The organism is Mycobacterium sp. NGS33 (assembly GCF_059812885.1).
Genome location: NZ_JCALDN010000014.1, coordinates 1 through 54906 on the forward strand (window position 1 = coordinate 1; position 54906 = coordinate 54906).

Genomic DNA, 54906 nt, shown 5'->3' on the forward strand with positions numbered 1-54906 from the left:
CAGGTAGGTCAGGTCAAGATGTCACCTGTTCATGCAGCAGACCCCTACGCCCTCCGTCCTGGGCATAGAGATTCAGCTAGTAACTGAGTCGTCGTCCTCCGTCGGAAGATCGTGCCGAACCGCTCGAACTCGGCCCCGGGGCAGACACGCCATGTAGCCGTGGCGTTTGCCATACAGTTCCCATGCGGTCGCGGCTGCGTCCGGCGAGACATCGATGCGGTGTCCCCCGGAGAACTCCAGATGCAGCGACCCGTCATCGTCGAACCAGGCCCGCGTGCATACCGCTCCGGCCAGGTCCAACAATGTCCGCTCTTCGGGCGAAAGGTGGACGGGGTCGATCAATACCTCTTCCTCGGGCCAGGCGCCTATGGCAGGAAGCGTTAGTCGCATCGGTCGGGAGATTACGAGCTCGCTGTAATCGTCGAGATCGAGTACCAGGCCTTCGTGCAGTGAGACTCGCTGAACAGTGCACTGCTCGATCCACTGTGTGGGCATAGCCGCCCCCTTCGACTCGTCAGCGAAGCCACACTTATAGTACCTATAGTATCGCAGCGATACGGTCGGTATTGCTATAAATCGGCGGCACCCGCCCGCACATCAAGAAGAAGTCGCATAGCTCGGTCGATGCACTCGCGTGACTGCTCCGCTGTCGCCCGGCCGCCGACGAAGGCCATCAAGTTGGCCAGCCAGATATCAATGATGAGCCCGGCAACCTGCCGCTCATGAGGCCTTGGCGTGCCACCACTAAGCGCCCGCGCCAGCATGCATTCGATGAGATCGGCGGCATGCTGCGCCGCCAGCGCTTCATCGGTGCCAGCAATAACGAATGCGCGAACCACCGCCTCGGTGAGCTTCACATTTTGCTGCCATTCGTCGTGAAGCCGGCGAGTCAAGGATTCCAATCGCCGGATCGGGGACGCCGCACACGTGCTCCAGTCGCGTTCTTGATCCAGCCGCACGAACTCACGGGCGAGTAACGTCACCAACAGGTGGGTCTTCGACGTGAAATGGTCATAGACCGACCCGACCCTAACGCCGGCTTGCTTGGCGACCGATTTGAAATGGACCGCCTTGAAGCCGCCCAACGTTGCGACCGCACGGGTGGCATCGAGGACTGCTGCGCTGCCCGCGGTGTGCGCCCCTGGAAGAGACATCGCGGCCTCTACCTCAGCGAACAAGACGAACACCTCTACTCGGGGATGAGCCTAGCAAGCTGATGCTTGCGGGTCGCCCTTTCTCAGTGGGATGTCGACAACCGGGACAGCACCAAGAATGGCAGGTGCGAGCGCATTGTCTGGTGAGGGATTTAGCGAGCGCCGAATTTGCGCCGGGCCGAACCGGTGTGGAACCTGAGCCCGATTGGCGGACGCCCGTGGCCGCGGCTGCTCGCGGATATTCTTGAGGCGACGGCCATTTCAGTGCAATCGGCGTCGCCTGCCTTGGCCCCCGACATCGCGACACCAGCAAGAGAGTCCCCTAGTACTGTCGGTTTCGCTACGCTACTGTTCGTACCATAATGCAGAAAGCAGCCTGAACGTCTGCGGGGGCAGTTAGCGTGGCCGTAGGCCGGTAAACAAGACGTCGTGGATTGTTCGCGCGATCAGATCTTCGTTGAGCGCATCGTCTGTGATGAGGTAGGTCAGCGCGCTGGTGGTGACCGCACCGAATAGGGCGATGGCGGCAGCTCTCGGCTTGTCGAGTGCCACGAGTGAGCCGTCGGCGGCGCCCGCGCGAAGCAAGGTTTCGACGGGTTCGAAGTAGGCAGTGCTGATCATGTCCCCGATGACGGGCATGCGGGCGGCGCGGCCCAGTTCTCCGATGAGGGCGCGACAGACAGCGGGCCGCTGGGCCATCACGCGCAGTTGGGCGCTGATGACGGCGTGCAGGCGTTGGGCTGCGTCGCCGTCTGCCTCGACGATCGCGGTGACTTCGTGCGCGACTTGTTGTAGGGCGTCTTCGAGCAGGAAGGCGAGTATTTCTTCTTTGCCGGCGAAGTAGTAGTAGAGCGTGGCCTTGGCGATGCCCGTGGTCGCGGCCACGTCTTCGATCTTGGTGTCATTGAGCCCGCGCTCGGCAAACAGTTCGGCCGCAGCCGGCAACCGGTCGGCAATCTGACCGGGAATCTTACGCATGAACCCTCCCCTCGGTTTAAACTCTCAGTTTAAACCGATGTTTTGCAGAGCGGCGGGAGACGCTATGTCGACGGTTCAGCTTCGATACGACCCCTTCGACGCGGAAATTCAGGACGACCCCTACCCCGTCTACCGGCAGCTCCGCGACGAGGCACCCGTGTACCACGCCCCAGATACCAACACGTGGGTGCTTAGTCGCCACGCAGATGTCATCAGCGCGCTGCTGGACCATCACAGCTACTCGTCGGTCGACGGAGTATTTCCGACTCCACCTGGCTCGGCCATGCGCCGGTCGCTGCTTCCCATGATGATTTTGATGGATCCCCCGCGGCACGACCAGCTGCGGGCTTTGGTGAGCAAGGCATTCACCCCGCGGCGGATTGCAGCTCTGACGACCGGGGTCGAGAACCTCGCCGACCACCTGACGGCCGGTCTGATCCAGGAAGCAGGTTCGGCCGATTTCGTCGCCGAGTTCGCAGCTGTACTACCGGCGATGGTGATCGCTGATTTGCTCGGTGTGCCGCGCGAGGACCGCACACAATTTCGACAGTGGTCGAACGCGCTGGTGCAGTCTGATCCCACCCACGGCGAGACCGGTGAGGCATTGGCAGCCGCGGCCGCGATCTATGGCTACTTCACCAATTTCCTCGCCGACCGCCGCAGCCAACCCCGCGACGACTTAATGTCAGCGTTGGTGTGTGCCGAGATCGACGGAAAGCAACTTAGTGACGACGAGCTGCTTGGCTTTTGCCTGCTGCTGCTGATCGCGGGACATGAGACGACGTCGAATCTGCTGGCCAACTCCGCGGTGGTACTGGCCGAGTATCGCGACATCCGACGTCGGCTGGCCGGTGATGAGACCTTGCTCGGGGCAGCTGTTGAGGAGCTGCTCAGGTATGACTCACCGGCGCAAGGACTTTCGCGAACGTTGACCCGCGACGTCACAGTGCATGGCGTCAGGATGTCCGCCGGTGAATCAGTGCTGTTGTTATTCGGCTCGGCCAATCGCGACGAACGCGTGTTCGCTGATCCCGACGTGTTTGACATTGGGCGCAAACCCGAACACCAAGTGGCATTCGGCCGGGGTATTCACTTCTGCCTCGGCGCGTCGTTAGCGCGGATGGAGGCCCGGATTGCCTTGCGCGCCCTGCTGGCCCGCGTGCCCAATTGGGAGGTCGACCTAGAGCGCGCGCAGCGCCTGCGGTCGGGACCCATCCGAGGTTATCTGTCGTTGCCGATCTCCTGGTCGCCAAATTAGCCGCGCCGCGTACTAGTCGGAACGGCCGCTGCGGCAAGGACGTTTACGGGCGGCGGGTCGTTGTGCGAGTCCATCGGCCTGGCGGCGGTGCGCGGAGGAAGTCGTCGACGATGCGCTCACAATCACGACGACTCGATGGCCCGCAGCCCGGTCAGTCTAGCGACGCCGCCGGCCCCACTGACGTGAGCCCGCTGAGGTGGTCCAGTGGCTGTGGGACTTTGTCGCCCGGTCTGCGGGCAAGGAAGATCAACCACGACATGGTATCGAATAAGCGCCGGCGACACACGCCGGATCAGATCATCCGCAAGTTGGCCGAAGGCAACAAGCTCCTCTGCCGAGAACGCCGGCTCAAGAAGCTGGTCGCCGACCAGGCCATCGACATCGACATGCTCAAGGAGATCTCGGCGGGAAACTCCTGACCCCGAACCGCAAGCGTAGTGCCGTTTCGGTCCTGCGTGAGCGGTTCGGGGTGTCTGAGCGTCGTGTCTGCACGGTTGTGGGGCTACATCGTTCCACGACGCAACGTGAACGACGAGTTCACTCGGAGGCGCTGGCGATCCAGGTGGATCGCTCCATCGATGCCGACAGCGTCGTCGATGTTGGATTGCTTGGCCCTCACGCACTATGTACGCTTCGACAACGGTCCTGAGTTCGTAACACGCGCCGTGCGTGATTGGTGTCGATTCAACAATCCTGTTGCGGCGGAGATTCCGCCGTAGGGTGACACCAATAAGCCCAGGGCACATCAGAGCCTCCGGGATTTCCAGGGCGATTCACCCGTCGGCGGCGCTGTGCCGGCGTTGGTGATTGTCGAAGGTGTAGCACCAGTCGATAACCACAGCCTGCGCTGGGAGAGTGACATGGAAACTATTGCGGGACAGCACTTCCCATTCAGCGAGGAGAAGAACGCCTCCTTAGCGGCATTGTCGAAACACGATCCCACCCGGCCCATCGACTGCCGAATCCCCAACTGTCGGCACAGCGTGGTGAACGCGTGTGCGGTATAGGTGCTCCGCGGTCGGTGTGACTTCGGTCGGGCTCATCTTTGCCGCCAGCATTCGGACTCATGGTCGGTTCTTTCGCCATCATGATCCAAGCCGGATTCATCATCGGCTGCGGCCTACTACCGGATACCTTCGTCGTTCGCACCCTCACCGCCCCCGCGATCGCCACGCTGCTGGGCGAAGCGAGCTGGTGGCCGCAACACAAACGTCAGGAAGCGTGAGACGCCTCGATTTCAGTTGGCATTGCGCGCATCAGGGACCCTCATCCGAGTCATGCTCGCGGTGGCCGCCGACTGACCGAATAAGCCTGTCAAAGAGCTCGCCGAAGCTGGCGATGTCTCCGTGAGCGGCGAAGTGTTCGGGCTCAACGGCGATGAAGATCGCTGTAGCAGTGAATCTAGTGATGCCATCTTTGCCGACTCCCTCGCCCTGCACGTGCAACGCACGTCTATGCCGAGCGCTGATGCGTGCGGTAATGCGGTGGGTTTGATGAAGCGGAACCGGCGCCAGATACTCGACGGCGAGATTGCGCGTGACCGCGGGCGTGCCTGCGATCCATAAGGTGAAGCCCAGTAGGTCGTCGCATGCAGCCGCGATCGCCCCGCCGTGTGCCAGGCCGGGCGCACCGATATGGCGCTCATCGAACGTCACATCGGCATACACCTCATCGCGCAGCCGGTATACCGCCAGCCTCAGGCCACTGGGATTCTCGGGTCCACAGCCCATGCAGATGGGCGTGTGTGCCGGCAATCGATGTGGAGCGGTCGGATCAGGAGGATCGATCATCAGAGCCTCGCTTCCCACACGGGTGTAGCGGCAATTACTCTCCAAAACAAGCCATTTTTCATACCGCTCAGCGAGGTATAGCGAACGCCGATTGGCACAGGGCAGCGCCGAATCACCGCGAGTGACACTTCGCTGCGATACCGCTGGCGGCATACCGCCGTAACTCGGGTCTCGTCGCCTCACGAAGGTCGAACACCGTCAGGCGGCCATTCATCGACGCCGTCTTCGAGCGGCACATCCAACGATCGCAGTAGGGCGGAGAACAGGCGCCAGTTCCCGATCGCCGCGACGAGTTCGACGAGTACGGCCGCATCCGCGTCGACCGCACGCTCACAAGCCGCCCATGTCTCATCAGATATTGTTCCCTCCAGTAGTGTCTCGTCGGTTGCCGCGAGCACAGCACGTTCGGCATCGCCAAAGTGGGTCACGCTCGGCCAGTCTCGCACGGCGAGCAGGTCGCGCTCGGGCACATCGAGTAGGCGGGCAACTCTCCAGTGTTGCGTCCATTCGTAGACCGAACCGGTGACCCAGGCGATTCGCATGATGATCAGCTCCCGCAGACGCGCATCCAGCACACCCCTCCACAGCAATGCCTCTAGCAACCCGTTTAACGCAGCCGCCACGCCGGGCTGATGCAGGGCGATTCTAAAGACCGACAATTCCGCCATCGCTTCGGGAATTCCGCACTGAGCGGCACGCTTCCGCGCATCGGTCAGGCCGAGCATCGCAATGCGCTTTCCACTACCCACGGTCGGTCCTTTCGGTCATACGCCACTTGACGCTGTCACGCATTCGGTACGAAAACGCTGTGCAGCGCCGGGATCGTGCCCGACTCGGCGCCGGCCAAGACATCGAGCAGTCGCGGTAAGCCCCCGAACCCGGTGACGTTCCGGGACAGTTCATCGAAGGGCCAACGCCCGGAGACGAGTAACTCGATCGCGCTGCGGTAGGCGGGGTAATCGACGCCCAGCGAGCCGAAGACGCGTAATTCTTTGAAGACAAGGAGGTCTGGCTCGAAGCCTGGTGCTCCGCCACCGCCGCGGGTGCCGGCGACCACCACGCGCCCGCCTGGCCGAGCAAGTGCGACGGCGTCAGCAAACGCACCTGGCGCTTTGGCGGTGACGTCGACGACGACGTCTGCGAGCTGACCGGTCACTCGTTGCAGGGCCTTGACCGGGTCTTCACGGGTCACGTCAATGGTCAGGTCCACGCCGAACTTGCACGCTGCGGCTAACCGCGGCCGATCGCGAGGCCCGAGTCCGGTCATAGCGACGAATGCCGCTCCCGACTCCTTCGCTGCTACGGCCGAACAGATGCCTCGAATGCCCGGCCCTAGGACTGCGACGACGTCGCCCGACCCTGTCTCCGGCAGCGTGGCAGCCCATTTGATTCCCGCACCCAGCGGGTTGAACAACGTAGCGACAATCGGGTCGAGTCCGTCTGGAATCGACAACAGCATGGAATCGAACGGCAGGTGCAGGTGCGTTGCATACCCTCCCCACAGGCCGGGATCGATGTTTACATCGACAAAGCCGAACATCGTGGCCAGACCGTTGCGCGAGCACCTGCGATACTCATCTTGGCGGCACGCGTCGCACTCCCGGCAAGATCGGAAAACCTCGACCGCAACCCGATCACCTGCCGACACGCCCCAACGCGCGCTTGCGGCGTCACCGACTGCGTCAATGACACCGACGATCTCGTGCCCGGGGATGAAAGGGAAGCCCGCCGACAGGTGACCGCTGTACTGCTCGTGATCGGTTCCGCAGAGCCCGCACGCCTCGATCCGAAGGACTCCGGAGTCGCCGTCGACGGGCGGCACTGGCAAAGTGCGCCGCTCAAGAGCGCGCGGCTTGCTCAGCACGAGCGCGTCGGCCTTCATGGCAGTTCGAATTCGACGTGCTGGTCGCCTGGCCGTAACCTGATATGCCGTCCGACAAACATCTGTTTCGACATTTCCTTCGCCACCTTCGCATCGTCGTTGCGAGCCGCGACGCGCCGGCCGTCGGGTAGACGCGCGAGAACGGGCACCCACGAAGGGCCTTCGTCGCGGTCGTGTACCACCGTGTAGCCATCGATCGTTGCCCTACCGGATGCATCGGCGGCAGAAGCGACCGGAAGCGCAGTCGCATCAATCGCGGCCTGCGCTTCGGCCATGTCCGGTGTCTGCCACCCCGTCGGCGGCGGCGTCGCCGACCATAATCCCAACGAGTGCTTCGTGATATACCAACCTAATCCGGAGACCAGTCCTAGGGCGGCCGGTTCGCTTCGGCAGCGCCGAACCATCTCCGCAATCGAGTGGCTGACATAGTTGTTACCCGGTCCTCCGTGATAGGGCAATCCACCGGTCACCGTGAACCCGCGTGAATCCGCTGGATCGAGATCGAGTGCATCGATGGCAACTTCGACCGCCGAAGGGAAGCAGGAGTAAAAATCGAACCATCCGATGTCATCGGCGGAAAGGTTGCAGGCAGCTAGGAGCGCCCGTCCGGCAGCGCGAATTCCCGCGGACCGACTGAGATCGGGCCGCTGAACCGGAAAGTACACGTCGTTGCAAGTGGCCGCGCACCAGGGGAAAACCCATCGGTCACGAGGAACACCGATTTCGTCGGCGAGTTCGGCAGCCATCATGACGAAGGCGGCCGCCATATCGACGGTGATAATGCTGTTGAGCAGCTTGGGATATGGCTCGCACACCATTCGGTTAGTTGGCGACACCGAGCTGAGCTCACTGGCAGTGCGCGCGCGCGGAAACCATGCCTGGTCGGGATGCCTCGATGCTTCGAGGGTGAAGGGGGCCATCAGGCTTCCCAGCCAGCGGCGCTGCTCGTCGAACGTCCGACCACATCGAGCCGCGATGGCGGATTCGAAGATCGGGTACACCTCGTGCGGCCAACGCAATCCAGCGCACGTCTCGGCCGCGCTCAGACCGGGGCGAGTATCGCCAAGTGACTCATCCTGCGCATCAACGGATTTCGGACCGGGCAGCACACGGCCAGAATTGAGCCTGCGGGCTGACGCGCCGCTTTCTGCTCCAACGACCAGCACCGCGTCTCCCATACCGCGCGAGATGTGGCCGCCGAGCACCTCAACGAGGTACTGAGGCGTATTACCGCCAACCGGACAACTGATGCGGCGGGTTGGCGCCAGCCCAGCCGCTTCGGCAATCCTTGACGCAGGGTTGTCACGCGGAATCATCAAGATCCCCGGTGTCGCCACCGTATCGATCCGATGCCCGATAGCGGCGCCCGAGTCCTGCAACGCTCGACGCGCAGCTTCGGACGCCAAATCGATGGGATCCACGACGCTATCGTCGCGGTGTGTGATCTCACCAACCCCGACGACAACCGGAGTGCGCGGTGCAATCGCCAACGGTCAGGTCGCGTTCATCGTCGACGTCTTCTGTGCGACATATTTGCGATATTGTCACACAGATCGCCGTCCGACAACTGGTCGGTTCGTCAGTCTCCGATCGGTCCGAGGCTGCATACTTGCATCGTGATGAAGAAATCGTTGCGCTGGGGCACGGCAACGCCCGCGAGCCGTGACGTCGCCCGAGACCTCCTGCTCGACGCCGCCGAAGCGTGCCTAGAGGGCAAGGGCCCGGCGGGCACCACGATGGAGGACATCGCTAGGCAGGCGGGGGTGTCCCGCGCCACGGTGTACCGCTACTTTCCGAGTCGTGAATCCGTCATTTCCGGTGTTATCCTGCGGTCAGCCGAACGCTACCTCCGCCGCATTAGTGGGCGGATCGCGGCGCATACCGACTTAGACTCGGCGATACTGGATTTCGTCGAGGTTACACTCCGCGCGGCCCACCATGAACCGATAATCGGATTGCTATTCGGCAGTGACGACGAACTCGCCGGCGTAGGGCTGGCCAAAGGCACGTCGGTGGCTTTGTTCGAACTCGTCGCCGAGTTCCTTCGCCCTGTCTTCGCCGCGCACTGGGATCAACTTGAGCGTGGGGTGTCGGTCGACGACGCCGCCGAATGGATACTGCGGGCCATCCTCAGCCTCCTCACGGTCGAAGGCCCAAGACACCGCAGCCCGGAGGGCCTCGATACTTTTTTACGACGATTCCTGCTTCCTCCTCTGCTCACCAGCACGCGGTCTTGCGTTGATGCAACAAGTACGGAGTAATGTCTCATTAGTGTCAGCAGTATCGGTGAACGATGAGGGGCTCCAGACATGAAGTTCGAGCAGTTCAGCCAAGAGATTGCCGACGAGTTGCAGAATGCTGCGGCAACCGCGGGTGGGCTGTCCAGCTACTTGGAATTTCGCCACATCGAATTCGCCGCAGGACGTCTGGTTGTGGAGATGGATGCTCGGGACGACCTGATGACCCCGTTCGGCAATCTCCACGGCGGATGCTTGTCGGCGATGGTAGACCACTGTCTGGGCGTGGTGTTCTATCCGGTTATCCCAGCGGGATCATGGGTTGCCACAACGGAATTCAAGCTAAACCTGCTGCAGCCCGTGTCGAGCGGAGTGTGCGTTGCGGTCACCGAGATCATCGCGCTGGGCAAGCGTAGCGGTGTCGCCAGAATCGATGTCACCAACGCGGGGCGCGCGGTATGCGCTGCTCAGGGAACCGTGACGGTGGTTAGTCCTAGGGGGAATTCCGGATGATGGCAAGACTGAGCACGAGTGCCTTCCGAATTGGCTACCACGGCCTAATCAAATGACCGTTACCTGCGAGCGAATCCGCACCGAAGACGGCGTCACCCTCACAGCGGATTTCTACCGACACAACACCGCCCGCGCCGTCGTACTTCTCCTGCATGGTGGTGGTCAAAACCGCCACGCTTGGACCACCACGGCGCGCCGGTTGCATGCGCGCGGTTACACCGTCGTCGCCTACGACGCCCGAGGCCACGGCGATAGCGGGTGGGACCCGACTGGGCGATACGAACTCGCAGGACTCACGTCCGATTTGCTGGCTGTGCGCGAACACGCGAGTGACGACCGTCCGCCGGTGGTCGTTGGTGCGTCGTTGGGCGGCATGACCATTTTGGGAGCCCACCTGCTGGCACCAGCCGATTTGTGGTCAGCAGTCGTTCTTGTCGACATCACCCCGCGAATGGAGCTTCACGGTGCGCGACGTGTTGTGTCTTTTATGGCCGCCCATCCCGACGGATTCGGCACGCTCGACGACGCGGCCGACGTCATCGCCCAATACAATCCGCACCGCGCCCGTCCCGAAAGCCTGGACGGACTGCGAAAAGTGTTGCGACAACGCGACGATGGCAGGTGGATTTGGCGGTGGGATCCAGCATTCATCACCTCCAATTTTCAGTTCCTGCAAGGTGACCCCGAAACTGGTGCCGAACAGTTCGACGCCATCACCGAGCTGCTTGTTGAGGGTGCCCGTCGCGTGCAGGCTCCTACCCTTCTTGTGCGCGGCCTGCTCTCGGACGTGACGTCACAGCACGCGGTCGATGAATTCCTCGACGTTGTCCCCCACGCCGAAACAATGGATGTCTCCGGCACCGGCCACATGGTCGCCGGGGACGACAACGACGCCTTCACCGCCGCCGTCGCCGGTTTTCTCGACCGCACGATGAGGACTTCGGCGTGAGGACTGATTAGCGGTCGACTCGCCGAAAAGCGGCTTCCTCAATCAAACACGTGCCGTCGCCAGGCCCGTGGGCTCGCGCCCTGCAGACGGCAAATAACACACTTGGCGCCCTTGACGATTCACGACCTACACCGCAGGTAGCCCAGCTTTGCCCGGCCCGGTCCCCTTGGGCCAATCTTCGCTACGTCCAGAAGACCATGGGGCACTCGAACCGACCGTCACGGTGAACATCTACAGGGATCGTTACTTCGATGAACTCGTCCAACCAGGCGAACGGACAGGAACCGGACAAACCAAAACATCCATAGAGGGCTGTCGCCCGGGTCCGTGCTGTTCAACGCTGGTGGCCAGGGGCGGGATCGAACCGCCGACCTTCCGCTTTTCAGGCGGACGCTCGTACCGACTGAGCTACCTGGCCGGAAGGCAGCGAGTGCCTCGCCGCGCTTGGCGACCCTGACGGGACTCGAACCCGCGACCTCCGCCGTGACAGGGCGGCGCGCTAACCAACTGCGCCACAGGGCCTTGCTGCTGCTCCGCGTCACCGCGTCGCGTACCCCCAACGGGATTCGAACCCGTGCTACCGCCGTGAAAGGGCGGCGTCCTAGGCCACTAGACGATGGGGGCCAGAACCGAATCACTCCGGGGTACTCGCAACGTGGTTTCGTTGGGAGCCACGTCAGCTTAGGTCACGGCGTGCCCAATCCTCAAACGAGCCTCGTTTTCGGTCCAAGTATCCTGAATCTCCGCGGCCCCTATAGCTCAGTTGGTAGAGCTACGGACTTTTAATCCGCAGGTCCTAGGTTCGAGTCCTAGTGGGGGCACCAAAACGCGCACGACCCGGCCCGTGCGCGCAGGAATGACGGCTCATCGCCCGAGCACCGCGCTGCTGTAGGTGACATCGGCGAAGGCCGCGGCGACGTCGTCGTCGGCGTAGGCAAACGCGTTGGCGGCATGCAACTCGGCGATGGTCTGCGATGTAGTCTGCCAGCCGCGCCGGCCGAGGTGGTCGACGATGTGGCTGCGCTGCCCGTGATACACGAGATCGTTGAAGTCGATCTCGAACCCGAGTTCGCTCATCCGGTCGTGATGGGCACGCCACCGCGGGTCGGTGAAAACGGCGGTGTCAGGCACGAATTCGAACGCGAGGCGGCTGTCCGGGGCACTCAGGTCGGTGATGTTGTCGAACAGCGCGTCCTGGGCGTCGTCGGGCAGGTACACCACCAGGCCCTCGGCGCTCCACGCCGAGGGCGCCTGCGGATCGAATCCGGCCGCCCGCAGCGCCGCGGCCCAATCGTCGCGCAGATCGATGCCGACGGTGCGGCGCTCGGCCGTCGGCTCGGCTCCCAGGTCGCCCAGCGTCAGCGTCTTGAACTCGATCACCTCCGGCATGTCGACCTCGTACACGATCGTCCCGGCAGGCCAGGGCAGCCGGTAGGCGCGGGAGTCGAGGCCGGACGCAAGGATGACCACCTGACCGATGCCGCTGCGGGTCGCTTCCAGAAAGAATTGGTCGTAGAACCGGGTTCGGCACGCCATCCCTCGCGCCATCCGCTGCGGATCGAACTCCGTGGTACCGCCCGGCGCGATTTCACCGTTCACCAGCCGCACATAGACGTCGATGCCGACCGCCCGCACCAGCGGCGCGGCATAGGGGTCGTCGATCAGCTTTGCGTCCGAAGACAGCGCCCGCTGCGCGGCCACCATGGTCGCCGTCGCCCCGACACTGGTCGCAAGATCCCAACGATCACGTTCGGCGCGCGCCATGGTGCCCCCTTAAACCGGGCCAGGAAAAAGATAGACAATCTAGTTAGTATCACAGTGCCGCGGTCCGGTGCGCGGGACTACTCTGCGAGTTATCTGCTCCCGTTCCATCCCGGAGGGCCCGTGACCGATTTCGCCCAGCGGACGATCGACCTGGCTCGCCGGAACGTGGCAGACGGGGGCCGCCCCTTCGCGACGGTGATCGTCCAGGACGGCGAGGTGCTCGCCGAGAGCGCCAACAAGGTGGCCCAGACCAACGATCCCACCGCCCATGCGGAAATCCTCGCCATCCGGGAGGCCTGCATGAAGCTCGGCACCGAGCACCTCGTCGATGCCACCATCTACGTGCTCGCCCACCCGTGCCCGATGTGCCTGGGCTCCCTGTACTACTGCTCGCCCAAAGAAGTGGTGTTCCTGACCACGCGCGAAAGCTACGAGCGGTACTACGTGGACGACCGCAAGTATTTCGAATTGTCCACGTTCTACGACGAATTCGCGAAGCGATGGGACCAGCGCCGCCTGCCGATGCGCTACGAGCCCAACGACGAGGCCGGCGCGGTCTACCGGTTCTGGAACGAGCGCAATGGCGGACGCCTGGCGACGGTCGTCCCGTCCTGCTGAACCGGGTCCTTGGCAGCTGGACCGGTCTTCGCTAATATTTGCGTATGCATGCAGATAGTGGCAGAGGGCGGCTGCCGGACGACCAGGCCAGCCTGGTCGTCGAGGTCTTCCGGATGCTGGCCGATGCCACGCGCGTGCAGGTGCTCTGGTCGTTGACCGACCGCGAGATGTCGGTCAACGAACTCGCCGAGCACGTGGGCAAGCCGGCGCCGTCGGTTTCCCAGCACCTCGCGAAGCTGCGGATGGCCCGACTGGTCCGCACCCGCCGGGAGGGCACGACGATTTTCTACAGCCTGGAAAACGACCACGTTCGTCAACTCGTCATCGACGCGGTGTTCAACGCCGAACACGCCGGCCCGGGCGTTCCCGGTCACCATCGCGGCGACGGCGGGCTGACGGCCGTCACCGAAGCGTCCCGCCCGCCGAACCGGCGGCACAGCGCCGCGCGCTGAGCGAGCATCAGCCACAAGGCATTTCACCCAAGGAGAGAACAGCGATGAGCGAACAGCACACCCACGACGCGCCGCACGCGCACGAACACCAGCACGGCGATGTCACCCACGCCCACGCGCACACCACCCACGAGCATGAGCACGTCGAGCACGAACACTCACACGCTCACGCCGACGGGACCGAACACAGCCACGCCCACGTGCACCAGGCGGGCCTGGAAGATGTCCACGGTCATGCCCACGCATAGCGCGACCGGCGCGGCAGCAGCGGCTCAGGAGACCACCGGGCAGTAGTGCTTGGGGTTGCCGCGCTCGTCTTCGGGCGGCAGATTGCGCGCAGGGGTCTGCACCAGCGGCGCATCGAGGGGGATCCGTCCGCTCGCCCGGTCCAAACCGGCGCGGGCCCGCGGGTGCTTGCGGTATCTGCTTGGCACCAAGGCGAACACCCCGCGAACGAGGTCACCGAAGCGCCGATGCAACCATTCGTCGCGGCGTGACCACCGATAGCCCATCAGCTCGCGCACCGGCGGGTCATACAGCCCGACGGTCACCCAGACGAAAAACGGGGCAAGCAGTTTGCGCTGCGCCGCCCATAGCGTGTCCGGAATCCATTGCGCGAAAGGGGGTTTCGGTAGCTCGGTGAGATCGAGCACGGCCCGGGCGGCCCAATTGCTCTCCAGCACGTTGCGGCACATGTGGTCCCAGTAGACCTGGAACTCTTCCCACGACTTGGGTACCGGCCGCATGCTCATGCCGTACATCCGATACCACTCGACGTGTTCGTCGAACAGCTGGCGCTTCTGCTCCTCGGTGATTCCGCCGCAGAATCGTTCGGCGACGTGAATGGTGCCCATGAAGAAGGTGGAGTGCGCCCAGTAGAAGACGTCGGGGTACAAGGCGTGGTAGCGCCGGCCCTGTTCGTCGACCCCCTTGATGTCGGCGTGGTAGTCGCGAACCTCGGCGCCGGTGACGGGCGCGCGTTCCCCGTCGAAGACGACGCCCCCGATGGGATACAACGAGCGCAGCAGGCGCGGCCAGCGCTCGCGGAAGAACGTGGAGTGATCGATGACCGCCGCGCCCAGCTGCGGGTGCATGTTCTGCATCGATCCCGCCCAGGGGCCCTGCAGCATGCCCCGCCAGTCGCCGAAGTACCGCCAGGTCAGCGAGTCGGGTCCCAGCGGTGCCGGTGGCGCGTCGTATCCCGCCGGCGATACCGGACAGCCGCCTGCGACGCCGCCGGACGCGTCGGTCGGCCCGGCCGAAACCGACTGCTCAGCGGTGGCGACGCCATCGCTGCGCGCTACGTCGCTGGTCAGGGGGCACGATGCGGACGTATCTTGAGTCACTATTGAATCCCTGCAGGTATCGTGGAAATTCTGACTACAACCGTTGTCAATTTAGAGCTTAGGAGCGATGTGCAGACGGGTCAACGACGGGGACGCTGGACCGGCGTCCCTTTGGAGAGCCGTCTCGCGCTTCGCCGTGACAACCTCATCGATGCCGGGGTGCAGTTGCTCGGCAGCCCCGGGGGGCCGGCGCTGACCGTGCGCGCCGTGTGCCGCGCGGCCGCGCTGACCGAACGCTACTTCTACGAAAGCTTCGCCGACCGTGACGAATTCGTGCGCGCGGTCTACGACGACGTCTGCACGCGCGCGATGAACACGCTGACGTCGGCGACGACCCCGCGGGAAGCCGTCGAGCGTTTCGTCGAGCTGATGGTCGACGACCCGGTGCGCGGGCGCGTGCTGTTGCTGGCGCCGGCAGTGGAGCCGGTGCTGACCCGCTCCGGGGCGGAGTGGATGCCCAATTTCATCGACCTGTTGCAGCGCAAGCTGTCGCGCATCGGCGACGCCGTGCTGCAGAAGATGATCGCCACCAGCCTGGTGGGCGGGCTGTCGAGCCTGTTCACCGCCTACCTGCACGGGCAACTGGGCGCCAGTCGCAAGCAGTTCATCGATTACTGCATCAACCTGCTACACATCAGCGCCGCGCCGTACGTCCCGGCCGGTGAGCTCGGCAAGTCTGTCTGACGCGTTTTCATTCGCGCGGCATCGGCAAGACGTACAGCTAGACCTACCGATCGAGCCCACTTCGAAACCGGCATCAAAACGTCACCTGGCGCGCCGCACGAGGAACTTGATGCTACCGAAGTACACAGATATATTGACTGCTACCCATCGACACAGATAACTGGAGGCCGTATGTCAGCCGAGCTGACAAACCTACAGCTCCTGCAGGAACTTGAGCCGTTCGTCGAGAAATACCTGAACCGGCACGAGAGCATGCACAAGAACTGGAACCCACACGACTACATCCCGTGGTCGGACGGCAAGAACTACTACGCGCTCGGTGGGCAGGACTGGGAGCCCGGTCAGTCGCAGCTTTCGGACGTCGCTCAGGTGGCGATGGTGCAGAACCTGATGACCGAGGACAACCTGCCGTCCTATCACCGCGAGATCGCGATGAACTTCGGCTTGGACGGTGCCTGGGGCCAGTGGGTCAACCGGTGGACCGCCGAGGAGAACCGGCACGGCATCGCGCTGCGCGACTACCTGGTGGTCACCCGCGCCGTCGACCCGGTCGAGCTCGAGAAGCTGCGCATCGAGGTGGTGAACCGCGGCTTTAGCCCGGGCCAGAACCACCAGATCCGCGCCGATCTGTTCGCCGAGAGCCTGTTCGACTCGGTCATCTATGTCACGTTCCAGGAGCTGGCGACCCGGATTTCGCACCGCAACACCGGCAGGGCCTGCAACGAGACGATCGCCGACCAGCTGCTGGCCAAGATCTCGGCCGACGAGAACCTGCACATGATCTTCTACCGGGATGTCAGCGAGGCCGGATTCGACGCGTCGCCGAACCAGGCGATGCGGTCGCTGCACAAGGTGCTGCGCAACTTCCAGATGCCCGGCTACCAGGTGCCCGAGTTCCGCCGCAAGGCTGTGATGATCGCGGTGGGCGGTGTGTACGACCCGCGCATCCACCTCGACGACGTCGTCATGCCGGTGCTGAAGAAATGGCGCATCTTCGAGCGCGAGGACTTCACCGGCGAGGCGGCCGCGCTGCGCGACGACCTTGCGCTGCTGATCAAGGAACTCGAGACGACCTGCGACAAGTTCGAGGTCTCGAAGCAGCGCCAGCTGGAGCGGGAAGCGCGCACCGGCAAGCGGACCACGGCCTTCGAGCTGCACCAGACCGCCGGCACCCTGACCATGAGCCGGCGGTAACCGAGCGGTGCGCATCGGATCCATCGCGCTCGCCAGCCCGGTGGTCCTGGCTCCGATGGCGGGCGTCACAAACGTCGCTTTCCGGACGCTGTGTCGTGAACTGGAGCAAGCCAAGGTCGGCACCGTCAGCGGGCTCTACGTCTGCGAAATGGTCACGGCGCGTGCGCTGGTCGAGCGTCATCCCGCCACGCTGCACATGACCACGTTCGCCCCGGACGAGTCGCCGCGGTCGCTGCAGCTCTACACCGTCGACCCCGCGACCACCTACGCCGCCGCGAAGATGATCGCCGACGAAGGCCTGGCCGACCACATCGACATGAATTTCGGCTGCCCGGTGCCCAAGGTCACCAAGCGCGGTGGAGGCTCGGCGCTGCCATACAAACGGCGACTGTTCGGCCAGATCGTCGCCGCGGCGGTGCGCGGCACCGAGGGCACCCGGATACCGGTGACCGTCAAGTTCCGCATCGGCATCGACGACGAGCACCACACCCACCTCGACGCCGGCCGCATCGCCGAAGCCGAAGGGGCGGCCGCCGTCGCGCTGCATGCCCGCACGGCGGCGCAGCGCTACTCCGGCACCGCCGACTGGGACCAGATCGCCGCGCTCAAACAGCACGTGACGACCATCCCGGTGCTGGGCAACGGCGATATCTATGACGCCAGCGACGCGCTGACGATGATGGCCACCACCGGCTGCGACGGCGTCGTCATCGGTCGCGGCTGCCTCGGCCGGCCGTGGCTGTTCGCCGAGCTGTCGGCCGCATTCACCGGCGGCGCGCCGCCCACGCCGCCCACGCTGGGCGAGGTCGCCGACATCGTGCGGCGGCACGGGGAGCTGCTGGCCGCGCACTTTGGCGAGGACAAGGGCATGCGCGACATCCGCAAGCACGTCGGCTGGTACTTGCACGGCTTTCCGGCCGGCTCCGAGCTGCGCCGAGCGCTGGCGATGGTCAAGACGCTCGACGAGCTGGACCGTCTGCTCGACCGGCTGGACCCCACGGTGCCGTTCCCCGAGGAGGCGACGGGCCCGCGCGGCCGACAGGGTTCACCGGCGCGGGTGGTGCTGCCCGAAGGCTGGCTGACCGACCCTGACGACTGCACGGTGCCGGCGGGCGCCGACGTCATGCACTCCGGGGGCTGAGCCGGCCAACGCGAAATCGCGTCCGGACGGATAACTCAGTACCATGTGGGCTTTGTTGCATGCGCTCTGGTAGTGGATGACTTCGGTGCCGCTGCGCGAGGGCGACACAACATGGTTGGCACACGCGGCAGCGCTCACGATGGGTGCGCTGCGCTAGACACTACGCACGCATACGCTGACGTCTGCATCAGAGCTTCGGAGGCCGGTAGGACATGAGTGACGCCGAGAACGACGCCACTCGTAATGGTCGGCACGGCCCCGGCGGGGCGCACGCCCGCCCGATCGCGCCGGACCCGGCACCGCTGGGCGCCGCCCCCTGGGAGCGGTTCTTCCAACCACCGGCCGATGACAGCCTGCACCGTTGGCAGCCCGAGGCCGGCATCGAGCGCGTCGAGCCGGCCGCGGACGAAACCGACCGGGGTGGCTCCCACGCCGGCGGCGGCGTCAGCGTCGCGGATCTGATCGCCAAGATCGGCGCCCCCGACCGGCCCGTCCACCACCGCGCCGCGCCCGAGGATGCCGAGCCCGAACCGTCCGGGTCCGAGCCGGGCCTGCCGATCGAGCTGCAGCGCACGCAGGTGATCGACGACCTGGCCTACTCCGTGGACGCGGTCGCCGAACTTCGGGCCCTCGAAGCCGCCGACTATCCCAACGACGACGACCCGGACGACGACGACCCGGACGACGAGGCCCCCGCGCCCACCGTGGCGCCCAAACGGCGGCGCCGTCCGCTGCTGCTGGCCGCCCGGTCGACGGCCGCCTTCGCCGCCGTGCTGGCCCTGGTCATGACCGGCGGGGCGTGGCAGTGGAGCGCGTCGAAAAACGCCCGGCTGAACACGATCAGCGCGCTCGACCGGAACTCCAGCGACATCCGCGACCCGGGTGGACAGTACGGCGACGAGGACTTCTTGATCGTCGGTCTCGACTCGCGCCTGGGCGACAACGCCAACATGGGCGCCGGCACCACCGACGACGCCGACGGCGAACGCTCGGACACGGTCATGCTGGTCAACATTCCGGCCAACCGTAAGCGTGTGGTCGCGGTGTCGTTCCCCCGCGACCTGGCGATCACGCCGATGCAATGCGAGGCGTGGAATCCCGAAACCGGCAAATACGGGCCCCTCTACGACCCGAAGACCAAGACCTACGGCCCGAAGACGATCTACACCGAGACCAAACTGAACTCGGCGTTCGCCTTCGGCGGCCCGAAGTGCCTGGTGAAGGAAATCCAGAAGCTGTCCGGCCTGAGCATCAACCGCTTCATCGCCGTCGACTTCTCCGGCTTCGCGAAGATGGTCGACGCCCTGGGCGGTGTCGAGGTGTGCTCGAGCACGCCGCTGCACGACTACGAGCTGGGCACCGTCCTCGAACACGGTGGCCGCCAGGTCCTCGACGGTTCGACCGCCCTGAACTACGTGCGGGCGCGCCAGGTCACCACCGAGGTCAACGGCGATTACGGCCGGATCAAACGCCAGCAGCTGTTCTTGTCGTCGCTGCTGCGCTCGTTGATCTCCGAGGACACGCTGCTGGACCCGAACAAGCTCAACAACGTCGTCAACATGTTCATCAGTGACACCGTCGTCGACAACGTGCAGTCCAAGGACTTGGTCCAGCTCGGCCAGTCGCTGCAGGGCATGGCGGCCGGGCACGTCACGTTCGTCACCGTGCCGACCGGTGTGACCGACCAGAACGGCGACGAGCCGCCGCGGACGGCCGATATGCGGGCGCTGTTCGACGCCATCATCAACGACGATCCGCTGCCCGAGGAAAACGACCAGAACGCGCAGAATTTGAGTGCGTCCCCGACCAAGGGGCCGTCGAGGGCGCCCACCACGAAGAAGTCGCCGGCGCCGACGGCCGAGGCGCAACACGAGCAGATCACCACGACCTCGCCCAGCGGGGTGACGGTGCGGGTTTCCAACGCCACCACGCAGAGCGGGCTGGCCGCCACCGCGACCACTCAGCTCAAGCAGGACGGCTTCAACGTGATGTCGCCCGACGATTACCCGAGTTCGGTGACCGCGACGACGGTGCTCTTCTCGCCGGGCAACGAGGAGGCCGCCGCCACCGTCGCGTCCTCGTTCAACAACGCGAAAGTGCAGCGGGTTTCCGGCTACGGGCAGGTCGTGCAGGTGGTACTGGGCCCCGACTTCAAGTCGGTCAGCACTCCCTCGCCCAGCGGCTCGTCGATGAGTCTGCAGATCGAACGCGGCTCGAGCAATGCTCCGGCGAAGCTGCCCGAGGACCTGACCGTCACCAACGCGGCCGACACCACCTGCGAGTAACCGCTTTTGACGGCGCTGCGCTGTCCGTTTCGGGCGGGGAGACCGTACCCTTGGTGATATGCGGACCGCCTACCACGAGCAACTTTCGGAATTATCCGAGCGCCTCGGCGAGATGTGCGGCTTGGCGGGAATCGCCATGGAGCGGGCCACCCAAGCTCTGTTGCAGGCCGACTTGGTGCTTGCCGAACAAGTCATCTCCGATCACGAAGCCATCGCCGCGCTGAGCGCGCGCGCCGAAGAAAGCGCCTTCGTACTCCTGGCATTACAGGCACCGGTCGCCGGTGATCTGCGGGCCATCGTCAGTGCCATCCAGATGGTGGCGGACATCGACCGGATGGGTGCGCTGGCGTTGCACGTCGCCAAGATCGCCCGCCGGCGTCATCCCCAGCACGCCCTGCCCGAGGAGGTCAACGGCTATTTCGCCGAAATGGGCAGCATCGCAGTCGAATTGGGTAACAGCGCCCAAGAGGTGGTGCTGTCCCGCGACCCGGAGAAGGCCGCCCGCATCCGCGAAGAAGACGACGCCATGGACGATCTGCACCGGCATCTGTTCTCGGTGCTGATGGACCGTGAGTGGAAACACGGCGTCGCCGCGGCCGTCGACGTCACGTTGCTGGGCCGGTTCTACGAGCGCTTCGCCGATCACGCCGTCGAGGTGGCCCGTCGGGTCATCTTCCAAGCGACCGGCAGGCTGCCCGAGGAAGAGGCGAAACCCGCGTCGCAGTAACCAAAACCCGACGGCCTAGCCGAAGCGGCCGGAAATGTAGTCCTCGGTGGCCTTCTGGCTCGGGTTGGAGAAGATCTTCTCGGTGTCGTCGACTTCGATCAACCGGCCCGGTTTTCCGACTGCTTCCAGGTTGAAGAACGCCGTGTAGTCGCTGACCCGCGCCGCCTGCTGCATGTTGTGGGTGACGATGACGATGGTGTAGTCCTGTTTGAGTTCGCTGATCAACTCTTCGATCGCCATCGTCGAGATCGGATCCAGCGCCGAACACGGCTCGTCCATCAGCAGAACGTCGGGTTGCACGGCGATGGCCCGCGCGATGCACAGGCGCTGCTGCTGCCCGCCGGACAGTCCGCCGCCGGGCCGCTCCAAGCGGTTCTTGACCTCGTCCCACAGGTTTGCCCCGCGCAGCGAATACTCGGCCGTCTCGTCAAGCACCTTGCGGTTGCGCACCCCCTGCAGCTTCAGGCCGGCGACCACGTTGTCACGAATCGACATGGCGGGGAACGGGTTTGGCCGCTGGAACACCATCCCGATGGCCCGGCGCACGCCGACCGGGTCGACGCCCGCGCCGTAGATGTCTTCGTCGTCGAGCAGCACGCTGCCCTCGACCCGCCCGCCGGGCACCACCTCGTGCATGCGGTTGAGCGTGCGCAACACCGTCGTTTTGCCGCACCCTGACGGGCCGATGAACGCAGTCACGCTGCGGGGCAGAACCGACAGCGTCACATCCGAGACCGCGTGAAACGCTCCGTAGTAGATGTTGACGCCCTTGAGGTCCAACCGTTTGGCCACTTACTGCTCCTGCCTATGACTTCCTGGCGCCCAAGAATTTCGCTATCACGCGGGCCGTGATGTTGATGGTGGCGATCACCAGGATGAGGGTTAATGCGGCGCCCCACAACCGATCCGTGGGGATGGGGTTCAGGCCCGCACCCGCAGATGTCTGGTTGAACATCATGCCGGGCAGGGTCCCCATGAACCCGCTGAAGATGTCGAAGTTCATCGCCTGTGCGTATCCGACGAGGATCAGCAGCGGCGCCGTCTCCCCCATCACCCTGGCCATCGCCAGCAGTATGCCGGTGACGATGCCCGAGAGCCCGGTGGGGATGACCACCCAGACAACGGTTTTCCACTTGGTGATGCCCAGCGCGTAACTGGCCTCGCGAAGATCCACCGGCACGATCCGCAGCATCTCCTCGGTGGCACGCACGATCACCGGCAGCATCAACAACACCAGCGCCAGCGAGACCGCGAACTCCGATCGCGGCAGCCCGAGCGTCGCCACACACAACGCGTAGATGAACAGCGCCGCAACGATTGACGGCACACCGCTGAGGATGTCCACCATGAACGAGGCCAAACGGCCCAGCGGGGTGCCGCCGCCGTACTCGACCAGATAGATCGCGACCATGAGGCCCAGCGGGATCGAGATGACGGCGCATACCAATCCCTGCAGCACCGTACCGACCAGCGCATGGTAGGCGCCACCACCGGTCACGAATGCCGTCATTCCGGCTTGCGAGTGCGACCACCATACGGTCGACATGATCGCCTTGAACCCCTTGGCGACCACCGACCACAACACCATTACCAACGGGGTCACGGCGATCAGCAGAGACAATGAAACCAGAAGCGTGGCAACGACATCCGTGATACGGCGGCGCCGGCTGACCGGCGAGAAGGTCCGCGGCTTGAGCGGGCGGTCCAGCATCGAGGTCATTGCGCCCCCTTGCGCGCCGCCCCGGCGACGGCGCCCCGTGCCACGGCGTCGACCAGGAAGGTGAGCACGAAGAGCGTCAGTCCCGCGGCGATGTAGGCGCCGGCCCGGTATCGGTCGTCGAATTCCGCCGCCGCGCCGGCGATCTTGGTCGCGAAGGTGGAGCCGCCGTCGAACAGCGACCAGCCGAATGCCGCCTGGGTCCCGCGCAGGATGATCAGCAGCGCCACGGTCTCACCCAGCGCGCGGCCCAGCCCCAGCATCGAGCCGCTGACGTAGCCCGACCGCCCGAACGGCAGCGTGACCGTCTTGACCACTTCCCAACGGGTGGCACCCAGCGCCAGCAGGGCCTCGACCTGATCTTGCGGCGTCTGGACGAACACTTCGCGGGTGACCGCGGTGATGATCGGCAGGATCATCACCGCCAGCACGATCCCGCCGGTGAAGATGGTGCCGCCCCCGGCGGGCGACGCGTTGCCGCTGGCGAACAGAAAACACCAGCCCATCGCCCGGTTGAGCCACGTGGCGACGGGCCGCAGCTGCGGCGCCAACACGTACAAACCCCAGGCTCCGTAGATGATGGACGGCACCGCGGCCAGCAGGTCCACCGAGTAGGCCAGCGGCGTGGCGACCCGCCGTGGCGCGTACTGCGTGATGAAGATGGCGACGCCCAGCGCGACCGGCATGGCCAGGATCAACGCGAACAGCGACACGAACACGGTGACCGGCACCAGGCTGGCGATGCCGAAATGCATCGCCGAGGTGTCCGTGGTGGCCCAGGTCCCGCCGTAGCTGAAGAAGTTCTCCCGATTGCGGTGCAGCGCCGGTATCGCGCGCCCGAGCAGGAACGCCGCGATCGCGGCGATGACCACGATGATGAACACGCCCGACGACTGCGCCAGCCAGCGGAAAATCCGGTCCCCGACGTGGGGCCGGCCCTCGCCCCAGGGGCTGGTGGGTGTCGCCTGCGACTCCGGAAACGGCGCCGCGACGACCGCGCCCGAACCCGCGTCATGGGGATTTGCCCCGGAAAACCCCGTCACTGTGATCCCGTCACAGTCCTGTTGTCGCTCCTTGATACCCGGTTCACTCGGCTACTGCATCGCATCGATCGCCGTAACCAGTCGTTCCCTGACCTTATCGGGCAAGGGCACGTACCCGGCCCTCGCCAGCTCGCCCTGCCCGCTGCTGGCGGCGATGGCTAGGAACGATTTGACCGCGGCGGAGGTCTGGGGGTCGTAGCCCTTCGAGCACACGATCTCGTAGGTGACCAGCAGTAACGGATACACACCCGGCTCCTCGGAGCCGTACATCGCGTTGAGGTCGAGCACCAGGTCATCGCCTTCGGCCAGGAATTTCGCCGCTTTGACGGCGTTGCCGGCCGTGTCGTTGGTCAGCGGGATCACCCCGCCGCGGGTGGCGATTTTGGCGTAGGGCATGCGGGCCTGGTCGGCGAAGCCCTTCTCGACGTATCCGATGGCGCCCGGGGTGGCCCGCACGGCCTGGATGACGCCGGCCGACTTCGCGGCGCCCTCCCCGACGCCGCCCTGAAATTCCGTGCCGACCCCTTTGGGCCAGCTCTGCGGCGCGGCCGCGGTCAGATACTTCTGAACGTTGTCGGTGGTTCCCGACGAGTCGGTGCGGTAGATCGGCGTGATCTTGGTGGCGGGCAGCGCCGTTCCCGGGTTGAGCGCCACCAGGATGGGGTCGTTCCAGCTGGTGATCCTGCCGGTGAAAATTTTGGCCAGCGCGTCACTGTTGATCACCAGGTCCGGATTCCCGGGCAGGTTGTAGACGATCCCGATCGGCCCGAAGACCAGCGGCAGGTCCCACGCCGGGTTCCCGTCGCAGCGTTTGGCGGCGGGGCCGATCTGATCGGCGACCAGCGGCGAGTCGGCGCCCGCGAAGTCGACGTGCCCGGCGATGAATTGCTCACGGCCGGCGCCCGATCCGGTCGGGTTGTAGGCCAGGGCCTTGCCCGGGCAGTACTGGCCCCACACCTGGTTGAACACCGTGATCGCGTTCTCCTGAGCGGTCGAGCCCTCCGCCGTCAGCTTGTTTTTGCCGCCGCAGCCCGCGGTTCCGGTGATCCCGGAGACGGTGGGCGGGGCGGCCCCGCGGCGGTTCTCGTCGCTACCGCAGGCGCTCAGCGCTCCGGTACCGAGCGCCGTCGCCAACGCCACGGCGGCCAGCGCCCTGCCCTGCCTGTCGAGCCTCACCGATCTCGCTTTCTTGATGCGTTCCGGACGCATGTGGGTGCCGCTGGCTATCTGTCGTGTGAGGTTGCCAAGCGACGGCGAAAATATGTGCCGCCGCAAGCCACAGCAACGTTTGGGTAGCCACGACCAGATTAACGATCTGGCTAGCTGGCGCTCGTACCCGCGGTCAGTTGGCCGCGGGTACGACCGCGTATGCGGTGTCGACGCTATAGGTGGTGAAGCCCAGGCGCTGGTAAGTGCGCACCGCGGCGACGTTGTCCGACTCCACGTACAGCATCACGGTGGGGTCGGCGGCGTCGGCCAGGCGCCGTCCCAGCCATTCGATGCCGACGGCGGTCAGCGCCTGCCCCAGTCCGCGGCCCTGCGCCGACGGATCGACGCCCACGACATACACCTCGCCGAGGCCCGGCCGGTCGAGATGCACCTTCGTCCAGTGGAAACCCAGCAGCGTGCCGGCCTGATCGCTGTGGGAGTCGCCGAACGCGAGAAACAGGCCGGTTGGGTCGAACCACGGTTCGTCGCGCCGCTCCGCGAGCTCGACGTCCGTCCAGCCGCCCTGCTCGGGGTGATAGGCGAAGGCGGCGTTGTTGACCCGCAGCAGCTCAGCGTCGTCGGAGGGACCCGCGTACGTGCGGATTTCCACTCCGGGCACCGCCGGCACGGTGGCGGGCAGATCGCGCAGCGAGCGCCGCATCTGCATCAGCTCCCGCACCGGGGTCAGGCCCAGCGCGGACGCGGTCGCGCGGGCCGGCTCCAGCGTGCCGTGCGCCCAGAACCGGTTGCCCGCACCGGTTTTGGCCAACGCCGCGCGCGCCAGGGTGGACCCGATACCGCGTCGGCGCGCCTGCGGATGCACCACGAGTTCGGCCATCCCGGTTTCGCCGTCGCGCGGCGGACTGAGGTTGAGATAGCCGACGATCGTGTCGGCGCCCGTCGCGGACGCATTCGTGCTCAGCAGATGCTCGGTGCGGTCATGGCCGAGCTCACGCAGCACCTGTTCGCCCACGGGCGCGACCCCGTCGTATTCGGTTGCCGCGCCGACCAGTTCGCGCACGCCCTGCTGCTCGTCGACGGTCAGCGTGCGGCGCCAGTCGGGCGACGTCACTGCGTATGCAGCGGATCGACCAGCGGATCCTGGACGTCCTGCGACTCGGGTTCGGATTCCGGTTCGGCGCCGTCGGCATCCTCGGGTTCGGCAACCGGCGCGCGGCCCCGCGCCGGGCGGACGGCCTTGTAACCCACGTTGCGCACGGTGCCGATCAGCGCCTCGTGCTCGGGCCCGAGTTTGGCCCGCAGGCGACGCACGTGCACGTCGACGGTGCGGGTGCCGCCGAAGAAGTCGTATCCCCACACCTCGTGCAGCAGCTGGGCGCGGGTGAACACCCGCCCGGCGTGCTGCGCCAGGTACTTGAGCAACTCGAATTCTTTGTAGGTCAGGTCTAGCGGGCGGCCCCGCAGTCGGGCGGTGTAGGTGCCCTCATCGATCACCAGCTCGCCAAGGCTGACCTTGCCGGCGCTCTCCTGGTCCGCGAGCCCGCCGCGACGGCCGACAACCAACCGCAGCCGCGCGTCGACCTCGGCCGGCCCGGTGGTGGGCAGCAGGATCTCGTCGAGGCCCCAATCGGAGCTGACGGCCACCAGCCCGCCCTCGGTGACCACGGCCAGCACCGGAACCGACCGGCCGGCCGTGCTCAACAGGCGGCACAGTCCCCGCGCCGACGACAGGTCGGTGCGCGCGTCGACGATCACCGCATCCGCGGTCCCGGCCTCGAGCAACGAAGAGGGTTCTGGCGGCGCCGTCCGGACGGTGTGCGGAAGCAGGGACAACGACGGCAAGACCGGGTCGGGATGCAGCTCCGCGGTCAGCAGTAGTAGCTCCAACTAGCCCCTCCAGCTCGGGGGAACGGCATCTCCCAAATTCACAACGCCATCAAGCGTTAGTTACCAGGTCATCTAACGATAACGTGTCACCTGCTTTTTTCGCGTGGTAGCCGAGCCAGTGTGAGCCCCGCCACGACCGATCCGCCGGCGACCCGCTCCGGGGCGTTACGCCACAATATGCGGGTGCGCAAGGTGCTGATTGCTGTGACCGCGACGGCGATCCTGGTCGCGGTGCTCGCCCTCAGCGCAATCGGCGTCGACTACGGGACCAGCATCTATGCCGAATACCGGCTGTCGTCCAGCGTCCGCAAGGCGGCCAAGCTGGGAACGGACCCGTTCGTGGCGATCGTGGCGTTTCCGTTCCTTCCCCAGGCGATGCGCGGCAACTACAGCCAGGTGGAGATCAAGGCCAACGCCATCGACCATGCGAGGACCGGCAGGGCCACCCTGGAAGCCACCATGTACTCGGTGGACCTGGCGCAGGCGTCGTGGCTGATCGGCCCGGACGCGAAGCTCGCCGTGGGCAAGTTGGAGAGCCGCATCATCGTCGACTCGACGCACCTGGGCCGGTTCATGGGCATCAGCGATTTGATGGTCGAGGCGCCGCCCAAGGAAACCAACACCTCCACCGGTGGCGTCACCGCGTCGGGCATCTCGGACAGCCACGGTCTGGTGTTCACCGGGACACCCAAATCGGCGGGCTTCGATCGCCGGGTCAGCGTCTCGGTCGACCTGTCCATCGCCCCGGACGACCCGGCGACGCTGGTGTTCACCCCGACCGGCGTGCTGACCGGCTCGGACACCGCCAACCAGACGGTTCCGGCGGACAAGCGTGATGCGGTGCTGCATGCGTTCAGCGGGCGGCTGCCCGACCAGCGGCTGCCCTTCGGTGTCGCGCCGACCTCCGAGGGAGCCCGGGGATCCGACGTCATCATCGAGGGCATCACCCGTGGAGTAACCGTGACCCTCGCGGGGTTCAAACAGTCATGACCGCAGTCGTCGTGATCGTCGTGGTGCTCGCGTTGGCAAGCCTCGCCGGGTGGTGGCTGACCCGTCGCTCCGGAACCATCAGGGAGATCGCCGCCGAGCCGGATCGGGACGCCGACGCCGACATCGCGGCGCTGGGGCTGTCCCGCAGCAGCCCGACCGTGGTGCACTTCAGCGCCCCGTGGTGCGGGCCGTGCGACCGGGTCCGCCGGGTGGTGGAGCAGGTCTGCGAGGACCTGGACGACGTGGCCCACGTCGAGATCGACCTGGACGCAAACCCCGAGACCGCGCACCGGTATTCGGTCCTGTCCCTGCCCACCACGTTGATCTTCGACGTGGACGGCCGGCAGCGATACCGCACCTCCGGAGTGCCCAACGCCGCCGACCTGCGGTCCGCGCTGAAACCGCTGTTGGCTTGACCGCGGGGTCATTGGGTAAGCTGACCGACGTGTCAGCCCGCCTCGAGCCCATGCTCATCCAGCGTCGCGCAGTTGCACTGTGCCGCACCGCGGGCTGTTGTTGTTGCTGTTGCTGCTGAGTAGCCGCGCTTTTGCGTAGCACTCGGAGCGGCCCCGGATCCAGACCGTGGCACGTCTCCATTCGTCGTTTCCGTCAGCAATAGGGGTATCGAGGAGTTCCTACCTTGCCGAGCAGCAACACCGTCGCGCAGCCGGATCTGGTCGACGTGCGCGGGCCGCGATTCGCCGCCTGGGTCACCACCGCGGTCCTCGTGCTGGCGCTGGTCGTCTCGGCGGCCAGTCCGCCGGCCGCCGCGGTGATCCTGGCCGCTCAGGCCGCCGTCTTCGCCATCGGCGCGATCGGGGGGCCGCGCAAGCATCCCTACGGCCGGATCTTCGCCACCGTCGTCGCGCCCCGGCTGGGGCCGGTGCAGGACCGCGAACCGACCCCGCCGCTGAAGTTCGCCCAACTCGTCGGCCTGATCTTCGCCGTGCTGGGAGCCGCCGGATTCGCCACCGGCGCCGGCCTGGTCGGCGTCATCGCCACCGCGGCCGCTCTGGCCGCCGCATTCCTCAACGCGGCCTTCGGCATTTGCCTGGGCTGCCAGCTCTACCCGCTGGTCGCCCGTTTCCGAAGCCCCGCGCGTCCCACCTGACCTGCTGTAACAAAAGCGATTGAAAGGATCCACTCCATGGCACGCTCCGACGTCCTGGTCTCCACCGACTGGGCTGAGAGCAATCTCGACGCCTCAGGCGTCGTCTTCGTCGAAGTCGACGAAGACACCAGCGCTTACGACGCCGCCCACATCCCCGGCGCGATCAAGCTGGACTGGCGCTCCGACCTGCAGGACCCGGTCAAACGCGACTTCGTCGACGCCCAGCAGTTCTCCAAACTGCTCAGCGAGCGGGGCATCTCCAATGACGACACCGTGATTCTCTACGGCGGCAACAACAACTGGTTCGCCGCCTACGCCTACTGGTATTTCAAGCTGTACGGCCATGACAAGGTCAAGCTGCTCGACGGCGGCCGCAAGAAGTGGGAGCTCGACGGTCGCGCACTGTCCAGTGAGCCCGTGAGCAGGCCGGCGACCTCGTACACCGCCGCCGCGCCGGACAACAGCATCCGGGCGTTCCGCGACGACGTCATCGCGGCGATCAACGTCAAGAACCTGGTCGACGTGCGCTCCCCCGACGAGTTCTCCGGCAAGATCCTGGCGCCCGCACACCTGCCGCAGGAGCAAAGCCAGCGGCCCGGCCACATCCCCGGCGCCATCAACGTGCCGTGGAGCAAAGCCGCGAACGAGGACGGCACCTTCAAGTCCGACGAGGAGCTGGCCAAGCTCTACGCCGACGCCGGCCTGGACGGCGAGAAGGAGACGATCGCCTACTGCCGCATCGGCGAACGGTCGTCGCACACCTGGTTCGTTCTTTATGAATTGCTCGGGCATCGGAATGTGAAGAACTACGACGGCAGTTGGACGGAATACGGCTCCCTGGTGGGCGCCCCGATCGAGTTGGGAAGCTGATATGTGCTCTGCACCGAAACAAGGACAGACGCTGCCCGCCAGCGTCGACCTGGAGAAGGAAACGGTGATCACCGGTCGCGTGGTGGACGGCGACGGCCAGGCAGTGGGCGGCGCGTTCGTGCGCTTGCTGGACTCCTCGGACGAGTTCACCGCCGAGGTGGTGGCGTCGGCCACCGGTGACTTCCGGTTCTTCGCCGCACCGGGATCCTGGACCTTGCGCGCCCTGTCGAAGGCCGGCAACGGCGACGCCGTGGTGGCGCCGTCGGGTGCGGGCATCCACGAGGTCGACGTCAAGATCGCCTGACCCACCAACCGCCCCGGACGCGGTGGCCGCGGGACGAATAGACTTGTCCGCGTGGTGCTGTTCTTCGAGATCATGCTGGTTGTGGCGGTCGTGGTGATTTCATGGTTCGCCCTGTACACCCTCCACCGGCTCATCACCGACGAGTCGTGACCCGCGCCGGCGACGCTTCGGGACGCAGCGATCGGAGGCGGTGGCGCGCGTGACCCCCGACCAACCGTTCAGCCCCGCCGGCTCCGGCGACCGGGCGGTGGCCGCTGCCGCCGAACGCGCCAAGCTGACCGCCGCCCGCAACATTCCGTCCTACGATGACCTGCCCCTGCCCGCCGACACCGCGAACCTGCGCGAGGGCGCCAATCTCAGCGATGACTTGCTGGCGTTGCTGCCGCTGGTCGGCGTGTGGCGCGGCGAGGGAGAGGGCCGCGGGCAGGACGGGGACTACCGGTTCGGTCAGCAGATCGTCGTCTCGCACGACGGCGGTGACTACCTCAATTGGGAAGCCCGCTCGTGGCGCCTCAACGAGACCGGCGACTACGAAGAACGCGGCTTGCGCGAGACCGGCTTCTGGCGCTTCGTCACCGATCCCGACGACCCCGGCGAATCGCATGCCATCGAACTGCTGCTGGCCCATTCGGCGGGCTACGTCGAACTGTTCTACGGCCGCCCCCTGACCCAGTCGTCCTGGGAGCTGGTCACCGACGCGCTGGCCCGCAGCCGGTCGGGCGTGCTGGTCGGCGGCGCCAAACGCCTCTACGGCATCGTCGAAGGCGGCGACCTGGCCTACGTCGAGGAGCGGGTGGACGCCGACGGCGGTCTGGTGCCCCATCTTTCGGCGCGGCTGTCCCGGTTCGCGGGCTAGCGGCCGAGCCGCGCCGACAGCCACGAAAGGGCTCCGGCGCAACATAATTGGGCGACCCCTCAACTGACGGAACCCGGGTCTGCCACGACGCGCTGCACGCGGCGTCCAGTGTCGTCGTCAACTTGTTGGTGTGCGGCCCCGATGCCGGGACCGGCCACGCCGGCAAGCTCGCCGGGGAGATCGCCGCGAAGGTGGCCCAGTCGCCGCCCCAGACATGGATCGGCCCCCGAGCCGTGTTCCTGGTTGGACAAAAACCGGAAGCTCGGGGGCCGGGTGACTGCGGGGAATTCGCTAGCGCACGTGTGACGCCAGCTCTTCCGAGCAGGTGCTGCTAGCGCGCAGCCACCTCACATGTCCATGAAGCTATCAATTCGCGGACCACCTCCTTCCTTGTGTACGGCCGACCGTACCCGCGGATCGGCCAGCCGACAACAGAATTCAGCGCTCAGCGATCGCTGACGATGGCGGCGTCGATCAGCTCGGCGAATTCCGCGGCCATCGGCGCCGGCGGCAGCGCGCGGCCATCGAGGGTGTGCACGCGGGCCGCCAAGGTCATGCTGGAGATCAGCCAAACACCTTGGGCGGCAACCAGATCCGCGACCCGCAGCGCGCGGTAGTCGCAGTCATACCCCTTGTCCCTGGCCACCTCGAACAGGGCCTGCTGGGTGGTGCCGCGCAGGATCGGATACCACGGCGGCGGGGTTAGCAGGCACGGATGGCCGTCCGGTGTCTCGGGGGCCGTGGCGATCACCACAGTCGAGCGTGGGCCTTCCAGGATGTAGCCGTCGGTGCTGACGAAGATCACGTCACCGGCGTCCTGACGGGCGGCATGGCGCAGGGCCGCCATGTTGACCGCGTAGGACAGGGTCTTGGCGCCGGCCAGCAGCCACGGCATCGCGTCGACGCCGGTGGCGGGCAGCCCGCGGTCGAGCGTGATCGCCGCCAGCCCGCCTCGCCGGACCGCCGTCACGCGGTCGGGGACCGCGTTGACCATGACGAAGGCGGTCGGAGCCGAGCCGCCCTCGCGCCCGCGGGTGTAGATCAACCGCATCGCGCCCTCGTCCGCGCCGGCCGCGCACCACTGCCGGGTGGCCACCTCGATCGCGCGTCGCCACCGCGGCAGGTCAGGCTTGGGCAGATCGGTCAACGCGGACGAGTGGGTCAGGCGCTGCAGGTGCGGCTCGATCAGACAGGCCCTGCCGTCGCGGACCAGCAGCGTCTCGAAGACACCGTCACCGCGGACCGCGGCCAGATCGTCGGCGTGCAGCAAGGGCGCGTCGGGCGAATGCATTTCGCCGTCCAGCGTGACGATCACACCCGTCGGGCCGGCCATGGTCGAAAAGCCTATCCAATGACCCGCATCGCCTGACCGCGAGCGCGGCGACGCCGGGCCGGCCGGTCCGTAGAGTTGACTCGTGACTCGCGCTGTCCCCGCACCCGAGACCGGACCCGACGCCGGTGCGGTCTGGCATTACGGCGATCCGCTGGGCGAGCAGCGTGCGGCCGACACCGACGCGATATGGGTCGACCGTTCGCACCGCGGCGTGCTCACCTTGACCGGCAAGGACCGGCAGACGTGGTTGCACAGCATTTCGACGCAATTCGTCAGCGACCTCCCCGACGGCGCCAGCACGCAGAACCTCAGCCTCGACGGCCAGGGGCGCGTCGAGGACCACTGGATCCAGACCGAGCTGGGCGGCACCACCTACCTCGACACCGAACCGTGGCGGTCCGAGCCGCTGCTGCAATACCTGCGCAAGATGGTGTTCTGGTCCGAGGTCACCCCGGCCGGGGCGGAACTGGCCGTGGTCTCGCTGCTGGGCCCGAAACTGGCTGACCCAACAGTTCTCGACGCGCTCGGGGTGGATGCGCTGCCCGCCGAGCTGACCGCGGTCCCCACCGGCGACGGCTTCGTGCGCCGGATGCCGGGCACCCCGGCGGGCGGGCTCGAGCTGGACCTGCTGATTCCGCGCGCCGCGGCCGACGAGTGGCGAAACCGCCTCACCCAGGCCGGCGTGCGGCCCGGCGGTGTGTGGGCCTACGAAGCCCACCGGGCCGCGGCCGTGCGACCCCGCCTCGGCGTCGACACCGATGAGCGCACGATTCCGCACGAAGTGGGGTGGATCGGCGGTCCCGGTACGGGGGCCGTCCACCTGGACAAGGGCTGCTATCGCGGGCAGGAGACGGTCGCGCGGGTGCACAACCTGGGCAGGCCGCCGCGGATGCTGGTGCTGCTGCACCTCGACGGGTCGGTCGACCGGCCGTCGACCGGTGATCCGGTGCTGGCCGGCGGCCGCACGGTCGGCCGCCTCGGCACCGTGGTCGACCACGTGGATCTCGGGCCGATAGCACTGGCCTTGCTCAAGCGCGGGCTGCCCGCCGAGACGGAATTGGCGACCGGCGCGGAAGGCTCGGTGGCCGCGGTGATCGACGCCGATTCGCTTCCGGCAACCGAACAAATCGGCGCGGGACGGCTAGCTGTTGAACGGTTGCGGGGCGGTGCGGGATAATGAACGGTAACGTCCGCCACAGCAAGCAGGGGGCGCCAACGCCCGGTGGCGGGGCACGGTAAACTGTTGGCAGGACAAATGACACCAGGAGATCGGAGCCGCCTACTCGTTAGGCCGCTCCGTTATTGCGCGAGGGGGTTCCCCCATGGGCCGCGGCCGGGCTAAGGCAAAGCAGACCAAGGTTGCTCGAGAACTCAAATACAGTTCTCCACAGACCGACTTCCAGCGGCTTCAGCAAGAGCTGTCCGGAACGGGTTCGGACGGGTCCAACGACCTGGACAGCGACGGATCCGAGGAATCCTGGGACGACCAGGACGCCTGGCGTCGCTAAGACCCACGCCCCGGCGCCGATGCGTAGGGCACCGGCGCCGCGTTAGTTCCGCCGGAGCCCGAGCCTTTTAGAACCTCGGGTGCTGACCGACCATCTTGGCCCGCGGGCCCTCCTTGCCGCCTTTGCCGACGGTGCCCAGCACCCAGCAGTCCAGATGCCGGGCGGTCAGGATGGCCAGCGCCCGGTCGGTGTCCTCGGGGCCCACCACGGCGATCATGCCGACGCCCATGTTGAACGTCTTCTCCATCTCCTCGCGGGTCACCCGGCCGCGCTGGGCGATCATGGCGAACACCGGCGCGGGCGTCCAGGTTCCGCGATCCATCTCGGCGACCAGGCCGTGCGGGATGACGCGTTGCAGGTTGCCGGCCAGGCCGCCGCCGGTCACGTGGCAGAACGTGCGCACGTGGGTTTCGGCCGCGAGCGCCAGGCAGTCCTTGGCGTAGATGCGGGTGGGCTCGAGCAGCTCTTCACCCAAGGTGCGGCCGAACTCCTCGACGTAGCCCCCGAGGTTCATCCGGTCGATCTCGAGCAACACGGTGCGCGCCAACGAATATCCGTTGGAATGCAGACCCGACGAACCCATCGCGATGATGACGTCGCCGGGTTTGACCCGATCGGGCCCCAGCACGTCATCGGCCTCGACGACGCCGATGCCGGTGGCCGAGATGTCGTAGTGGTCCGGCTCCATCAGACCCGGGTGTTCGGCCGTTTCGCCGCCCAGCAGCGCGCAGCCGGCCCGCACACATCCCTCGGCGATGCCGCCAACGATGGCGCTCAAGCGTTCCGGCACCGTCCGGCCCACCGCGATGTAGTCCTGCAGGAACAGCGGCTCGGCTCCGCACACCACGAGGTCGTCGACCACCATGGCCACCAGGTCCAGCCCGACGGTGTCGTGCTTGTCCATCGCCTGGGCCACCGCCAGTTTGGTGCCGACGCCGTCGGTGGAGGCGGCCAGCAGCGGCTCGCGATAATCGCCACGTAGCGCGAACAGGCCGACGAATCCGCCCAAGCCGCCCCGAACCTCGGGTCGCGTGGCTTTCGTCGCCAGCGGCTTGAACAATTCGACAGCGCGGTCGCCGGCTTCAATGTCCACCCCGGCCGACGCGTAGGTGATGCCCTGACTGCCTTGGTGGCGTCCTGGACTCTTTCCGGGATCCGTCATCGCGATAAAGGCTACCGGGCGGCGCTGACGGCCGGTATCAAACGTCGGTGAAGGAGGGCAACCGATTCCCTCAGTGCACGACCGGCACTTCGTCGGGCGCCAGTTCGTCGAGTCCGGCGCCGCGAGCGGCATTGGCGAGCATGTGCTCGATGACGTTCTTGCCCAACGCTGTTTCCTCGGGCAGTTCGATCGGGTACTGGCCGTCGAAGCACGCGGTGCACAGCCGTGAGGCCGGCTGCTCGGAGGCCGCGACCAGGCCGCGCAGCGAGATGTAGCCCAGCGAATCGGCGCCGATCGCGTGCCGCACCGCCTCGAGCATCTCCTTCTTGTCCTCGACCGCGTTGGCGATCAGCTCCGCCGGTGACGGGAAGTCGATGCCGTAGAAGCAGGGCCATTTGACCGGGGGCGAGGCGATCCGCACGTGCACTTCGACGGCGCCGGCCTCGCGCAGCATCCGCAACAGCGCGCGCTGGGTGTTGCCGCGCACGATCGAGTCGTCGACGACGATGAGTCGCTTGCCCCGGATGACCTCGCGAAGGGGGTTGAGCTTCAGCCGGATACCGAGCTGGCGGATGGTCTGGGACGGCTGGATGAAGGTGCGCCCGACGTAGGCGTTCTTCATCAGCCCCTGGCCGTAGAGAATGCCCGACTCCTGGGCGTATCCGACGGCGGCGGGCGTGCCCGACTCGGGCACGCCGATCACCAGGTCGGCCTCGACGGGACGTTCGCGGGCCAGCCGGCGACCGATCTCCACCCGGGTCGCGTGGACGGACCGTCCGGCGATGGTGCTGTCCGGTCGCGCCAGGTAGACGTATTCGAAGACGCAGCCCTTGGGGGTGGGGTTGGCGAAACGGGTGGAGCGGACGCCGTCGGCGTCGATCGCCAACAATTCGCCCGGTTCGATGTCGCGGACGAACGAGGCGCCCACGATGTCGAGCGCCGCAGTTTCGGAGGCCACCACCCAACCGCGGTCCAGGCGTCCCAGCGAAAGCGGCCGCACCCCATGTGGATCGCGCGCCGCATACAGGGTGTTCTCGTCCATGAACGTCAGGCAGAACGCGCCGCGCACAGTCGGCAACAGATCGAGCGCGGATTGTTCCAGGGTGGCGTCCGCCGCGCCGTGGGCCAGCAGCGCGCCCAGAATGTCGGAGTCGGTCGTCGCCGGCGCCGGGGCGCGTTTGGCGATCAGTCCCTCGTCGCGGGCGCGGGCCGCGAGCTCGGCGGTGTTGACCAGGTTCCCGTTGTGCCCCAATGCCACCCCGGTGCCGGCCGCGGTGTTGCGGAACACCGGCTGGGCGTTCTCCCAGGTTGTGTCGCCGGTGGTCGAGTACCGGCAGTGCCCGATGGCGACGTGGCCCGGCATGGCGCCCAGCGTCTGCTCGTCGAACACCTGGCTGACCAGGCCGAGATCTTTGAAGACCAGTACCTGGGAACCATCGGCGACGGCGATGCCGGCGGCCTCCTGGCCGCGATGCTGCAGCGCGTACAAGCCGTAATAGGTGAGTTTGGCGACGTCCTCGCCGGGGGCCCAGACCCCGAATACACCGCATTCCTCACGGGGCGCGTTGAAGTCCTCTTCGGGTTCTTGGACGGTCACGATTAGGCAGCTCCCCGGGGAACGGTTGGTGACGTAACGGAGTCTACGGGCACACGCGCCGCGCCGACGAATCCGCCGGGCGTGTTGGGCGACAAATTGCCAGCGTAAATACCTGAACCTGCAGTTCAGGGTTATGTTCAGCCGACATCGAACAGGGGCAGCCAGTGCTCAATCTCACCCGCCCGCGAGCCGGACAGGCGCAGCGCACCGGTGCGCTTGGCCTCGGCGAACGGCAACGCCCCGGTGGCCAGCAGCAGCCAGGTCCGCGCTCCGGTTTCCACCACGTTGGGCGGTGTGCCGCGGGTGTGCGTGGGCCCTGGGACGCACTGCACCGCGACGAAGGGCGGGACGCGCACCTCCACGCTGCGCCCGGGCGCCAGCGCGGCCAGCGTGCGGGCGGTCAGCCGAACGGCCGTCGCCAATTCCTGCCGGTCGGGCTCCGGACCGGATTCGTCGCGCAGCCAGTCCGCGACCGCCAACACGGCCTGCCGGGTCTTGGCCGGATCGGCTTTGTCGCGGGGGGCCATACCCTAGGGTCTCAAAACCATGGAGCCCCGTCGCTCGAGGGCGCGGCCGCCGTACAGGACCGCCGGCCTGCTAACGGTCATGGTCATGGGATTGATCGGGTCGCTCCTGTACCTGCAATTTCGGGGCGCCCTCACGCCCACCACGAAGTTGACCATGGTGGCCGCGCGGGCGGGCCTGGTGATGGATCCCGGCTCCAAGGTCACCTACAACGGGGTGCAGATCGGCCGGGTGTCCAGCATTTCGGAGACCACGCATGACGGCAGGCCGGCCGCCAGGATAGTCCTGAACATCACCCCGAAATACCTCAAGCAGATCCCGGCCAACGTGGCGGCCGCGGTAAAGGCCACCACCGTGTTCGGCAACAAATATGTCGCCTTGAGCTCACCGAAAAATCCTGCAGCGCAACCGATCACACCGTCGATGGTGATCGATGCCACGTCGGTGACCACCGAGTTCAACACCCTTTTCGAGACGCTCATGTCGATCGCGGAGAAAATCGATCCGGTCAAGGTGAACCTCACGCTCAGCGCGGCCGCCCAGGCGCTGACCGGAATGGGCGAGAGGTTCGGCGTCTCGCTTGTCAACGGCAACGCCGTCCTCGACGACCTGAATTCGCGGATGCCGGTCCTGCGCAACGACATTCGGCAGTTGGCAGCCCTGGGCGATACCTATGCGCACGCCTCACCCGATCTGTGGGACACGCTCGACCATGCGGTGACGACCGCGCGCACACTCAACTCGCGGCAACGCGACCTCGATGCCGCGCTGCTGGCGGCCGCCGGGGTGGGCAACTCCGGTGCCGACGCCTTGGCCCGCGGCGGACCGTTCTTCGTCCGCGGCGCCACCGACCTGGTTCCCAGCAGCCAGCTGCTCGACGAGTACAGTCCCGAAATCTACTGCACTATCCATAATTTCGATGAAGTGGCACCAAGAATCCACAACGCGCTGGGTGACAACGGCTACTCGCTGGGCGCCCACGCCTCGGGCGCCATCGCGGGCGCGCCCAATCCCTATATCTGGCCGGAGAACCTGCCGCGCACCAACGCCAGGGGCGGCCCCGGCGGACGAGCGGGCTGCTGGCAGAAGATCACCCGGGAACTGTGGCCCGCGCCGTTTTTGGTGATGGATACCGGTGCGAGCATGGCTCCCTACAACCACTTCGAAGTCGGCTCGCCGCTCGCGGTCGATTTCGTGTGGGGCCGCCAGCTGGGTGACTACACCATCAATCCCTGAGCGCCCGCCGAACACCCAGCACCGCGACCGCCCCGGCTTCGTTGATGGCCAGGTGCGCCAGCAAGGGTGCGGCCAGGCTGCCGGAACGATCGGCCAGCCAACCGAACAGCCAGCCCGCGATGCCGGTGACCAGCACGGTGCCTGCCAGGGGCTCACCCGTCGCGCGCGCGTCGGCGACGTGCGAGAGACCAAACGCGGTGGCCTGCAGCAGCCGCCCCCCGCGTGCACCGAAAGCGGCCGAGCCGGCGGCGGCCAGCGCGCCGCGGTAGGCGGACTCCTCCGACCACACCGTGCCCACCGGTATCCGCAGCAGCAGCCAGTCCGGCGGCGCCGCCGGCGGCTCGCGCCCGGCCATCGACCGGCGCACCGGCGCCAGCCGGCTTGTCGCCGCCACGGCGCCCGCCGCCGCGAAGGCGACCAGCGAGCCCACGCGCAGGCCGACCCACACCCGCGGCGGCCCCAGTCCCAGCGGCGCGCGCGTGACCAACACCAGCGCCCCGCCCACCACGGCCTGCAGCGCCGTCCGCCAGCTCGCGGGCAACCTGGGGCTGACGAAACTCCAGCCGACCAGGGCGGCGGCCAAGGACAGCGCGGCGGTCCGACGGAAGCTCCTGTCGGACATCAGAACTCGCTGCGGGCACTCATCCGAAGAGCCGCGGCAGCACCGCCTCGGAGGTCTCCCGCAGTTCGGCCAACGAAATCGTGAACAGGCCCTGGACCTCCACCGAGTCGGAGGCCTGGTCGACGACGCCGATGCGCACCGCCGGCAGTCCCCGCGCCTCGCACATCGACCGGAATCGGCTCTCCTCGGTGCGCGGCACGGCCACCAGCACGCGGCCGGCCGACTCGGAGAACAACGTCACGAACGGATCGGCTCCCTCGGGAAGTACGATGCGGCAACCGGTTTCACCGGCCAGGGCCGCTTCGACGACGGCCTGAGCGAGGCCGCCTTCGGACAGGTCGTGCGCCGCGGACACCAGCCCGTCGCGCGATGCCGAACGCAGCACCTCGCCCAGCAGCTTCTCGCGGGCCAGGTCCACCTCGGGCGGCAGCCCGCCCAGATGGTCGGCGGTCACCTGCGCCCAGATCGAGCCGTCGAACTCGTCGCGGGTATCGCCGAGCAGCATCAGGGTTTCCCCGGGCTCGGTGCCCAGGCCGGTGGGAATGCGCCGGCCGACGTCGTCGATGACGCCGAGCACCCCCACCACCGGTGTGGGCAGGATCGCCGCCGAGCCCGTTTGGTTGTAGAAGCTGACGTTGCCGCCGGTGACCGGAATCCCCAGTGCCACACAGCCATCGGCCAGGCCCTTGACGGCCTGCGAGAACTGCCACATCACACCGGGGTCCTCGGGCGAACCGAAATTCAGGCAGTTCGTCACCGCGACGGGCGCCGCCCCGGTGACCGCCACGTTGCGGTAGGCCTCGGCGAGGGCGAGCTGGGCCCCGGCATAGGGGTCCAGCTTGGTGTAGCGGCCGGACGCGTCGGTCGACAAGGCGATGCCGCGGCCGGTGGATTCGTCGACGCGCAGCACGCCGCCGTCGGCGTGCTCGGCCAGCACGGTATTGCCACGCACGTATCGGTCGTACTGCTCGGTGATGAAGGCGCGGCTGCACAGATGCGGACTACCCAGCAGCGCAAGCAAAGTGGCACGCAACTCGTCACCGGTGACCGGTCGGGGCAGCCCGGCCGAGCTGTCCGCATTCAGGGCGTCCTGCGTGTCGGGGCGGGCCACCGGCCGCTGGTAGACCGGACCTTCGTGGGCGACGGTGCGCGGCGGGACGTCGACGACGGTCTGGCCGTGCCAGGTGATCCGCAACCGGTCGCCGTCGGTGACCTCGCCGATCACGGTGGCCAGCACGTCCCACTTGCGGCAGACCGCCAGGAAGGCGTCGACGTTGTCCGGGGTGACCACCGCGCACATCCGCTCCTGGGACTCGCTGCACAGGATCTCCGCGGGCGTCATGCCGGTGGTGCGCAGCGGCACGGTCTCGAGCTGGATCGTCATCCCACCGTCGCCCGCCGAGGCCAATTCCGAAGTGGCGCAGGATAATCCGGCGCCACCCAGGTCCTGGATGCCGACCACCAGATGACTGGCGTACAGCTCGAGGCAGCACTCGATGAGCACCTTCTCCATGAACGGGTCGCCCACCTGAACCGAGGGCAGCTTCTTGCGCGAGTTCTCGGCGTCGAAGGTGTCCGACGCCAGCACCGACACCCCGCCGATGCCGTCGAGCCCCGTCCGCGCGCCGAACAGGATGATCTTGTTGCCCGTACCCGAGGCGAAGGCCAGATGCAGATCCTCTTGGCGCAAGACGCCGACGCACATGGCGTTGACCAACGGGTTGCCCGCGTAGCACGCGTCGAAGACGGTTTCGCCGCCGATGTTGGGCAGGCCCAATGAGTTGCCATACCCGCCGATGCCGCGGACCACGCCGTCGAGCACGCGGCGGGTGTCCGGCGCGTCGGCCGCGCCGAACCGAAGCTGGTCCATCACCGCGACCGGTCGCGCGCCCATCGCCATGATGTCGCGGACGATCCCGCCGACGCCGGTGGCCGCACCCTGGTAGGGCTCGACGTAGGACGGGTGGTTGTGCGATTCGACCTTGAAGGTGACCGCCCAGCCGTCGCCGATGTCGACGACGCCGGCGTTCTCGCCGATGCCGGCCAGCATGCCGGTGCGCATCTCGTCGGTGGTGGTCTCGCCGAAGTAGCGCAGGTGCACCTTGGACGACTTGTAGGAGCAGTGCTCGCTCCACATCACCGAGTACATCGCCAGCTCGGTGTCGGTGGGGCGGCGGCCCAGGATCTCGCGGATGCGCTGGTACTCGTCGTCTTTGAGGCCCAGCTCGGCGAAGGGTTGCGGCTCGTCGGGAGTGGTGGCGGCATGCTCGACGGTGTCGATGGCCTGGGTGGGCGCACTCGTCCCGGAGACAGTCACGCCAGACAGTCTAGGGCTGGGCGGCGTGCAGGCGCCGAGATGGCCGACCCTCTCGTCACGTGGGACCTATCCGCCGCGAAGCAGGTCTGCGCTTTCGGTGTCGGCGGGGTAGAACGCCCGTGCCCGGCGCGGCCGCCGGGGAGGAACTGGTGTTCTTGCACTATGTCGGTCGCGGCACCGGCCCGGACGGACCGTTCGAGATCCGGGGCATCGACCGGGTCCGCACCCGCGACGGGATCATGGTGGAGAACGTCATCCGCTACGAGCCGGCATTCGCGGGTCGGCGCTGAGCTACGGCTACTGACGCACCACGCAGAACACGTTGCCCTCGGGGTCGGCCAGCACCACCCAGCGGAAGCTGTCGCCGAACTGGTGCCGGCCGACCTCGGTCGCTCCGGCCGCCGTCAGCCGAGACACCTCCGCGTCGACGTCGGACGCGCTCAAGTCGAGGTGCACGCGGTTCTTACCGGGCGTCGGGTCGGGCACCTTCTGGAATCCGAGCCGCAGCCCGTCGCCGAAGGTCACCGCGGTGAATTCGTCGGCGAGCACCTCGTGCGTCGTCCCGCCGAACTGGTCGGCCCACCAGCCGGCCAGCTTCGCCGGGTCGGCGCAGTCGAAGGTCAGCATCTCCACGTTGAGCGGCATACCGGCAGACCTTAGGCCGCTAGTCGGGGAAAAGGAACGCCTGCATCGCGGCCGAGTAAGCGGCGACGTCCTGCGCGCCCATCAACTCGCGCGCCGAGTGCATCGCCAGCTGCGCGGCGCCGACGTCGACGGTGGGGATGCCCGTGCGCGCGGAGGTCAACGGTCCGATCGTCGACCCGCACGGCAGGTCGGCCCGGTGTTCGTAGCGCTGCAGCTCCACTCCGGCCTGCCGGCAGGCCAGCGCGAACGCCGCGGCGGTGCGGCCATCGGTGGCATAACGCAGGTTCGGGTGCACCTTGAGCACCGGCCCCGCGTTGACCTCTATCGGGTGGCCGGGTTCGTGCCGCTCCGGATAGTTGGGGTGGGTGGCGTGCGCCATGTCAGCCGAGGCCAGCAGCGAGTCGGGCAGACGGCGTAGGTAGTCCTCTCGGGTACCGCCGGCGGTGAGCACGATGCGCTCCAGGACGGTACCGAGCAGGTCGGATTGCGCACCGTGGTCCGACGACGACCCGACCTCCTCGTGATCGAAGAGCACCAACACCGGCAGCGCGGCCGTGGGCTCTGCCACGGCCAGCAGCGCCTCGAGCCCCGCATAACAACTGGCCTGGTTGTCCAGCCGGGGTGCGCTCAGCAGGTCCGCGTTGGCGCCGATCACCGTAGAGGGCGTCAGGTCGTGGGTCATCAGGTCGGCGGCCAGCACGTCGGTTGCCGCCACCCCGGCGCGGTCTGCGACGTAATCGACGAATGGCCGGGCCGTCTCACCGACGCCCCACACCGCGTTGACGTGTCGCTGCGGGTCCAGTGTCAGCGATTTGCGGTCCTCGGCCAGGTGAATGGCCAGCTGCGGCACCCGCAGGATCGGCTCGTCGATCCGGACCAGCCGGTGCTCGATCCCACCGCCGTCATGCACCGACAACCGCCCACTGATGCCCAGGTCGCGGTCCAGCCACGAGTTGAGCCACGCGCCGCCGTAGGGCTCCAAGGCGAGCACGCGCCACCCGGCGACCACCCGGTCGGGATGCTGTTTGACCCGCAGATTCGGGCTGTCGGTGTGTGCGCCGACTATCCGGAAGGGGCCGTCGGCGGCATTGGAATCCCACGCGACCAGCGAGCCGGCCCGCACCGTGAAGTAGCGTCCCGGCTCGGATGGCCACCGTTTGGCCTCGTCCAGTTCGGTGTATCCGGCAGCGGTCAACCGGGCGGCCACCGTGGCACAAACGTGAAAGGGCGACGGGGAGGCGTCGATGAAATCGCCGAGTCCTTGCGCGCTCGCCGAGGACGTCGCCTGGTTCCGAGGTCCGCCGGACATGTTGAACATCATGGCTGTCCGCCATTGTGCGGTTCACGTTAGGGTCATCCACGTGCCCCCCGTCCAGCCGCAACCCATCCTCGCGCCGTTGACGCCCGCGGCGATCTTTTTGGTGGTGACCATCGACGACGGCGGGGAGGCGACGGTGCACGACGCGCTGCCCGACATTCCCGGACTGGTGCGCGGGATCGGTTTCCGCGAACCCCAGAAGCGGTTGTCGGCGATCGCCTCGATCGGCTCCGACGCGTGGGACCGCTTGTTCTCCGGACCGCGGCCCGCCGAGCTGCATCGGTTCACCGAGCTGAACGGGCCGCGGCACCATGCCCCCGCCACCCCCGGAGACCTGTTGTTCCACATCAGGGCCGAGAGCTTGGACGTCTGCTTCGAACTGGCCGACCGGATCCTCAAATCGATGGCGGGCGCGGTCACCGTGGTCGACGAGGTGCATGGCTTCCGCTACTTCGACAATCGCGACTTGCTCGGATTCGTCGACGGCACCGAGAACCCGGACGGCGCGCTGGCGGTCAGTGCCACCGCGATCGGCGACGAGGACCCCGACTTCGCCGGCTCGTGCTACGTGCACGTGCAGAAGTACGTGCACGACATGGCGGCGTGGAATTCGATCTCGGTCACCGAGCAGGAGCGGGTGATCGGCCGGACCAAACTGGACGACATCGAACTCGATGACGACGTCAAGCCGGCCAACGCCCACATCGCGCTCAACGTGATCACCGACGACGAGGGCACGGAGCTGAAAATCGTGCGGCACAACATGCCGTTCGGCGAGCTCGGCAAGGGCGAATACGGCACGTACTTCATCGGCTATTCGCGGACACCGCAAGTCACCGAGCAGATGCTGCGCAACATGTTTCTCGGCGATCCGGCGGGTAACACCGACCGGATCCTCGACTTCTCCACCGCGGTCACCGGTGGACTGTTCTTCTCCCCCACCCTCGACTTCCTCGACGACCCACCGCCGTTGCCCACAGCGCCGGTGGCGGAAACGCCTGTGGCACAGAACGGCTCACTTTCGATCGGCAGCCTGAAAGGAACCTCTTGATGAACAACCTCTACCGCGACCTGGCACCGGTCACCGACGCCGCCTGGGCGGAAATCGAGACGGAGGCGACCCGCACCTTCAAGCGCCACATTGCCGGGCGCCGCGTCGTCGACGTCAGCGAGCCGGGCGGGCCGGTCACCGCCGCCGTCAGCACCGGTCGACTCGCCAACGTGGCGTCGCCCACCGACGGCGTGGAGGCCCACCTGCGGGAAAGCAAACCCCTTGTCCGGCTGCGTGTTCCGTTTACCCTGTCGCGTTACGAGATCGACAACGTCGAGCGCGGCGCCAACGACTCCGACTGGGACCCGGTCAAGGAGGCGGCCAAGAAGCTGGCGTTCGTGGAAGACCGCGCCATCTTCGAGGGCTACGCCGCGGCGTCGATCGAGGGGATCCGCTCGGCCAGCTCGAACAAGTCGCTGACCCTGCCGGCCGATCCCCGCGAGATTCCCGACGTCATCACCCAGGCGATCTCCGAGCTCCGCCTGGCCGGTGTCGACGGCCCGTACTCGGTGCTGTTGTCCGCCGACGTCTACACGCGGGTCAGCGAGACCACCGAACACGGATATCCGATCCTCGAACACATCGATCGACTCGTTCCCGGAGACATCATCTGGGCGCCGGCCATCGACGGTGCCTTCGTGCTGACCACCCGCGGCGGCGACTTCGACCTGCAGCTCGGCACCGACGTGTCGATCGGATACACCAGCCATGACGCGGACACGGTCCAGCTGTATCTGCAGGAGACGCTGACCTTCCTGTGCTACACCGCCGAGGCGTCCGTCCCGCTGAACCCCTAGGAATAAACGCCGAACGATCGCTGCTTACCGGGAAAGCAACTGAACTTCTCTCCTGGAGGCAGGATTTCGATGGCAACATCCTTGGCCGGCTCGACCGCTTTGGTGACCGGCGCGACATCGGGCATCGGCAGGCAAATCGCACTGCAGCTTGCGGAACGCGGCGCCGAGGTGGTGGTGCAGGGCCGCGACGCCGAACGCGGCGCCAAGACCGTCAGCGATATCGAAAACGCCGGTGGTAAGGCGCGTTTCGTCGCCGCCGATCTCAACGATGCGCACGACGTGCGGCGACTGGCCACCGAGGCGGGGCCCGTGGACATCCTGATCAACAACGCCGGCATCTACGAATTCGGCCTCACCGCGGACACCGACGATGCGACCTTCGACGAACACGTGAACGTCAATCTGCGCGCGCCGTACATCCTGGTGCAGCAATTGGTGCCCGCCATGGCCGCTCGCGGACATGGCGCCGTGGTGAACCTGAGCACCGTTGCGGCCTCCATCCCGGCGCGAGCCGCGGGTATTTACGGGGCGACCAAGGCCGGTTTGGAACAGCTGACACGAGTGTGGGCCGACGAGTTCGGCCAAGCCGGTGTGCGGGTCAACGCAGTGGCCGCTGGGCCGACACACACCCCAGGCGCCGCCACCATTCCCGGCATGGTCGAAGGACTCGGGGCGAGTGCGACCGCGCTGGGCAGACCGGCCGCCGCCGATGAGATCGCGAGCGCGGTGGTCTTCCTCAGCTCCCCCGAGGCCAGCTACGTCAACGGGGCCGTTTTGCACGCGACCGGGGGACAGCGAGCGATTGCCGCGTAAGGGTTCCGCTAGAGATCGAGCACCACGTCGGTTTCCGGTGCCGCAGAGCAGATGAGCACCGAGCCCTCACCAGGCGGCTCCAACGGCTGCTGCACGTAGGTGGTCGTGCCGGCGACCACGCCGGTGACGCACAGGTGGCACACGCCGCTCCGGCAGGAGAAGCGGGTTGGCACGTCGCAGGCCTCGGCGAGGTCGAGGATGCTGCGGTATGCCGGTGACCAGTTGACGGTTAATCCGCTGCGCGTGAAGGTGATCGCCGGCCCGCGCCCCGGCGCCCCGGGCGGCGGGTGGGGCGGTGTGCGCTCGCCGGTCTCGACAACTCCCGGGTTGATCGCGGGCAGCGCGCCGAACAGCTCGCTGTGAATCCGGGACGCGTCGAATCCGGTGTCCACCAGGGCATCTCGCATATCTGCCATGAATTGGGTTGGGCCGCAGAGGTAAACGGCGGCGTCGGTCGGCAGGCCCAGCTTCGCGATGGTCTCTGCGCGCAGCCGGCCCTGCGTTTCGGTGTAAAAGACCCGCTGCCGGGCGCGCGGTAGCGATTTGATCAGCGCGTCGACTTCGGCTGCGAACACGTGGGTTTCGCGGCTGCGAGTGGTGTGTAACCACCAGATGTCGCGCGGACCGGCGGCCGCGGACAGGGCATGCAGCATCGCCAGGACCGGCGTCGCGCCGATTCCGGCGGAGAACAGGACGACCGGTCGGCTGTCTTCGGCCAGATAGAAATCGCCGCGCGGAGCGGCCGCCGCGATCACCGAACCCGGCTGGATATGGGTGTGCAGCCACCGGCTCACCACGCCGTGGTCCTCGCGCTTGACACTGATGCGGTAATGGCCGGCGGAGGAGTCATCCGACAACGAATAACTGCGCAGCGGCGCGGGATCGCCGGCGTCGGTGAGCTTGACCGTCAGGTACTGGCCGGGCAGCGCCGGTGGCAGCGGAGCCCGGTCGTCGGCTTCCAGCCGGATCGAGAGTACTTCCGGACTCTCCCAGCATGTTTCGGTGACCCGCAGGCGACGGAACCCCTTCCACCCCGGCTCGACGCCGATGGGCGGCGCCACCGCGGGTGCCGCGCCGTCGTGCGCCGCCAGCAGCTCGTGAAACGACTGCTGCCAGCCCGGGCTCAGCGCCGGGATGTCGACGGCTTTGCGCAGCGTTTCGACATCGCGGTCGGGTAGATAGAGCAGCGCGTCCACGTCGGCGACGCTGAGTTCGTGACGGCCCCGGCGGGTCCGCACGATGTCGTCGCCGGCCCGCACGTGGCCCTCGGTGATCACGCGGAAGTAAAAGCCCGGACGGTGTTGCGAGACGAGCAGATTGGGCATGTCGGGCTCGTCGAGGCGAAGGCCGACCCGGAAACAGGTGACGCGCGGCTGGGTCACCTCGAACTCGGCGTCTCCGATGCGATAGCGGTCGCCGATGCAGACGTCGTCGTCGCCGAGCCCGGTGACGGTGAAGTTTTCACCGAAGTGCCCGGCTCGCAGATCGTCGCGCCCCAGGTAGCTCTTCCAGAAGTCGTAGGACTCGCGCTGGTACACCATGACCGCGCGTTGCTCGCCCCCATGACCGGCGAGGTCGCCTTGACCGTCGCCGTCGACGTTGAGGCGGCGCACCATGACCGGCCCCTCGATCGGGACCTTCCAGATCCCCGTATAGACCGTTTTGTCCCGCCATTGAACGTTCTTGGGCATGCCCACGTTCACCGAAACAAGCTTGCCCACCAGTGTCACCTCGAACCGGGTCGCATTCGTACCGAGCCCAACTGGGATGGTTCGCCCAGAATATGGCAGCCCGGCCGGCACGTGCAATACGTCGGCCGCACCGGCTGTTGCGCGGCGCGGCGGTGGTGCATAATGGGTCATACAACCCAGAACCCCGGAACTGGGTGTCGTGGATTTCATCGAGCGCCGCCGCGGCGCACGACGGTGAAACGCGTTGAGTCAGGAGAAACGTCATGCCCGCCGTTCACCATCGCTACGCCACCGTCGACGGCCATCGGCTCTTCTACCGCGAGGCGGGAGACCCGACCGCTCCCACGGTGCTCCTCCTGCACGGCTTCCCCACCAGCTCGTACATGTTCCGCCACCTGATCCCGGCCCTGGCCGACGCTTACCACGTCATCGCGCCGGATCACCTGGGCTTCGGGCTGTCCGACGCCCCACCGGTGGGCGAGTTCGACTACACCTTCGACGCTTTGACCGAGCTCACCGCGGACCTGCTGCGGACCCTGGGCGTCGACCGGTACGCCATGTACGTCCAGGACTACGGCGCGCCGATCGGCTGGCGACTCGCGCTGCGCGACCCGGCAGCGACCACCGCGATCGTCAGCCAGAACGGCAACGGGTACGACGCGGGATTCGTCGAAAGCTTCTGGCAGGTCGTGCGCAAATACCAACAGGAGCAGACTGCCGACACCGAGGCGGCGGTGCGCCAGTTCCTCACCCTGGATGCCACCCGCTGGCAGTATGTGACCGGCGTGGCCGACGAGACCCTGATCGATCCCGAATCGTGGCAGCACGACTACGCGCTGATCTCCCGTCCGGGCAATGATTTGGTGCAGCTCAAGCTTTTTCGCGACTACGCCACCAATGCGCCCCTCTATCCGCGCTTGCACGACTATTTCCGGGCCAGCCGGGTGCCGCTGCTGGCGGTCTGGGGCCGCGGCGACGAGATCTTCGGCCCCGCCGGTGCCGAGGCGTTCGCAGGCGACCTGCCCGAAGCCGAGATCCATCTGCTCGACGGCGGACACTTTCTGCTCGAGTCCGCGTGCGACGACGTCGCCCGGCTGATCCGGAACTTTCTCGCCGGGCAAGGCCAGCCCTGACCCGATGTCTGGGCTGGAGATCCCATAAATGGGGGCGCTCCCGGGTTAGCCTGGCGCGATGGCCCATCCCGATATTCACGACGAACAACGGTTGACCGCCAAGGGGCGCGCCACCCGCGACCGGATCGTGCAGGCCGCCGCCCAGCTGATCGTCACCGACGGTTTGTCCGCGTCCAACATGGACAGCGTGCGCCGGGCGGCTTCGGTCAGCGGCTCACAGCTCGCCCATTATTTCGCCGACAAGGCGGCGCTCATTCGCGCGGTGATCAGGCGTCAGATCGGCGTGGTCCTGGACTTTCACCGCCAGCCCGCACTTCACGGCCTGGGTTCCTTTGACGACTTCGAGCGGTGGATCGACCTCAACATGCGCTACCTGCGGCGCATCGGTTACGTCGGCACCCCCACCTACCACGCGCTCACCGCCCAGTTGGCGAAGTCAGACGACGCCACGCGCGACGCGCTGGCCGCCGGTTACCAACAGTGGATTGACCTCTTGGAACAGGCAATTGCGCGGATGAAAGAGGACGGGCTGCTGGTTCGCGACGCCGATCCCCACCAGCTGGCGCTGGTGATCGTCACCGCGCACCAGGGAGGTGGCGTGCTGACCTTCACCTATCAACAGGAGTGGCCGCACGCCGACGCGATTCGCTTCGCGGTGAACTACCTGCGCCTGTTCGCCACCGACACCGCCGAACGAGCGGCCCGTCCGCCGCGCCGATTCCGCGGGCGTCCCCCGGCCCGACGGGCCGGCTGACCGATTGGCAGCGGGGGCGGTGAAGTGACCGAACGCAACCCATCGCGCTTCACCCGCAAGGGGCTGGCGACGCGCGCACGCATCACCGAGGCCGCCGCCCGGCTGATGTTCGAGCGGGGCGTCGCCAACACCAGCATCGACCAGGTACGGCGGGCCGCCGCGGTGGGCGGGTCCCAGATCTCCCACTACTTCGGCGACAAGCGCGACCTCACCCGCCACGTCGTCGATGTGCGCCGCAATGACGTTCGGGCCTTCCACACCCGGCCGGAGTTTGCCGGTCTCGACAGCCTGGATGCCCTGCAGGCGTGGGCCGATGCCTGCGTGGCCGACATCGACGCCGTGTACCGCGTCGGCGGTTGCGTCTACGGGTCTTTGGCCGGTGAGCTGATCGAGGCCGACCGCGAAATACACGACGACCTGGCGGCCGGATACGACCAATGGATCGACCTGTTCCGGACCGGCCTGGAGTCGATGCGGGAGCGCGGCGACCTGCGCCCGGAGGCCGATGCGCGGCATCTGGCCGTCTCCTTGGTCGCCGCCCACCAGGGCGGCGCGATGCTCACCCACGTCACCGGCGATCCGCAGCCGCTGCGGGCCGCCGTCAATGCCGCCGTCGACTATGTGCGCTCCTTCGCCGCCCCTGGACATAGTGAGCGGGTACGCACATAATATTGGGTCAGTTGGCCCATTCGGTGTCGACCGACCGAGCATTGCTCCAACTGCGGGAGGGGCGGTAAGTGGCTGCCACCGATTCGCCCCGGCTGCCCACCGCACCGGCGGTAGTGCGCGAGCAACCCGGCGGGGAAACAATGCGCGCGATCATCCTGGAAAAGTTCGGCGGTCTGGACAGCCTGGTCTACACCGACATCCCCAAGCCGCTCCCCAAGGACGGCGAGGTCGTGATCGCGGTAAAGGGTTTCGGCATCAATCACGCCGAACTCCACATGCGTCGGGGGGAATGGGCCGAGGCCGCGGAGGTCAGTGGCATCGAATGTGTCGGCATCGTGGACTCCTGTCCTTCAGGCGAGTTCCCCGTCGGCGCCAAGGTGGCCGCGCTCATGGGCGGCCTCGGACGGAGCATCAACGGCAGCTATGCCGAATACACACGCGTGCGCGCGGCGAACGTCGCCCTCATCGAGTCCGAGCTGCCCTGGTCGCAATTGGCCGCGCTGCCCGAGACCTACGCCGTCGCCTGGACATGCCTGTTCCGCAACCTCAACCTGAAATCCGGGCAGACCCTGGTGTTGCGCGGTGCGACCTCATCCTTCGGCCAGGCCGCACTCAAGATGGCCGTGGCCGCCGGCGCGCGGGTCATCGCCACCGCGCGAAGCAGCCACCGCATCCCGATGCTGCAGGAGCTGGGCGCTTCGCGCGTGGAAGTGGAGCGGCGCGACCTCGCCGCTCACATCGCCGAAAGCAAACGGATTGACGCGGTGCTGGATCTCGTGGGCAACAGCACCATCCTCGACTCCCTCGACATGCTGCGTCGCGGCGGCACGGCATGCCTGGCCGGATGGCTGGGGGGACTCGATCCGATCGGCGACTTCAACCCGCTGCTGCGCATGGCCAGCGGCGTGAATTGGAACTTCTTCGGCAGCTTCGTCTTTGGGACTCCCGGCTTCCCGCTCTCGGACGTACCGCTGCAAGACATCGCCCGCCAGGTCGCCGACGGCGATCTGGACGCAGAGCCTTCGCGCATCTTTTCTTTCGACCAGATCCGCGAAGCGCACCGGGTGATGGAGGCGGGCGAAGCCGACGGAAAGATGGTCGTCGTCATGCAGTGACGCGACCGCGGGTTTCACGATGAAGGGACACGACGATGGGGCTGGCATGGCAGCAGGGTCCGCTTGCGACCGGATCGGTGGGACATTTCCTGACAGAGCAGCCGCTGCCCGAACGGCTGCTCTTCGCCGAGCCGCTACGGCGACGGATGAAAGTCCGGTTCGCGGACACGTGGATAGTCGACAGCGAAGACGTGGTCCTGTTGCATGAGCCGGGCCGCTACCCCGTCGCCTACTTTTCGCGCGACGAGATCGAGGCCGGAATTCTGGTCGCCGAGGATCGGATCACCCAACACCGCGACCTCGGCGAGACACAGTGGTTCAGCGTCAAAGTCGCCGACCGAGAGGTCAATCACGCCGCCTGGCAACACGTCGCACTCGGGTCGCACGCGAGAATCCTCGACGGCCGGGTGGCGTTTGCCTGGCGTGCGATGGATGCCTTCTACGAAGAAGAGGAACGGATCGTCGGGCATGCCGCGGACGCGTACCATCGCATCGACATCCGTTCGACGGCACGCCATCTCGTCGTGCGCGACGGCGACCGGGTGATCGCGGACAGCCACCGCCCGCTGGCGCTGTACGAATCGGGGTTTGCGCCGAGATGGTACGTGCCGCGCGAAGACACCGATGAGTCCGCACTCAAACTCGTTGATATCCAGACGTTTTGCCCCTACAAGGGGATCTGCTCCTACTACGACATCGGCGAGCGCCAGCGCGCGGCGTGGTCCTACGTCGATGCTTGGACCGAGGTGGTGCGGGTCCGCAACCTGGTTTCCTTCGAACCGGACAAAATCGACGTCTACCTCGACGGCAAGCAACTCCAGCTCGAACCCGGGCAAACCGTGATCCCGCACGGGGTGGACCGCGGGCTCGACACGGATGAGATCTTGGGGAAGAACGCGGCGACCGGGAGTGCGTCATGAGGGCGTCCCTCGAAGTCGTCATCCTGCCGGTCGTCGACCCCGATCGATCGCTGCGGTTCTATCGCGACCACATCGGCTTCGCCCTCGACGTCGATTACGCGCCCGCGCCCGGGTTTCGAGTCATCCAGCTGACACCCGAGGGCTCCGGCACCTCAATTCAATTCGGAGTGGGCCTGACCGATGCGGCACCCGGATCGATGCGAAACCTGTACCTGGTGGTGAGCGATATCGAGGAATGCCGCGCCGAATTGACCGGCCGCGGAGTCAATGTCAGCCAGATCCGCCACCAGGACACCGAGGGCGGGTGGCGCGGCGCTTTTGTTCCGGGCATCGATCCGGATCGAGCGGATTACGCCAGTTTCGCGGACTTTCGTGATCCCGACGGAAATACCTGGGTGCTGCAGGAACGAAACCACCACGCCTGAGGAGGCGCAGTGACCACGCGGAAAACCAGTCCCGATCGGGTGGGAGCATTCTCCGATGGCGTGTTCGCCGTACTCATCACGATCCTGGTCCTGGAGCTCAAACCGCCGAAGGCCTACACGTTCAGCGCCTTGCTGCCGGAGTGGCCCACCGGCCTGAGTTACGTGGTCAGTTATGTGTTCATCGCGATCGTGTGGGTGAACCATCATCACTTGTTCGGCTACGCCGAGGTTGCGACACCGCGACTGGTGTGGTCGAACTTTGCGCATCTGTTCTCGGTGTCGTTGATTCCGATCACGACGGAGTGGATCGCCGACAGCCGGTTGGCCGCCGCTCCCGTGACGCTGTACGCGTCGGTGTTCGTGCTGGTTAACGTCACCTATCTGGCGCTGTGTCAAGAAGTGGTCGATCGGCCCGCGCACGAAGACCTCACCGAGCGGATGCGCCGACTGTTGCGGATGAGATCGTTTCTCACCATCGGCGTCTTCGCCGCGGCGGCCGCCCTCGCGCTGCGGTGGCCGATAGCCGGAATGGTGCTGATCTGTCTATGTCTGGCGGGCTATCTGCGGCCTGACGTTCCCTCCCCCAGGAAAGCCGAGTCCTAGCATGCCGAAACCGTCCGTCCTGATCTTCGACGTCAACGAGACGCTGCTCGATATCGAGTCGATCGCACCGCTTTTCGGTGAGCTGTTCGGCGATGAAGGCGTGCTGCGCGACTGGTTCGCGCAGTTGATCATGTACTCGATGGCCCTCACGCTGGCCGACAACTACGTGACGTTTCCGGTGCTCGCCCAGGGGGCGCTGCGGATGCTGGGCGACATCCATCGAGTGGACGTCACCGACGACGACGTGGATCGCCTGAAGACCGCACTGCTGAGCATGCCGGCGCATCCCGATGCCGCCGAGGGGCTCGCCGCGCTGCGCGACAACGGTTTTCGTCTAGTCACGCTGACCAATTCGCCACCCAATCCGGATGGCCCGACGGCACTGCAAAGTTCCGGGCTGGCGGGCTATTTCGAACGCCAGCTGAGCGTCGATGCGCGCAGCGTGTTCAAGCCCTCACCCGCCGTGTACCGGTACGCGTGCGACACGATCGGCGTGGCCCCGGCCGACTGCATGATGGTGGCCGCCCACGTCTGGGACACCATCGGTGCGCAGAGTGTCGGCTTCGGTGGGGCTCTGATCACGCGGCGCGGCAACGCACCGCTGCCGGTGGACGGCGTGCCGCAGCCGAACATCGTCGTCGGCGACATACGCGAGCTCGCCGAGCGGCTCACGTCCGGACGATAATTGACCGATGGCCACCACAGACGGATTCCACCCAGACTTCGACGACACGGCGACACCGGTCCCACGCAACCGGGTGCGCCACATCAAGGCGTCCGAGATCAGCTCCGACACCGCACAGTCCGAGGGGCTGCGGCGCTTCGCGGCCCTGTCCGGCCGGTCAGTCGGCGCCGAGAAACTCTGGATGGGCGAGACGCACGCATCGCCGCGATCGGCTTCGGACAACCACCATCACGGTGATTCGGAAACCGCCATCTATGTGCGAAGCGGCAACCCGGAGTTCGTGTTTCACGACGGCACCGGCGAGGTCCGCATCGCCACCGCACCCGGCGACTACGTCTTCATCCCGCCGTTTCTGCCCCACCGGGAGGAAAACCCCGACCCCGACACCACCGCCGAGGTGGTGATCGCGCGCAGCACCCAGGAAGCCGTCGTGATCAACCTTCCCGCGCTGTATCCGCTGGCCGATCCTCAGTAAACGGCGATCTCGATCAGGTTCCCGTCGACGTCACGGCAGTAGTGCGAGGTCATCTCGCCCAGGGCTCCCACTTTGGTCACCGGCCCGGCGATCACCGCCACGCCACACGCGGCGAGATGGGCGCGGACGTCACCCGGGCTGGCCCGGGTGATAAAGCACAGGTCTTCGGAACCGGCCGCCTCGACGGACCCGGTGAACCAATCGGGGTCGTCGGCCGACGCCCCGACCGGTCGCAGATTGATCTTCTGGTCCCCGAAGCGCAGCGCCGTCCTGCGCGACGGCCCGAACGTCTCGCGCCGCATGCCCAACACCCGCTCATACCACGCGGCGGTGGCGTCGACGTCGCGGCAATTCACGACAATGTGGTCGAACCGTTCCACTGTGATCGACACGTCTCATCCTCCTGGCCTGTGCGCAGCCGTCCCCGCCCTTCGCCGGCTACCGACGCGCGAAACCCGTTCGGTGTCAGGGTAATCCGCTGAGCGGATAGACGACGAGGGCACGGACACCGGCGAGCTCGCTTTACGGCCGGCCAATGAAACGTTTTAATACATCTCGTGGCCCCCGATGAGCTGGATCTCGACGTCGCCGA

At 66.5% G+C, this 54906-nt stretch carries 60 protein-coding genes, 4 tRNA genes and 3 pseudogenes (1 of these 67 only partly in view); 38 read left to right on the forward strand and 29 right to left on the reverse strand.

The window, feature by feature from the left end:
• Window positions 1–72: 72 nt before the first annotated feature.
• The 3 genes from AC5Y5B_RS19010 to AC5Y5B_RS19020 all read right to left on the reverse strand — a co-directional run bounded on the left by AC5Y5B_RS19010 (window position 73) and on the right by AC5Y5B_RS19020 (window position 2132).
• On the reverse strand, window positions 73–495 hold the full coding sequence (locus tag AC5Y5B_RS19010) for a DUF6188 family protein (protein WP_112631150.1): 423 nt from the start codon (window positions 493–495) through the stop codon (window positions 73–75).
• A gap of 74 nt (window positions 496–569) precedes the next feature.
• Window positions 570–1178, reverse strand: a complete 609-nt coding sequence (locus tag AC5Y5B_RS19015; RefSeq protein ID WP_240631645.1) for a TetR/AcrR family transcriptional regulator — start codon at window positions 1176–1178, stop codon at window positions 570–572.
• A 372-nt stretch (window positions 1179–1550) separates the two neighbouring features.
• On the reverse strand, window positions 1551–2132 hold the full coding sequence (locus AC5Y5B_RS19020; RefSeq protein ID WP_112631152.1) for a TetR/AcrR family transcriptional regulator: 582 nt from the start codon (window positions 2130–2132) through the stop codon (window positions 1551–1553).
• A gap of 64 nt (window positions 2133–2196) precedes the next feature.
• Between AC5Y5B_RS19020 and AC5Y5B_RS19025 the strand changes: the two genes are divergently transcribed.
• Window positions 2197–3390: a cytochrome P450 gene (locus AC5Y5B_RS19025; RefSeq protein ID WP_112631154.1), complete on the forward strand. Its 1194-nt coding sequence runs from the start codon at window positions 2197–2199 to the stop codon at window positions 3388–3390.
• A gap of 257 nt (window positions 3391–3647) precedes the next feature.
• Window positions 3648–3907, forward strand: a pseudogene (locus AC5Y5B_RS19030) (IS3-like element ISMyma8 family transposase); the annotation flags it as partial.
• A gap of 256 nt (window positions 3908–4163) precedes the next feature.
• Here the strand turns inward: AC5Y5B_RS19030 and AC5Y5B_RS19035 are convergent.
• Window positions 4164–4416: pseudogene (locus AC5Y5B_RS19035) on the reverse strand (IS3 family transposase); the annotation flags it as partial.
• On the opposite strand from AC5Y5B_RS19035, the pseudogene AC5Y5B_RS19040 reads away from it, so the two are divergent.
• Window positions 4414–4615, forward strand: a pseudogene (locus AC5Y5B_RS19040) (MMPL family transporter); the annotation flags it as partial. The pseudogenes AC5Y5B_RS19035 and AC5Y5B_RS19040 sit on opposite strands and share 3 nt — an antisense overlap.
• A 31-nt stretch (window positions 4616–4646) precedes the next feature.
• Here AC5Y5B_RS19040 and AC5Y5B_RS19045 read toward each other — a convergent pair.
• The 4 genes from AC5Y5B_RS19045 to AC5Y5B_RS19060 form a co-directional block, all read right to left on the reverse strand.
• A complete protein-coding gene (locus tag AC5Y5B_RS19045) occupies window positions 4647–5180 on the reverse strand; it encodes a PaaI family thioesterase (RefSeq protein WP_112631249.1) in 534 nt (177 codons plus the stop codon).
• Window positions 5181–5359: 179 nt separating this feature from the next.
• Window positions 5360–5905 (reverse strand): carboxymuconolactone decarboxylase family protein, encoded by a 546-nt coding sequence (locus AC5Y5B_RS19050; protein WP_112631158.1) that lies wholly within the window; start codon window positions 5903–5905, stop codon window positions 5360–5362.
• A 59-nt stretch (window positions 5906–5964) separates the two neighbouring features.
• Window positions 5965–7062 (reverse strand): zinc-dependent alcohol dehydrogenase, encoded by a 1098-nt coding sequence (locus AC5Y5B_RS19055; protein WP_500006137.1) that lies wholly within the window; start codon window positions 7060–7062, stop codon window positions 5965–5967.
• On the reverse strand, window positions 7059–8552 hold the full coding sequence (locus AC5Y5B_RS19060; protein WP_500006138.1) for an acetyl-CoA acetyltransferase: 1494 nt from the start codon (window positions 8550–8552) through the stop codon (window positions 7059–7061). The genes AC5Y5B_RS19055 and AC5Y5B_RS19060 overlap by 4 nt, the downstream gene beginning before the upstream one ends.
• A 129-nt stretch (window positions 8553–8681) precedes the next feature.
• Between AC5Y5B_RS19060 and AC5Y5B_RS19065 the strand changes: the two genes are divergently transcribed.
• Genes AC5Y5B_RS19065 through AC5Y5B_RS19075 form a run of 3 tightly spaced genes read left to right on the forward strand, consistent with a single transcriptional unit; the run spans window position 8682 to window position 10761 of the window.
• Window positions 8682–9323: a TetR/AcrR family transcriptional regulator gene (locus AC5Y5B_RS19065; RefSeq protein ID WP_205869005.1), complete on the forward strand. Its 642-nt coding sequence runs from the start codon at window positions 8682–8684 to the stop codon at window positions 9321–9323.
• 48 nt (window positions 9324–9371) lie between these two features.
• A complete protein-coding gene (locus tag AC5Y5B_RS19070) occupies window positions 9372–9812 on the forward strand; it encodes a PaaI family thioesterase (RefSeq protein ID WP_500006139.1) in 441 nt (146 codons plus the stop codon).
• Window positions 9813–9864: 52 nt separating this feature from the next.
• Window positions 9865–10761, forward strand: coding sequence for an alpha/beta fold hydrolase (locus tag AC5Y5B_RS19075; RefSeq protein WP_500006140.1), 897 nt, complete (start codon window positions 9865–9867; stop codon window positions 10759–10761).
• A 341-nt stretch (window positions 10762–11102) separates the two neighbouring features.
• On the opposite strand, the gene AC5Y5B_RS19080 is transcribed toward AC5Y5B_RS19075, so the two are convergent.
• The 3 genes from AC5Y5B_RS19080 to AC5Y5B_RS19090 all read right to left on the reverse strand — a co-directional run bounded on the left by AC5Y5B_RS19080 (window position 11103) and on the right by AC5Y5B_RS19090 (window position 11385).
• Window positions 11103–11179: transfer RNA gene (locus AC5Y5B_RS19080), tRNA-Phe, on the reverse strand.
• 27 nt (window positions 11180–11206) lie between these two features.
• Window positions 11207–11283 (reverse strand) — tRNA-Asp (locus AC5Y5B_RS19085).
• Window positions 11284–11312: 29 nt separating this feature from the next.
• A tRNA-Glu gene (locus AC5Y5B_RS19090) sits at window positions 11313–11385 on the reverse strand.
• Between the two features lie 124 nt (window positions 11386–11509).
• Here AC5Y5B_RS19090 and AC5Y5B_RS19095 point away from each other — a divergent pair.
• A tRNA-Lys gene (locus tag AC5Y5B_RS19095) sits at window positions 11510–11585 on the forward strand.
• Window positions 11586–11625: 40 nt separating this feature from the next.
• On the opposite strand, the gene AC5Y5B_RS19100 is transcribed toward AC5Y5B_RS19095, so the two are convergent.
• Complete coding sequence (locus AC5Y5B_RS19100) at window positions 11626–12525, reverse strand: class I SAM-dependent methyltransferase (protein ID WP_112631168.1); 900 nt, start codon at window positions 12523–12525, stop codon at window positions 11626–11628.
• Between the two features lie 120 nt (window positions 12526–12645).
• Here AC5Y5B_RS19100 and AC5Y5B_RS19105 point away from each other — a divergent pair, with 120 nt between their 5' ends.
• Genes AC5Y5B_RS19105 through AC5Y5B_RS19115 form a run of 3 tightly spaced genes read left to right on the forward strand, consistent with a single transcriptional unit; the run spans window position 12646 to window position 13843 of the window.
• Window positions 12646–13143, forward strand: a complete 498-nt coding sequence (locus AC5Y5B_RS19105) for a nucleoside deaminase (RefSeq protein ID WP_112631170.1) — start codon at window positions 12646–12648, stop codon at window positions 13141–13143.
• Window positions 13144–13187: 44 nt separating this feature from the next.
• Entirely contained in the window at window positions 13188–13595 is a 408-nt protein-coding gene (locus AC5Y5B_RS19110) for an ArsR/SmtB family transcription factor (RefSeq protein WP_112631172.1), read from the forward strand.
• 44 nt (window positions 13596–13639) lie between these two features.
• A complete protein-coding gene (locus AC5Y5B_RS19115) occupies window positions 13640–13843 on the forward strand; it encodes a zinc transporter Slc39a7 (protein ID WP_112631174.1) in 204 nt (67 codons plus the stop codon).
• Window positions 13844–13867: 24 nt separating this feature from the next.
• Here AC5Y5B_RS19115 and AC5Y5B_RS19120 read toward each other — a convergent pair whose 3' ends face one another.
• On the reverse strand, window positions 13868–14941 hold the full coding sequence (locus AC5Y5B_RS19120) for an oxygenase MpaB family protein (protein ID WP_112631176.1): 1074 nt from the start codon (window positions 14939–14941) through the stop codon (window positions 13868–13870).
• A gap of 69 nt (window positions 14942–15010) precedes the next feature.
• Here AC5Y5B_RS19120 and AC5Y5B_RS19125 point away from each other — a divergent pair, with 69 nt between their 5' ends.
• The 5 genes from AC5Y5B_RS19125 (at window position 15011) to phoU (ending at window position 20972) form a co-directional block, all read left to right on the forward strand.
• A complete protein-coding gene (locus AC5Y5B_RS19125) occupies window positions 15011–15625 on the forward strand; it encodes a TetR/AcrR family transcriptional regulator (protein ID WP_112631178.1) in 615 nt (204 codons plus the stop codon).
• Between the two features lie 171 nt (window positions 15626–15796).
• Window positions 15797–16819 carry an acyl-ACP desaturase gene (locus tag AC5Y5B_RS19130; protein WP_112631180.1) on the forward strand — a complete coding sequence of 341 codons (1023 nt, stop codon included), beginning with the start codon at window positions 15797–15799 and terminating at the stop codon, window positions 16817–16819.
• Window positions 16820–16826: 7 nt separating this feature from the next.
• Window positions 16827–17960, forward strand: coding sequence for a tRNA dihydrouridine synthase DusB (gene dusB, locus AC5Y5B_RS19135; RefSeq protein WP_112631182.1), 1134 nt, complete (start codon window positions 16827–16829; stop codon window positions 17958–17960).
• A gap of 212 nt (window positions 17961–18172) precedes the next feature.
• Window positions 18173–20245: an LCP family protein gene (locus AC5Y5B_RS19140; protein ID WP_112631184.1), complete on the forward strand. Its 2073-nt coding sequence runs from the start codon at window positions 18173–18175 to the stop codon at window positions 20243–20245.
• 58 nt (window positions 20246–20303) lie between these two features.
• Window positions 20304–20972, forward strand: a complete 669-nt coding sequence (gene phoU / locus AC5Y5B_RS19145; RefSeq protein WP_112631186.1) for a phosphate signaling complex protein PhoU — start codon at window positions 20304–20306, stop codon at window positions 20970–20972.
• Window positions 20973–20987: 15 nt separating this feature from the next.
• Here the strand turns inward: phoU and pstB are convergent, their stop codons facing one another.
• The 6 genes from pstB to AC5Y5B_RS19175 form a co-directional block, all read right to left on the reverse strand.
• On the reverse strand, window positions 20988–21764 hold the full coding sequence (pstB, locus tag AC5Y5B_RS19150; protein ID WP_112631188.1) for a phosphate ABC transporter ATP-binding protein PstB: 777 nt from the start codon (window positions 21762–21764) through the stop codon (window positions 20988–20990).
• 13 nt (window positions 21765–21777) lie between these two features.
• Window positions 21778–22692: a phosphate ABC transporter permease PstA gene (gene pstA / locus AC5Y5B_RS19155; protein ID WP_112631190.1), complete on the reverse strand. Its 915-nt coding sequence runs from the start codon at window positions 22690–22692 to the stop codon at window positions 21778–21780.
• Window positions 22689–23732, reverse strand: a complete 1044-nt coding sequence (gene pstC / locus AC5Y5B_RS19160) for a phosphate ABC transporter permease subunit PstC (RefSeq protein ID WP_500006141.1) — start codon at window positions 23730–23732, stop codon at window positions 22689–22691. Before pstC ends, pstA begins: the two co-directional genes overlap by 4 nt.
• Window positions 23733–23783: 51 nt before the next feature.
• A complete protein-coding gene (pstS, locus tag AC5Y5B_RS19165; RefSeq protein WP_500006142.1) occupies window positions 23784–24908 on the reverse strand; it encodes a phosphate ABC transporter substrate-binding protein PstS in 1125 nt (374 codons plus the stop codon).
• Between the two features lie 166 nt (window positions 24909–25074).
• Window positions 25075–26013 carry a mycothiol synthase gene (gene mshD / locus AC5Y5B_RS19170; RefSeq protein ID WP_500006143.1) on the reverse strand — a complete coding sequence of 313 codons (939 nt, stop codon included), beginning with the start codon at window positions 26011–26013 and terminating at the stop codon, window positions 25075–25077.
• On the reverse strand, window positions 26010–26789 hold the full coding sequence (locus AC5Y5B_RS19175) for a winged helix-turn-helix transcriptional regulator (protein ID WP_112631196.1): 780 nt from the start codon (window positions 26787–26789) through the stop codon (window positions 26010–26012). Before AC5Y5B_RS19175 ends, mshD begins: the two co-directional genes overlap by 4 nt.
• A 177-nt stretch (window positions 26790–26966) precedes the next feature.
• Between AC5Y5B_RS19175 and lmeA the strand changes: the two genes are divergently transcribed.
• The 6 genes from lmeA to AC5Y5B_RS19205 all read left to right on the forward strand — a co-directional run bounded on the left by lmeA (window position 26967) and on the right by AC5Y5B_RS19205 (window position 30920).
• Window positions 26967–27779, forward strand: coding sequence for a mannan chain length control protein LmeA (gene lmeA / locus AC5Y5B_RS19180; protein ID WP_112631198.1), 813 nt, complete (start codon window positions 26967–26969; stop codon window positions 27777–27779).
• Window positions 27776–28195: a thioredoxin family protein gene (locus AC5Y5B_RS19185; RefSeq protein ID WP_112631199.1), complete on the forward strand. Its 420-nt coding sequence runs from the start codon at window positions 27776–27778 to the stop codon at window positions 28193–28195. The genes lmeA and AC5Y5B_RS19185 overlap by 4 nt, the downstream gene beginning before the upstream one ends.
• Before the next feature lie 224 nt (window positions 28196–28419).
• Window positions 28420–28890, forward strand: coding sequence for a DUF4395 domain-containing protein (locus AC5Y5B_RS19190; RefSeq protein ID WP_112631201.1), 471 nt, complete (start codon window positions 28420–28422; stop codon window positions 28888–28890).
• 36 nt (window positions 28891–28926) lie between these two features.
• On the forward strand, window positions 28927–29760 hold the full coding sequence (locus AC5Y5B_RS19195; protein WP_112631203.1) for a sulfurtransferase: 834 nt from the start codon (window positions 28927–28929) through the stop codon (window positions 29758–29760).
• A gap of 1 nt (window position 29761) precedes the next feature.
• Window positions 29762–30064: a DUF1416 domain-containing protein gene (locus AC5Y5B_RS19200; protein ID WP_112631205.1), complete on the forward strand. Its 303-nt coding sequence runs from the start codon at window positions 29762–29764 to the stop codon at window positions 30062–30064.
• A 190-nt stretch (window positions 30065–30254) separates the two neighbouring features.
• Window positions 30255–30920 carry a heme-binding beta-barrel domain-containing protein gene (locus AC5Y5B_RS19205; protein WP_240631646.1) on the forward strand — a complete coding sequence of 222 codons (666 nt, stop codon included), beginning with the start codon at window positions 30255–30257 and terminating at the stop codon, window positions 30918–30920.
• Window positions 30921–31365: 445 nt separating this feature from the next.
• On the opposite strand, the gene AC5Y5B_RS19210 is transcribed toward AC5Y5B_RS19205, so the two are convergent.
• On the reverse strand, window positions 31366–32235 hold the full coding sequence (locus tag AC5Y5B_RS19210) for an aminodeoxychorismate lyase (RefSeq protein WP_112631255.1): 870 nt from the start codon (window positions 32233–32235) through the stop codon (window positions 31366–31368).
• A gap of 100 nt (window positions 32236–32335) precedes the next feature.
• Here AC5Y5B_RS19210 and ygfZ point away from each other — a divergent pair, with 100 nt between their 5' ends.
• Together ygfZ and AC5Y5B_RS19220 are read left to right on the forward strand one after the other, a co-directional pair.
• A complete protein-coding gene (gene ygfZ / locus AC5Y5B_RS19215; RefSeq protein WP_112631207.1) occupies window positions 32336–33430 on the forward strand; it encodes a CAF17-like 4Fe-4S cluster assembly/insertion protein YgfZ in 1095 nt (364 codons plus the stop codon).
• 145 nt (window positions 33431–33575) lie between these two features.
• Window positions 33576–33761 carry a DUF3073 domain-containing protein gene (locus tag AC5Y5B_RS19220; RefSeq protein ID WP_112631209.1) on the forward strand — a complete coding sequence of 62 codons (186 nt, stop codon included), beginning with the start codon at window positions 33576–33578 and terminating at the stop codon, window positions 33759–33761.
• 67 nt (window positions 33762–33828) lie between these two features.
• Here AC5Y5B_RS19220 and purM read toward each other — a convergent pair whose 3' ends face one another.
• The 3 genes from purM to AC5Y5B_RS19235 form a co-directional block, all read right to left on the reverse strand.
• Entirely contained in the window at window positions 33829–34923 is a 1095-nt protein-coding gene (gene purM, locus AC5Y5B_RS19225; protein WP_112631211.1) for a phosphoribosylformylglycinamidine cyclo-ligase, read from the reverse strand.
• Window positions 34924–34993: 70 nt separating this feature from the next.
• Complete coding sequence (gene purF, locus AC5Y5B_RS19230; protein WP_165821726.1) at window positions 34994–36520, reverse strand: amidophosphoribosyltransferase; 1527 nt, start codon at window positions 36518–36520, stop codon at window positions 34994–34996.
• Window positions 36521–36657: 137 nt separating this feature from the next.
• Complete coding sequence (locus AC5Y5B_RS19235) at window positions 36658–37047, reverse strand: sterol carrier family protein (protein ID WP_112631215.1); 390 nt, start codon at window positions 37045–37047, stop codon at window positions 36658–36660.
• A 19-nt stretch (window positions 37048–37066) separates the two neighbouring features.
• Here AC5Y5B_RS19235 and AC5Y5B_RS19240 point away from each other — a divergent pair, with 19 nt between their 5' ends.
• The gene (locus AC5Y5B_RS19240) at window positions 37067–38281 is read left to right on the forward strand and encodes an MCE family protein (RefSeq protein ID WP_112631217.1); all 1215 of its coding nucleotides are present in this window, start codon (window positions 37067–37069) and stop codon (window positions 38279–38281) included.
• Here the strand turns inward: AC5Y5B_RS19240 and AC5Y5B_RS19245 are convergent.
• Complete coding sequence (locus AC5Y5B_RS19245; protein WP_289176320.1) at window positions 38271–38903, reverse strand: Rv0804 family intramembrane glutamic endopeptidase; 633 nt, start codon at window positions 38901–38903, stop codon at window positions 38271–38273. The two genes, AC5Y5B_RS19240 and AC5Y5B_RS19245, sit on opposite strands and share 11 nt — an antisense overlap.
• Window positions 38904–38922: 19 nt before the next feature.
• Entirely contained in the window at window positions 38923–41220 is a 2298-nt protein-coding gene (gene purL / locus AC5Y5B_RS19250) for a phosphoribosylformylglycinamidine synthase subunit PurL (protein ID WP_112633874.1), read from the reverse strand.
• 119 nt (window positions 41221–41339) lie between these two features.
• Between purL and AC5Y5B_RS19255 the strand changes: the two genes are divergently transcribed.
• Complete coding sequence (locus AC5Y5B_RS19255) at window positions 41340–41510, forward strand: hypothetical protein (RefSeq protein ID WP_240631777.1); 171 nt, start codon at window positions 41340–41342, stop codon at window positions 41508–41510.
• Between the two features lie 7 nt (window positions 41511–41517).
• Here AC5Y5B_RS19255 and AC5Y5B_RS19260 read toward each other — a convergent pair whose 3' ends face one another.
• A complete protein-coding gene (locus AC5Y5B_RS19260) occupies window positions 41518–41865 on the reverse strand; it encodes a VOC family protein (protein ID WP_112633873.1) in 348 nt (115 codons plus the stop codon).
• 19 nt (window positions 41866–41884) lie between these two features.
• Window positions 41885–43183 (reverse strand): M18 family aminopeptidase, encoded by a 1299-nt coding sequence (locus AC5Y5B_RS19265; protein ID WP_112633880.1) that lies wholly within the window; start codon window positions 43181–43183, stop codon window positions 41885–41887.
• 37 nt (window positions 43184–43220) lie between these two features.
• Between AC5Y5B_RS19265 and AC5Y5B_RS19270 the strand changes: the two genes are divergently transcribed.
• The 3 genes from AC5Y5B_RS19270 to AC5Y5B_RS19280 all read left to right on the forward strand — a co-directional run bounded on the left by AC5Y5B_RS19270 (window position 43221) and on the right by AC5Y5B_RS19280 (window position 45844).
• Window positions 43221–44234, forward strand: a complete 1014-nt coding sequence (locus tag AC5Y5B_RS19270) for a Dyp-type peroxidase (RefSeq protein ID WP_165821823.1) — start codon at window positions 43221–43223, stop codon at window positions 44232–44234.
• Window positions 44234–45031 (forward strand): family 1 encapsulin nanocompartment shell protein, encoded by a 798-nt coding sequence (locus AC5Y5B_RS19275; protein WP_112633871.1) that lies wholly within the window; start codon window positions 44234–44236, stop codon window positions 45029–45031. The genes AC5Y5B_RS19270 and AC5Y5B_RS19275 overlap by 1 nt, the downstream gene beginning before the upstream one ends.
• 69 nt (window positions 45032–45100) lie before the next feature.
• Window positions 45101–45844: an SDR family NAD(P)-dependent oxidoreductase gene (locus AC5Y5B_RS19280; RefSeq protein WP_112633870.1), complete on the forward strand. Its 744-nt coding sequence runs from the start codon at window positions 45101–45103 to the stop codon at window positions 45842–45844.
• 8 nt (window positions 45845–45852) lie between these two features.
• Here the strand turns inward: AC5Y5B_RS19280 and AC5Y5B_RS19285 are convergent, their stop codons facing one another.
• Entirely contained in the window at window positions 45853–47565 is a 1713-nt protein-coding gene (locus AC5Y5B_RS19285) for an MOSC and FAD-binding oxidoreductase domain-containing protein (protein WP_112633879.1), read from the reverse strand.
• Window positions 47566–47798: 233 nt separating this feature from the next.
• On the opposite strand from AC5Y5B_RS19285, the gene AC5Y5B_RS19290 reads away from it, so the two are divergent.
• The 9 genes from AC5Y5B_RS19290 to AC5Y5B_RS19330 all read left to right on the forward strand — a co-directional run bounded on the left by AC5Y5B_RS19290 (window position 47799) and on the right by AC5Y5B_RS19330 (window position 54314).
• Window positions 47799–48668 carry an alpha/beta fold hydrolase gene (locus AC5Y5B_RS19290; protein WP_112633869.1) on the forward strand — a complete coding sequence of 290 codons (870 nt, stop codon included), beginning with the start codon at window positions 47799–47801 and terminating at the stop codon, window positions 48666–48668.
• 58 nt (window positions 48669–48726) lie between these two features.
• Window positions 48727–49422: a TetR/AcrR family transcriptional regulator gene (locus tag AC5Y5B_RS19295; protein ID WP_240631776.1), complete on the forward strand. Its 696-nt coding sequence runs from the start codon at window positions 48727–48729 to the stop codon at window positions 49420–49422.
• A gap of 24 nt (window positions 49423–49446) precedes the next feature.
• The gene (locus AC5Y5B_RS19300) at window positions 49447–50091 is read left to right on the forward strand and encodes a TetR/AcrR family transcriptional regulator (RefSeq protein ID WP_500006144.1); all 645 of its coding nucleotides are present in this window, start codon (window positions 49447–49449) and stop codon (window positions 50089–50091) included.
• Between the two features lie 68 nt (window positions 50092–50159).
• Window positions 50160–51206: a zinc-binding alcohol dehydrogenase family protein gene (locus AC5Y5B_RS19305; RefSeq protein ID WP_112633868.1), complete on the forward strand. Its 1047-nt coding sequence runs from the start codon at window positions 50160–50162 to the stop codon at window positions 51204–51206.
• Window positions 51207–51241: 35 nt separating this feature from the next.
• A complete protein-coding gene (locus tag AC5Y5B_RS19310; protein ID WP_112633867.1) occupies window positions 51242–52126 on the forward strand; it encodes a DUF427 domain-containing protein in 885 nt (294 codons plus the stop codon).
• Window positions 52123–52551 (forward strand): VOC family protein, encoded by a 429-nt coding sequence (locus tag AC5Y5B_RS19315; RefSeq protein WP_112633866.1) that lies wholly within the window; start codon window positions 52123–52125, stop codon window positions 52549–52551. The genes AC5Y5B_RS19310 and AC5Y5B_RS19315 overlap by 4 nt, the downstream gene beginning before the upstream one ends.
• Window positions 52552–52590: 39 nt before the next feature.
• Window positions 52591–53154, forward strand: coding sequence for a TMEM175 family protein (locus AC5Y5B_RS19320; RefSeq protein ID WP_112633878.1), 564 nt, complete (start codon window positions 52591–52593; stop codon window positions 53152–53154).
• A gap of 1 nt (window position 53155) precedes the next feature.
• Complete coding sequence (locus tag AC5Y5B_RS19325) at window positions 53156–53839, forward strand: haloacid dehalogenase type II (protein ID WP_112633865.1); 684 nt, start codon at window positions 53156–53158, stop codon at window positions 53837–53839.
• Between the two features lie 7 nt (window positions 53840–53846).
• Window positions 53847–54314 carry a cupin domain-containing protein gene (locus AC5Y5B_RS19330; RefSeq protein ID WP_112633864.1) on the forward strand — a complete coding sequence of 156 codons (468 nt, stop codon included), beginning with the start codon at window positions 53847–53849 and terminating at the stop codon, window positions 54312–54314.
• Here AC5Y5B_RS19330 and AC5Y5B_RS19335 read toward each other — a convergent pair.
• Complete coding sequence (locus AC5Y5B_RS19335; RefSeq protein ID WP_112633863.1) at window positions 54308–54706, reverse strand: VOC family protein; 399 nt, start codon at window positions 54704–54706, stop codon at window positions 54308–54310. The genes AC5Y5B_RS19330 and AC5Y5B_RS19335 overlap by 7 nt on opposite strands.
• Before the next feature lie 165 nt (window positions 54707–54871).
• Between AC5Y5B_RS19335 and AC5Y5B_RS19340 the strand changes: the two genes are divergently transcribed.
• A protein-coding gene (locus AC5Y5B_RS19340; protein ID WP_112633862.1) for an Rv0792c family HTH-type transcriptional regulator crosses the window boundary here: on the forward strand, window positions 54872–54906 show its beginning. Its footprint extends 787 nt past the window's final position; 35 of the gene's 822 nt are visible here — the first part of the coding sequence; the start codon lies at window positions 54872–54874; the stop codon falls past the right edge of the window.

Excerpts from the sequence above, each read along its gene's own strand:
- AC5Y5B_RS19010 (WP_112631150.1), bottom strand. The coding sequence starts at position 495 with ATGCCCACACAGTGGATCGAGCAGTGCACTGTTCAGCGAGTCTCACTG.
- AC5Y5B_RS19020 (WP_112631152.1), bottom strand. The coding sequence starts at position 2,132 with ATGCGTAAGATTCCCGGTCAGATTGCCGACCGGTTGCCGGCTGCGGCC.
- AC5Y5B_RS19025 (WP_112631154.1), top strand. The coding sequence starts at position 2,197 with ATGTCGACGGTTCAGCTTCGATACGACCCCTTCGACGCGGAAATTCAG.
- AC5Y5B_RS19045 (WP_112631249.1), bottom strand. The coding sequence starts at position 5,180 with ATGATCGATCCTCCTGATCCGACCGCTCCACATCGATTGCCGGCACAC.
- AC5Y5B_RS19050 (WP_112631158.1), bottom strand. The coding sequence starts at position 5,905 with ATGCTCGGCCTGACCGATGCGCGGAAGCGTGCCGCTCAGTGCGGAATT.
- AC5Y5B_RS19055 (WP_500006137.1), bottom strand. The coding sequence starts at position 7,062 with ATGAAGGCCGACGCGCTCGTGCTGAGCAAGCCGCGCGCTCTTGAGCGG.
- AC5Y5B_RS19065 (WP_205869005.1), top strand. The coding sequence starts at position 8,682 with ATGAAGAAATCGTTGCGCTGGGGCACGGCAACGCCCGCGAGCCGTGAC.
- AC5Y5B_RS19070 (WP_500006139.1), top strand. The coding sequence starts at position 9,372 with ATGAAGTTCGAGCAGTTCAGCCAAGAGATTGCCGACGAGTTGCAGAAT.
- AC5Y5B_RS19075 (WP_500006140.1), top strand. The coding sequence starts at position 9,865 with ATGACCGTTACCTGCGAGCGAATCCGCACCGAAGACGGCGTCACCCTC.
- AC5Y5B_RS19100 (WP_112631168.1), bottom strand. The coding sequence starts at position 12,525 with ATGGCGCGCGCCGAACGTGATCGTTGGGATCTTGCGACCAGTGTCGGG.
- AC5Y5B_RS19110 (WP_112631172.1), top strand. The coding sequence starts at position 13,188 with ATGCATGCAGATAGTGGCAGAGGGCGGCTGCCGGACGACCAGGCCAGC.
- AC5Y5B_RS19115 (WP_112631174.1), top strand. The coding sequence starts at position 13,640 with ATGAGCGAACAGCACACCCACGACGCGCCGCACGCGCACGAACACCAG.
- AC5Y5B_RS19130 (WP_112631180.1), top strand. The coding sequence starts at position 15,797 with ATGTCAGCCGAGCTGACAAACCTACAGCTCCTGCAGGAACTTGAGCCG.
- AC5Y5B_RS19140 (WP_112631184.1), top strand. The coding sequence starts at position 18,173 with ATGAGTGACGCCGAGAACGACGCCACTCGTAATGGTCGGCACGGCCCC.
- phoU (WP_112631186.1), top strand. The coding sequence starts at position 20,304 with ATGCGGACCGCCTACCACGAGCAACTTTCGGAATTATCCGAGCGCCTC.
- pstA (WP_112631190.1), bottom strand. The coding sequence starts at position 22,692 with ATGACCTCGATGCTGGACCGCCCGCTCAAGCCGCGGACCTTCTCGCCG.
- lmeA (WP_112631198.1), top strand. The coding sequence starts at position 26,967 with ATGCGGGTGCGCAAGGTGCTGATTGCTGTGACCGCGACGGCGATCCTG.
- AC5Y5B_RS19185 (WP_112631199.1), top strand. The coding sequence starts at position 27,776 with ATGACCGCAGTCGTCGTGATCGTCGTGGTGCTCGCGTTGGCAAGCCTC.
- AC5Y5B_RS19195 (WP_112631203.1), top strand. The coding sequence starts at position 28,927 with ATGGCACGCTCCGACGTCCTGGTCTCCACCGACTGGGCTGAGAGCAAT.
- AC5Y5B_RS19200 (WP_112631205.1), top strand. The coding sequence starts at position 29,762 with ATGTGCTCTGCACCGAAACAAGGACAGACGCTGCCCGCCAGCGTCGAC.
- AC5Y5B_RS19220 (WP_112631209.1), top strand. The coding sequence starts at position 33,576 with ATGGGCCGCGGCCGGGCTAAGGCAAAGCAGACCAAGGTTGCTCGAGAA.
- purM (WP_112631211.1), bottom strand. The coding sequence starts at position 34,923 with ATGACGGATCCCGGAAAGAGTCCAGGACGCCACCAAGGCAGTCAGGGC.
- AC5Y5B_RS19235 (WP_112631215.1), bottom strand. The coding sequence starts at position 37,047 with ATGGCCCCCCGCGACAAAGCCGATCCGGCCAAGACCCGGCAGGCCGTG.
- AC5Y5B_RS19240 (WP_112631217.1), top strand. The coding sequence starts at position 37,067 with ATGGAGCCCCGTCGCTCGAGGGCGCGGCCGCCGTACAGGACCGCCGGC.
- AC5Y5B_RS19245 (WP_289176320.1), bottom strand. The coding sequence starts at position 38,903 with ATGTCCGACAGGAGCTTCCGTCGGACCGCCGCGCTGTCCTTGGCCGCC.
- AC5Y5B_RS19260 (WP_112633873.1), bottom strand. The coding sequence starts at position 41,865 with ATGCCGCTCAACGTGGAGATGCTGACCTTCGACTGCGCCGACCCGGCG.
- AC5Y5B_RS19265 (WP_112633880.1), bottom strand. The coding sequence starts at position 43,183 with ATGTTCAACATGTCCGGCGGACCTCGGAACCAGGCGACGTCCTCGGCG.
- AC5Y5B_RS19275 (WP_112633871.1), top strand. The coding sequence starts at position 44,234 with ATGAACAACCTCTACCGCGACCTGGCACCGGTCACCGACGCCGCCTGG.
- AC5Y5B_RS19280 (WP_112633870.1), top strand. The coding sequence starts at position 45,101 with ATGGCAACATCCTTGGCCGGCTCGACCGCTTTGGTGACCGGCGCGACA.
- AC5Y5B_RS19290 (WP_112633869.1), top strand. The coding sequence starts at position 47,799 with ATGCCCGCCGTTCACCATCGCTACGCCACCGTCGACGGCCATCGGCTC.
- AC5Y5B_RS19295 (WP_240631776.1), top strand. The coding sequence starts at position 48,727 with ATGGCCCATCCCGATATTCACGACGAACAACGGTTGACCGCCAAGGGG.
- AC5Y5B_RS19310 (WP_112633867.1), top strand. The coding sequence starts at position 51,242 with ATGGGGCTGGCATGGCAGCAGGGTCCGCTTGCGACCGGATCGGTGGGA.
- AC5Y5B_RS19315 (WP_112633866.1), top strand. The coding sequence starts at position 52,123 with ATGAGGGCGTCCCTCGAAGTCGTCATCCTGCCGGTCGTCGACCCCGAT.
- AC5Y5B_RS19325 (WP_112633865.1), top strand. The coding sequence starts at position 53,156 with ATGCCGAAACCGTCCGTCCTGATCTTCGACGTCAACGAGACGCTGCTC.
- AC5Y5B_RS19330 (WP_112633864.1), top strand. The coding sequence starts at position 53,847 with ATGGCCACCACAGACGGATTCCACCCAGACTTCGACGACACGGCGACA.